We start from the raw sequence: 56,099 nt of genomic DNA, 5'->3' as shown, positions 1-56,099 counted from the left end.
GACGCTGCAGCACTTTGCCGGCAAGGTGCCGATGCTGGGCGTGTGCCTGGGCCACCAGGCCATCGGCGAGGCGTTCGGCGGCAAGGTGATCCGCGCCAAGCAGGTGATGCACGGCAAGGTCAGCACCATCGAGACCACGCAGCAAGGCGTGTTCAGCGGCCTGCCCAAGCACTTCGACGTGACGCGCTATCATTCCCTGGCGATCGAGCGCGAGACCCTGCCCGATTGCCTGGAGATCACCGCCTGGACCCCGGACGGCGAAATCATGGGCGTGCGCCACAAGACGCTCGCCATCGAAGGCGTGCAGTTCCATCCCGAATCGATCCTGTCCGAGCATGGCCATGCGATGCTGGCCAACTTCGTCAAGGCGCCGCGATGAGGCTGCTCGACTCTGCGCCTTCCAGCACCCATCACGCCATCCAGACTGTCAACGAGAACGCCATGATCACGCCGCAAGAAGCCCTGACGCGCTGCATCGAGCACCGCGAAATCTTCCATGACGAGATGCTGCACCTGATGCGGCAGATCATGCAGGGCCAGATCTCGCCGGTGATGGCCGCCGCGATCCTGACCGGCCTGCGCGTCAAGAAGGAAACCATCGGCGAGATCTCCGCCGCCGCGCAGGTGATGCGCGAATTCGCCAACAAGGTGTCGGTGAAGGATCGCGAGAACTTCGTCGATATCGTCGGCACCGGCGGCGATGGCTCGCATACCTTCAATATCTCGACCGCTTCGATGTTTGTCGCGGCCGCAGCCGGTGCGAAGATCGCGAAGCACGGCAACCGCGGCGTCAGTTCCAAGTCGGGCAGCGCCGACGTGCTCGAGGCGCTGGGCGTCAACATCATGCTGACGCCCGAGCAGGTCGGCCAGTGCATCGAAGAGACCGGCATCGGCTTCATGTTCGCGCCCACGCACCATCCGGCGATGAAGAACGTGGCGCCGATCCGCAAGGAAATGGGCGTGCGCACCATCTTCAATATCCTGGGCCCGCTGACCAACCCGGCCGATGCGCCCAATATCCTGATGGGCGTGTTCCATCCTGACCTGGTCGGCATCCAGGTGCGCGTGATGCAGCGCCTGGGCGCCAGGCATGCGATTGTCGTCTACGGCAAGGACGGCATGGACGAGGTGTCGCTGGGTGCCGCCACGCTGGTCGGCGAGCTGAAGGACGGCGAAGTGCGCGAATACGAGATCCATCCGGAAGACTTCGGCCTGTCGATGATCTCCAACCGCGGCCTGAAGGTGGCCGATGCGGGGGAATCGAAGGAGATGTTGCTCGAGGCGCTGTCCAACGTGCCGGGCACGCCGCGCGAGATCGTGTCGCTGAACGCCGGCACCGCGCTGTATGCCGCCAACGTCGCCGACTCGGTCGAAGACGGCATCCGCCGCGCGCGCGAGGCCATCGCCAGCGGGGCTGCGCGCGAGAAGCTCGACCAGTTCGTGCGCGCCACGCAGCAGTTCAAATAAGAGGCGCAGATATGTCAGATATCCTGGAAAAAATCCTGGCCGTGAAGGCCGACGAAGTGTCCGCCGCGCGCAAGAAGCGCGACCTGCCCAGCCTGCGCGCCGAGGCCGAGAGCCTGGGCACCGAAGCCGACCTGGCGCCGCGCGGTTTCGAGCGCTCGCTGCGCGACAAGATCGCCGCTGGCCATGCCGGCGTGATCGCGGAGGTGAAGAAGGCTTCGCCGTCGAAGGGCGTGCTGCGCGAAAATTTCGTGCCCGAGGCCATCGCCGAGAGCTATGCCACGCACGGCGCCGCCTGCCTGTCGGTGCTGACCGACGTGAACTTCTTCCAGGGCCATGCCGATTTCCTCAAGCGCGCGCGCGGCGCCTGCCCGCTGCCTGCGCTGCGCAAGGACTTCATGGTCGACCTGTACCAGGTCTACGAGGCCCGCACCTGGGGCGCCGACTGCATCCTGCTGATCGTCGCCGCGCTCGACCATGGCCTGATGGCCGAGCTCGAAGCCTGCGCGCTGGAACTCGGCATGGACGTGCTGGTGGAGGTCCACGGCGACGATGAGCTCGAAGCCGCGCTGCGGCTGAAGACACCACTGCTCGGTGTGAACAACCGCAACCTGCGCACGTTCGAGGTATCGCTGGACAATACGCTGGACCTGCTGCCGCATATCTCGGCCGACAAGCTGGTGGTGACCGAATCCGGCATTCTCGGGCCGGCGGACGTGAAGCGCATGCGCGATGCCAATGTGCATGCGTTCCTGGTGGGTGAGGCGTTCATGCGGGCGCCGGATCCGGGGGTGGAGTTGGCGCGCTTGTTTGCCTGAGGGCCGTTTTCCGGCCGTGCGTTAAAGCAAGCGCTGCCGCATTTCTGCTCCCCTCTCCCGCCCGCGGGAGAGGGGTTGGGGGAGAGGGCAGGCGTGTGCCTCGCGATATGGCGTGTCAGTACACGACCTCCGGCCCTCTCCCTAACCCTCTCCCGCAAGCGGGAGAGGGGACCGGCTGGTGGTGATTGGGAAATCATCGCCCGATCCAACTCCTTGAATTCCCACCCGCCATGCCGCAAGAAATCGAACTCAAACTCGCCGTCCCCGACGCCGCCCTCGCCCCGCTGGCCGCCTGGCTCGACGCCAACGGCCAGCCGCAAGGCGAAGCGACGCTGCTCAACGTCTACCTCGACACGCCGGCGCACGACCTGGCCCAGTCCCGCGCCGCGCTGCGCCTGCGGCGCAAGGGCGCGCAATGGCTGCAGACCCTGAAAACCGCTGGCAGCAGCCAGGGCGGACTGGCCGCGCGCAATGAATGGGAAACCGGGATCGCCGGTGAGGCGATCGAGCTGCAGACCTTTCCCGCTGAAGCGCAAACCATGCTCGCGCCACTGGTCGGCAAGCTGGCACCGGTGTTCCGCACCGACTTCGTCCGCCGCACCTGGATCGTCACGCAGGACGGCGCCCGCATCGAGGCGGCGCTGGACTCCGGCACCATCACCGCACCGGCCAGCGCCGTGCAGGAACGCATCCAGGAACTCGAACTGGAATGGCTCGACGGCGACGCCGCGCACGCGGCCAATGCCCTGCGCGCCTTTGCCGCAAGGCTTGCCGCCGTGGCCGCGCTGGTGCCGTCCGACCTCAGCAAAGCCGCGCGCGGCTACCGCCTGGCGGGAATCGCCGAAGGCAAGGCGTCATAATCGCGGTTTTTCCCGCCAGGCATTCCTCACGCATGCAAGCCGATCTCTTCGCCGCCGAAGCGCCACGCGCGCCCGGCGAGCCCTCCCCCGCCGCCAGCCTGCAGGCCCAGGCCGATGCCCTCCCCGCCGCCTGGCGCGCACTGCTGGCGCCCTGCATCACCGTGCCGGCATGGCAGGAACTGGCCGCCTTTGTCGATGGCGAACGCGCCGCCGGCAAGCCGGTGTTTCCGCACCACGTCTTCCACGCGCTGCACCTGACGCCACCGGATGCGGTCAAGGTGGTGATCCTGGGCCAGGATCCGTACCACGGCACCGGCACGGTCGGCGGCGTGGAGCTGCCGCAGGCGCACGGCCTGGCGTTCTCGGTGCCGGAAGGCATCAAGGTGCCGCCGAGCCTGCGCAATATCTTCAAGGAAATCGCCGCCGAATTCGGCACGGATGGCGCCTCGCCGCGCATTTCGGGCAACCTGGAAGGCTGGGCACGCCAGGGCGTGCTGCTGCTCAACACCGTGCTGACGGTCGAGCAGGGCCAAGCCGCCAGCCACGCGCGCCGCGGCTGGGAAGCGGTCACCGACTGCCTGATCCACGCGCTGGCGGCGAGCCGCCCGAACCTGGTGTTCATGCTGTGGGGCAGCCACGCGCAGGCGAAGAAGCCATTGCTGGGCGACGGTCACCGCGTGCTCGAAGCGCCGCATCCCTCCCCGCTGTCGGCGCATCGCGGCTTTCTCGGCTGCGGCCATTTCCGCGAAGCCAACCGATGGCTGGAAACCCACGGCCGCACGCCGGTCGACTGGACCGCCGCCTGATCCGCTAGATCGTCGGCCGGAACTCGAAACCGGCAAACTCCCCTTCCCCGGAGCCGACCTCGACAAACGTCACTTGCGCCGCGGGCGGGCCCGTTTCCATCCACGCCTGCAGCGCTTCGAGCTGCTTGACCGTGCCGTGCGCCATCACCTCGACGGTGCCGTCGACCCGGTTGCGCACCCAGCCGCCCAGCCCGAGTTCGTCCGCCGCGTCCGCGCAAGCGGCGCGATAGCCAACGCCCTGCACGCGCCCATGCGCGACCAGCCGCCAGGTTGCCTTCTTCATGGCCGTTTCCCCGTGAGCGCACGCCAGGCGTGCGCGTTCTGTCATCGACACCAAGTAAACTAGACCGCCATGCCGGGCGTTACAAAGGGATGCGCGCCGCCCGGCGTGATCAGCGTGGAGCCGGCGGCATGCGGGCTATGCCATGGTCCGCCGGGGCCGCGAACCCGGGGCAGGCCACAAGCCTTCGCCCTGCCAGCCCCACACAGCTCGACACAGCCAGAGAAGCGCCATGATGCCACCCGCCAACCGCCGCGCGGACCTGCCCGCGCCTGGCTTCGACAGCCAGCTGCTGCGCGCGCCGCCCAACCGCTTCGACCTGGCGCTGCTGCCGATCATCCTGGCCGTGATCGTGATGATCGCGTTCGCCGCGCAGCAGATGAATGCCCCGTTCCACCCCGACCAGCAGCTGGCGGTGCACCTGGACGTGGCCTACCTGCCCTACTACCTGATGCGCACCAGCATCCGCATGCTGGCGGCGCTGGCGGCATCGCTGCTGTTCTCGCTGGCGTTCGCGGCGCTGGCGTCCAAGAGCCGCACCGCCGAGAAGGTGCTGGTGCCGGCGCTGGATATCCTGCAGTCGATCCCGGTGCTGGGCTTCCTGTCGATCACGGTGACGGGTTTTATCGCGCTGTTCCCCGGCAATATCGCCGGCGTGGAATGCGCGGCGATCTTTGCCATCTTCACCTCGCAGGCATGGAACATGGCGTTCAGCCTGTACCAGTCGTTCCGCACCATCCCGGGCGACCTGCTGGAAGCCGCGGCCATGTTCCGGCTCTCGCCATGGCAGCGCTTCTGGCGGCTGGAAGTACCGTTCGCGATGCCGGGACTGCTGTGGAACATGATGATGTCGATGTCGGGCGGCTGGTTCTTCGTGGTCGCGTCCGAGGCGATCTCGGTGTCGGGCCATGACATCCGCCTGCCGGGCATCGGCTCCTACATCGCGCTGGCGATCCAGCAGCAGGACCTGGCCGCGATCGGCTGGGCCATCCTGGCGATGCTGGTCGGCATCCTGCTGTACGACCAGCTGCTGTTCCGCCCGCTGGTGGCATGGGCCGACCGCTTCCGCTTCGAGACGCTGGCGCAGGACAAGCTGCCGCAGTCGTGGCTGCTGGACCTGCTGCGGCGCTCGGCGTGGGTCGGCGCGCTGCTGGCGCAGACGGCGGCGTTGGCCTCGCGCACGCTGGCGTGGGGCGCGCGGGGGCGCTCGCATGCTGTCGCACCGCACGCCGATCCGCGCCGCGCGCAGTGGCTTGGCCGCTTACGTGATGCCGTGATCGTGCTGGTGGCGCTGGCCGCGCTGGTACGCGTCGGCTATTTCGTCCACAGCGAGGTCGGCTGGGCCGAAGTCGGCCACGTGCTGTGGCTCGGCACCATCACCATGGTGCGCGTGGTGGTGCTGATCGCGCTGGCGGCGCTGGTGTGGGTGCCGATCGGCATCCGCATCGGCCTGAACCCCGAGCTGGCGCGTGTTGCGCAGCCGGTGGCGCAGTTCCTGGCCGCGTTCCCGGCCAACCTGATGTTCCCGCTGGCGGTGATGCTGATCGCGCGCTTCGGGCTGAACCCCGAGATCTGGCTGAGCCCGCTGCTGATCTTCGGCACGCAGTGGTACATCCTGTTCAACGTAGTGGCGGGCGCTTCAGGCATCCCTACCGAGCTGAAGCTGGCGGCGCGCAATTTCGGGCTGCGCGGCTGGCTGCTGTGGAAGCGCTTCCTGATCCCGGCGGTATTCCCGAGCCTGCTGACCGGCCTGGTCACCGCCGCCGGCGGTTCGTGGAACGCCAGCATCGTGTCCGAGTACGTGACCTGGGGCGACCGCACCATCGTCGCCACCGGGCTCGGCAGCTATATCGCCGAGACCACCGCGCGCGGCGACTTTCCGCGCATCGCGCTGGGCATCGGCGTGATGGCGTTGTTCGTGGTCGGCTTCAACCGGCTGCTGTGGAACCGCCTGTACCAACTCGCGCAAGAGCGCACCCGCCTGTAATCACCATGGCCGAATACCTCAACCAGACCACCACCGCACCCGCCGTGATCGAGCTGCGCGGCGTCGGCAAGATCTTCCGCACTGCCAGCCAGAGCGACCGCGCCGTGCTTGAAGGCGTCGACCTGACGCTGCGCGAGGGCGAGATCGTCGCGATGCTGGGCAAGTCCGGCTCGGGCAAGTCGACGCTGCTGCGCATCATGGCCGGGCTGGTCGGCGCCGACCGGGGCGAAGTGCATTTCCGCGGCGAGCGCCTCGCGGGCACCGCCGAAGGCATCGCCATGGTGTTCCAGTCGTTCGCGCTGTTCCCGTGGCTGACGGTGCGGCAGAACGTCGAGCTGGGTCTCGAAGCGCAAGGCGTGCCCAGGGCCGAGCGCGAGCGCCGCGCCGAGGCTGCGATCGACATGATCGGGCTGGCCGGCTTCAACAGCGCGCTGCCGCGCGAGCTGTCCGGCGGCATGCGCCAGCGCGTGGGCATTGCGCGCGCGCTGGTGACCGAGCCCGACCTGCTGCTGATGGACGAAGCCTTCTCCGCGCTGGACGTGCTGACCGGCGAGACGCTGCGCGACGAGATGCTGGCGCTGTGGGAAAGCGGGCGCGCCAATATCCGCAGCATCCTGATCGTGTCGCACAACATCGAAGAGGCGGTGATGATGGCCGACCGCATCGTGATCCTGTCAAGCGATCCCGGCCGCATCCGCGCCGAGGTGCCGGTCACGCTGCCGCGCCCGCGCAACCGCGACAGCGCGCAGGTGCGCGCGCTGGTCGACGAGATCTACGCGCTGATGACCGCGCCGGCTGCCGAGGCACGGCTGCCGGCGCAGGCCCCCGCGCGCAAGATCGGCTACCGCTTGCCGGACGCCGATATCAGCCAGATGGAAGCCATCCTGGACCTGCTGTGCGAGGCGCCCTTCCACTGCCGCGCCGACCTGCCGCACCTGGCCGACGAAGCCGGCCTGACCGACGACGACCTGCTGCCCGCATGCGAGGCATTGCAGCTGGTGCAGCTGGTGTCGATCGAGGCCGGCGACATCAGCGCCACCGAAGCGGGCCGCGCGTACTATGCCGCCGGGCCGCAGCAGCGCAAGGCGATATTCGGCCGGCAGCTGCTCGCCAACGTCGCGCTGGCCGCGCATATCCGGCGTGAGCTGGTGGCGAGCGAAGCGGGCGAGATCGGCGAGGAACAGGTGCTGAACGAGCTTGAGCAGTTCCTGAAGCCGGCCGAGGCCGAGCGCGTGCTGAGCGTGGCGATCGGGTGGGGGCGGTATGGGGAGATCTTTGAGTACAGCTATAACAGCGGGATGTTGACGCTGCCGGAGGATGAGATGCCGGCTGGGCACGGGGCTTGAGCATGCCGCCGGTTTGCTCCCCTCTCCCACGCCAGTGGGAGAGGGGCCGGGGGTGAGGGCGGGCGGTACCACGAAGTGAACGCCTAGCCTGCTGCAAGCGCCTGCCCTCACCCCCTGCCCCTCTCCCGCAAGCGGGAGAGGGGAGCAAACCCGCGGAAGCTACCTGCGCTAAGTGCTCTACGACCGCGCCCGCATCGCGCGGCCGATCGCTCCCGTGCGCAGTGCGATCTTGGCGGCATCCTCGCGCAGCGCGCGCAGCCGGCGCTCCAGCACCGCATTGGCGGGACGGCCGGTGGAGCTGGACGTCGGCCCGGCCTGTTCGCTCGACTCGCCCGCCGCGGCGGCCTGCACCAGCGTATCGTTGCGGCGCTTGTCCGCCGAGTCCGCCAGCCGCGCCCGGCGCTCGGCCGCCGCATCCTCCGCGGCTTCGGCAACATCGGCGGCAGCGCCCATCGCCGGTCCCGCCGCTACCGCCAGCGGTACCTGTACTTCGGCCGCGACCGGCGCGCGTTCGCGGCGGATAAAGCCCGCACCGCGCCCGCCGCCACGCTCGTCGGCATGCAGCCGCTCGCTGGCCAGCTGCAGGCTGCTGCGAGCCGCTTCGGTAGCCTGCTCGATCGCCGCCTCGGCAGCGGGAATATCGAGCTCATCGTAGTGCTGCCGCACCTGGATCCGCGCCGCCGCCACGTGCGCCGCCACCAGGTAGTTCTGCACGATAAAGCGGTTCAGGTTGTCGACCGCGCGATGCCGGCTCTTGGGCTCGTCCAGCATGCGCTGGAACGACGAGATCAGCGCCGACAGGTTGTCCATGAACTGCTTGCGCTGCACGCGATAGGCAAAGTCGTCCTTGGCCCGGCGCAGCAGCAGGTCGCGCGTGGCGGCGATATAGCGGCGGTTGGCCTGCAGCACGTTCTCCACCAGCTTGGGGATGGCGCGGTATTCCCAGCTCGGCAGCACGAAGCTGAACAGCGAGGCGATGATGCCGCCGATCACCGTATCGACCAGCCGCTCGCCCGCGACCGTCGGGCTGCCCGGCATCAGCAGGTTGATCTGGATAAGCACCTGGATGCAGGCCGCGATCGCGGTGTAGCGGTACTTGATGGTCACGAACGCGGCGCTGGCCACCAGCGCCAGGAACAGCACGCCCAGCAGTATCAGCGGCTCGTCCACCACCTTCAGAATGCCCACCGCCACCACGCAGCCGATCAGCGTGCCGATCACGCGGTCGTTGTAGCGCTGCTTGGTCATGCTGAAGTTGGGCTTCAGGATGACGATGATGGTCAGCAGGATCCAGTAGCTGTGCGAGACGTACGGCAGGTGGTTGGTGACCCACAGCCCCAGCGCCACCGCCATCGACATGCGCAGCGCAAAGCGGAACGCAGGCGAGCGCCAGTGCAGGTTTTCGCGCAGCACGCCCAGCTCGTACTTCTGGCGCGTCAGGAATGGCGTCATGTCGCTGCCCGGCAGCACTTTGGCCGGTTCCACCGGGGTGCGCGAGGCCTCGTGCAACTGGCCGATCAGCGTGATCGCGCCGCGGATCATGTCGAGCGTCTCGGCCAGCGCGGTCATCGCCGCCGGGTTGATGTGGTGGTGGCGCAGCTGCGCGATCTCGGCCTCGACCGCGCGCAGGCCCCCGCGGTATTCCACGATGCCGTACGAGCCGCGCCCGCGCGTGACCTCGTAGGCGATCTCTTCCACGTCCTTGCACATCAGCACCACCAGCCCGCGCAGGTGGTCGAGCACCGGCGTGCCGCCGAAGGTCTGGCGCAGCAGCGGGTAGTCGGTGTTGGTGGACAACACGTACTCGTACAGGTCGAGCATGCGCAGGTGCACCTGCACCAGCAGCCCGTCATGCGGCGTGCGGTTGCCGCGCAGCACCAGGTCGCGCGCGGCCTGCTGGCGCTCGGCCACCACGATCTGCTGGCGCACCAGCTGGTTGAACTGGGCATCGTAGTCGTTGCCGGCATCGTAGAAGCCGGCCTTGATCTCGAGGTAGCCGGCCAGCTCGTACAGCGACTCGGCCAGCACCTGCTGCCTGGTGCGGCGCTCGGTCAGCCAGCTGACCAGCATCGCGTAGCCAAGGTAGGCCACCGCGCCGGCGCTGAACTGCGCCGCATGCACCAGCGCGCGCTCGACCACGAAGTCCTCGTTGATCGTGAGCGTCATCACGAACAGCGCCGCGAATTGCAGCGGCAGGGTCTTGTTCCCGTACACCGTCATCATGGCGGCGAGGAACGTCACCAGCACCAGCACGAACGGCATCACGCGCGGGAACGGCGTGGTCAGCGCCACCACCAGCGTCACCGCGCTGCACAGCAGCACGCTCGCCAGCATCTCGTTGAACTTGTGGTTCAGCGGGCTGGGCAGGTCCATCAGGCTGGTGCACAGCGCGCCCATCGACACCACCATCGCGGTGGGCAGGTCGGAGAACTGCAGCGCGATCAGCGTGGCGCCGATCACCCCGGTGGCCGAGCGCAGCCCCCGGTACACGTAGTGCGAATACAGGAAGGTGCGGGGGTCGTGCGCGTATTGCATGCGGCGAAGCGGCGGGGGCCAGGTTGTGGAGATTGCAGCGCTACGTCACTGGCCCAGCCAGCGCGAGCGCGCCGCATGCCTGCCGTCCGCCAGCTTGACCTTGAACTGCGCCGCGGGCTCGCGCGCCAGCGTGACCGGCAGCACCTGCAGGTCGTCGCGGCGGAAGGCGTGCAGGTCGACGCGGTCGCCGGTGCGGTAGCGTCCCAGCAGCTTGTCGATCTGGCCCGGCGCTACGCGCAGGCCATCGATGGCCACCAGCAGATCGCCGGCCGACAAGCCTGCAGCCTGCGCCGCGCCACCGTCCAGCACCTGCGTGACGCGTACCCAGCCGTCGTCGGTCTTGACCTTGATGCCCAGCGCCGCGGTGCGCGACGGCTTCTGCGCCTCGGCCTTGACGCCGAAGTCCCTGAACAGCGCCGCCAGCGGCAGTTCGCCCGTGCCTTCGGTCAGCGAGCGCAGCAGGCCGCCCAGCTTCAGGCCGGTCACTTCGTCGAACAACGCATAGACCTCCGGCTCGGTCACGCCACGCTGCGTTGCGCCGGGCGCATAGAAGCCGCGCCCGTAGCGGCGCCACAGCGCGCGCATGACATCGTCGAGCGAGCGCCGTCCGCGCGTCTTGGCGCGGATGGTCAGGTCCAGCGCCAGTGCCACCAGCGACCCCTTGGTGTAGTAGCTGACGATGGCATTGGGCGCATTCTCATCCTGGCGGTAGTACTTGGTCCAGGCATCGAACGAGCTTTCGGCCACGCTCTGCTTGGTGCGGCCGTTGCCGCGCAGCACGCCGTTCCAGGTCTTGCCCAGCATCTCGACGTACTGGGCCTCGGTCACGCAGCCCGAGCGCACCAGCACCAGGTCGTCGTAGTAGCTGGTGAAGCCCTCGAACAGCCACAGCAGCGGCGTGTAGGTTTCCTCGGCCAGCCGGTATGGCACGAACGCGGCGGGCTTGATGCGCTTGACGTTCCAGGTGTGGAAATACTCATGGCTGCACAGGCCCAGGAAAGTGCGGTAGCCCTCGCTGGTGTCGCCGTCGTCGCTCGTGCCGCGGACCGGCAGGTCATTGCGCGCGCACATCAGCGCGGTACTGGCGCGGTGCTCGAGGCCGCCGTAGCCGTCGGTGGTGACCATCGTCATGAAGACGTAGCGGCGGTTGCTGTCCAGGAACGGCGCCTCGGCGCTGCGGGGTTCGAACAGGCGGATCTGGGTTTCGCAGATGCGCTTGAGGTCGCGGCACACGCGCTCGAGATCGAGGTTGGGCACGCGGCCGGTGAAGACCACGTCGTGCTGCGCGCCGCACGCACGGAAGCTGGCGAGCTGGAAATTGCCCATCTCCACCGGATGGTCGACCAGTTCGTCGTAGTCGGCGACCTGGTAGCGGCCGAAGCCGTAGCGCTTGGCGCCGTCGCGGCCCGGCGCTTCCGGCATTGCGGTGGCGACACGCCAGCCGCGGTAAGCCTCGCCTTCGGGGGCGTGGATATCGACGGTGCATGGCCGCTCGGCCTGGCCTTCGACGCACAGGAACACCGAGCTGCCGTTGAAGAAGCCATGGGTGGCGTCCAGGTGCGCCGCACGCACCGACAGGTCCCAGGCATAGACTTCGTAGCTCAGCGTCAGCGGGCCTTCCGACAGGCTCACCGGCGCGGCCCGCCAGCTCTGCTTGTCGAGCTTGGTCAGCGGGACTTCGCGTCCGCCGGCATCCGCGCGGATGCGCACGATATGGCGGGCGAAGTCGCGGATCATGTAGCTGCCCGGGATCCACGCGGGCAGCGTGAAGCGCTGGCCGGCGGGATCGGGCTCGCTCACCGTGACGGTGACGGCAAACAGGTGCGCCTCGGGCGCAAGCGGGGCGATGGCGTAGCGGATCGGCGTCATGGGCAGGATTGTAACGTCGGCGCACTGCTGGGCCCGCCAACGCTTGTGAAGCAGCCGGTCGCCGCTCAGGCGCGATTGACGTCGACCACCACGCGGCCGCGCATGCCGCCTTCCACGATCCTGCGGCCGGCGTCGATCGCCTCGGCCAGCCCGATCTCGCGCGTGATCGCGTTCAGGCGATCCGGCTCCAGGTCGCTCGCCAGCCGCTGCCACGCGCGCTCGCGCAGCGCCATGGCCGCCATCACGCTGTCGATGCCGTGCAGCGTCACGCCGCGCAGGATGAATGGCGCCACCGATGCCGGGAAGTCCATGCCCTGCGCCAGCCCGCAAGCTGTCACCACGCCGCCGTAGCGCACCTGCGCACACGCGTTGACCAAGGTATGCGAGCCGACCGAATCCACCACCGCGGCCCAGCGTTCCTTCTGCAGCGGCTTGCCGGGCGCGCCAAGCTCGGCGCGGTCGATGACATCGGCAGCGCCCAGTGCCTTCAAAAAATCCGCTTCATTGGTCTTGCCGGTCGACGCCACCACCTTGTAGCCCAGCTTGCTCAGCACGGCGATCGCGACCGAGCCCACGCCGCCGGAAGCGCCGGTCACCAGCACCTCGCCATCGCCGGGCTGCACCGGGCCGTTGACGCCGCCGCGCTCCAGCGCCAGCACCGACAGCATCGCGGTATAGCCGGCGGTGCCGATCGCCATGGCCTGGCGCGTGGTGAAGGCGTCGGGCAGGCGCACCAGCCAGTCGCCCTTCAGCCGCGCGCGCTGCGCCAGGCAGCCCCAGTGGGTCTCGCCCACGCCGTAGCCGTTCAGCACCACCTTGTCGCCGGCCTGCCAGCGCGGGCTGGACGATTCCAGCACCGTGCCGGCGCCGTCGATGCCCGCCACCATCGGCCACTTGCGCACCACCGGCGAGCGGCCCGTGATCGCAAGGCCGTCCTTGAAGTTGATGGTGGAGTAGTCCACGGCGACCAGCACGTCGCCCTCGGCGGGCAACTGCGCTTCGTCAAGCGTGGCGAGATTGGCCTGGGTGGTGCCGTCGGCCTGGGTCAGCAGCAATGCCTGGAACGTCATGGTGTCTCCTTGCCGCCTGGCGGCGGTCGCCTGGGAATGAGGGGAAAGCGCAAAGCAGAACGGCCGGACAGGTCCGGCCGTCGATCGAGCCGGGACGGTGCCGGCGCGCGCTTATTTCTTGACGCTTGCGAGCTTCTTTTCCAGCGTGGCCACGTCGGCCGCGCCCGGGATGCGGGTGCCGTCCATGAAGAACACCGCCGGCGTGCCGGTGACATTCATGCTCTGGCCCAGCGCCAGGTTTTCCTGCAGCGGCGTCTGGCAACTGCCGTTGCCGGTCAGCGCCACATGCTTGAGCATCCAGTCGCGCCACGCCTTGGTGCGGTCTGCAGCGCACCAGACCTGCTTGGCCTTGGTCTCCGAGTCCGGCGACAGCACCGGGTACAGGAAGGTGTACACCGTGATGTTGTCCATCTGCTGGAAGGTCTGCTCGATGCGCTTGCAGTAGCCGCAGTTCGGGTCGGAGAACACCGCGAGCTGCCGGCTGCCATCGCCCTTGGTCCACTTGATCGCGCGCGCCAGCGGCAGATCCGACCACTTGATGCGGTTGATCTCGGCCATCCGCTCTTCGGTCAGGTTGGTGCCGGTGCGGGTGTCGATCATCTCGCCGTTGAGGATGTAGCGGCCGGTGCTGTCGGTATAAACCACCTGCCCGCCGATATTGGCTTCGAACAGCCCCGGCACCGGGGTCTTGCTGATGCTCTTCACTTCGGCGCGGCCGCCCAGCACCTTCTGCAGCGACTCCTTGATGCGGTCGGTGCCGGGCTCGGCCGCCGCCATGGCATGCAGGGCAAAGCCGGCCGCGGCCAGGCCGCCAACGACGGCGGTGACGGCGGCGCTGCGGACAGGGTTGCGGCGCAGGAATTGAAACATGTGGGCTCCAGGGGTATTCGGTGATCGTTCGGGGCGCGTGGCGTCAGCCGAGCGCGCGCCCGATCAGGAAGCGCTTGAGCAGCGGCTGGCCGCCCACCGCGCGCATGCCGGTGTTGCGCACCACGCGTGCCACGCCGCCAGGCAGCGAGAACAAGCGGTGCAGCCCGTCGGTGGCCGCGGTCAGCGACAGCAGGTCGGTGGCGCGCGCGCGCTCGTAGCGGCGCAGCAGGCGCAGGTCGCCCTCGCTGCGGAAAGGTTCTTTGTCGGCCATCACGCGGCCAAGTTCCGCGACATCGCGCAGGCCCAGGTTCATGCCCTGCCCGGCCAGCGGGTGCACCACGTGGGCGGCGTCGCCGACCAGCGCCACGTGCGGCTGCACGAACTGGTCGGCGCGCTGCAGCACCAGCGGGAAGCCCTGCGCCGGCGTCACGCAGCGCAGCGTGCCGAAATGGCTGCCGACCGCGCCGGCGGCGGCCTGCATCACGGTGGCGGCAAGCGCCTCGGGCGACAGCGCGAGCAGGTCGCGCGCATGCGCTTCGTCTGCCGACCAGACCATCGAGACATGGTTGCCGGGCAACGGCAGCATCGCCAGCACCTCGCCGTTGGCAGGCTCTTCGTCGGCCATCAGCTTTTCCGGCGCGCCCAGGAACCACTGCCAGGCGGTCTCGTGGTGCGCACGCGCACAGGCAAAGTTGGCGACCACGCCGAGCTGGCGGTACTTGCGCGTGCTGACGCCGATGTGGCACTGCTGGCGCAGCCACGAGCGCGCGCCGTCGGCGCCAATCGCCAGCGCCGTGCGCAGCCGGGTGCCATTGTCCAGCGTCAGGGTAATGCCCTCCGGATCGCGCTCGCACACGCTGGCGGTGCCGTCGTGCCAGCTCACCTGGTGCTGGAAGCCGAGCGCGGTGTCGAGCGCGCGCTCGACATGGCCGGATTCAACGATCCACGCCAGCTGCGGCACCGCGGCGGCGTAGGCGGAGAAATGCAGGTCGCCGTCCAGGCTGGGCGAGGTTTCGGCGGCGCTGACGTCGCCAAAGACGCGCATGTCGCGCACCGGCTGGATCCGCGCCGGGTCCAGCGCCTCCCACACGCGCATCCGCTCCAGCAGCGCCTGCGAACTGGCGGAGAACGCATAGATACGGCTGTCCCAGTCCTCCGGCCCTGCCGGCGCGCGGCCGACGCCGCGGGGCGGCTTCGGCGCCACCAGCGCCACGTCCATACCCTGCTGGGCCAGCAACAAGGCACAGGACTTGCCGACGATGCCGCCGCCAACGACGGTAGCCTGGAAAGCGGAGGAATTGCGCACAGCGTGGCGCGCGGACGCGTGGGATCGGGTCATGGCTGGATTATAGCTACGTCACTCCGGGGGCCTGGCGGGCGGGGTTGGATGGGCCGTTCATTATTTCCTCAGGTCATTAGGCTTATGACAAATCAATCCGTGCACGGGCTCAAGTTCGGAAACACACAGCCTATATTGAAACGAAATGTTTCTGACCGGGGACGAACCACCTGAAGGGAGGTGGAACAATGTTGAAGAGGGCGCTTTGGCTTGCCGCGGCTAGTATCGCGGTTGTAGGGGGATCGGCATTCGGAGGCACGACTGGCCCGCGGGACGTTTATACCGACGGCGCCAAGGTTTCCAAGTTCGATGTGTATTCGGATGGAGCACGGTCAATCGACCGGCGGGACGTGTTCCTGGATGGTGCAAGGGCAATCGACAGGCGCGACATGTTTACGGACGGCGCCAAGACCACTGACAAGCGGGACCAGTTCACTGACGGCGCATGAACGTCGTGGATTCCGATTGAGCGGAAGCGGCGCTCACGCAACGGCCAGGAATGCATTCCTGGCCGTCTTGTTTTGTATGGGGTTTTTATATGGCGGGGGACGGTGCCCACGCATCTACCCGAAGGCCCGATAGGGTTACAATTGCCGTTTTCCGTGGCAGACCCCGCACAGCCGTCGAGCCTGCGCTCGATGTGACGTGTTTGCCTCGTCCGATGCAGTCCCGCGACTGGCGCGCCTCGTGCCGTCGCCAGCCCGCCCAGGCACCGGACCGCATCCTGCAAACCCTTGATTTCCTAAGACAAGACCATGAGCCTCAAATGCGGCATCGTCGGCCTGCCCAACGTCGGCAAGTCCACGCTGTTCAATGCCCTGACCAAGGCCGGCATCGCCGCCGAAAACTATCCGTTCTGCACGATCGAGCCCAACGTGGGCGTGGTCGAAGTGCCGGATTCGAGGCTCGGCAACCTGGCCGAGATCGTCAAGCCTGAGCGCATCCTGCCGGCCACCGTCGAGTTCGTCGACATCGCCGGCCTGGTCGCGGGTGCGTCCAAGGGCGAAGGCCTGGGCAACCAGTTCCTGGCCAATATCCGCGAAACCGACGCCATCACCCACGTGGTGCGCTGTTTCGAGGACGAGAACGTGATCCACGTGGCCGGCAAGGTCGACCCGCTGTCGGACATCGAGGTCATCAACACCGAACTGGCTCTGGCCGACCTGGCTACCGTGGAAAAGGCCCTGGCCCGCTACGTCAAGCCGGCCCGCGCCGGCGACAAGGAAGCCCAGCGCCTGGTCGCCGTGCTGGAAAAGGCGCAAGCCGTGCTCGACCAGGCCAAGGCCGTGCGCACCCTCGCTCTGGCCCCGGAAGAATGGGATGCCATCCGTCCGTTCTGCCTGATCACCGCCAAGCCGACCATGTACGTCGCCAACGTGCTTGAAGACGGATTCGAAAACAATCCGCACCTCGACGCGGTGCGCGAGTACGCCAAGCAGACCGATTCCCCGGTGGTTGCCGTCTGCGCCGCCATCGAAGCCGAGATCGCAGACCTGGACGACGCCGACAAGGCCGAATTCCTGGCCGACCTGGGCATGGAAGAACCGGGCCTGGACCGCGTGATCCGCGCCGGCTTCAAGCTGCTGGGCCTGCAGACCTACTTCACCGCCGGCGTGAAGGAAGTGCGCGCCTGGACCATCCATGTCGGCGACACCGCGCCCAAGGCGGCCGGCGTGATCCATACCGACTTCGAACGCGGCTTTATCCGTGCGCAGACCATTGCCTATGACGACTACATCGCGTTCAAGGGCGAGAACGGCGCCAAGGAAGCCGGCAAGATGCGCGCTGAAGGCAAGGAATACGTGGTGAAGGACGGGGATGTGATGAACTTCCTGTTCAACGTCTGAGCCAGCCCCGCCGACAAAAAACCCGCGATTTCGCGGGTTTTTTGCTTTCTGCTGCGCGCAGCGGAGCCACCCTGCCGCTTCACAGCTTTTCCAGTTCCTTCCCCCGCAGCCCCACCAGCAACGCCTGGCCATCCGCGCCCACGCGGAACTCCCCGTACATGGCCCCGGCAAAGCGCTCGCCCTGCCCTTCCTGGAAGAAGTACGCATCGGTCGACACCTGCACCTGCGCCCCGCCCCAGCGCGACCTCGCCGCCTGGAAACGCAGCAATTGCTCGCCCACGCCCATCGGCCCGCCGTCATGCAGCCGCACGAAGCCGGCCACGCCCTGCGCGTCGCGCCGGATCACGGCCACTCCGTCGCGCGGGCGGCGCTCCGCCGGCCCCTGCGCCGCGCGGATCTGGTTGCCGATGTCGAAGTTCAGCGCCATGTAGTCGCCCTGCATCAGCGAGCGCGGATCGACCGGCGCGAGCCGCAGCAAGACGGTGTCGCCGCGGGCCAGCAGCGTTTCCTTGCCGGCGATGCCGATGGCGGCCAGCGCCAGGGTCAGCGCCCAGGCGATCACGATCCAGCGCTTCATGCGAACTCCTTGCCGGGGCGGCCGCGCAGCAGCCAGTAGCGCCCGGCCAGCAACAGGACGCCCGCCGCGGCCAGCGTGACGGACTTGGCCAGCAGGGTCCAGTGCAGCGCGCTGTAGTACCAGACAAAGCCGATGGCGATGGCGGCGACGCCCAGGCCCATCCAGGCCATGGAGGCCCGGCGCAGGGCCAGTGCCAGCGCCAGCGCGCCGGCGACGACGGCAGGCGCCGCGGCCATCAGCGCGCCAAAGGCGAGCGTGCCGGCGAGCACCGCCGCCTGCATGGCGGAGCCCGTGGCCAGGCGGCGGCATTCGGCCAGGGCAAAGCCGGCCAGCACCAGCGTCAGCAGCGCGCCCCCGATCCAGTGCGCGACCGACAGGCGCCCCGCCTCGGGATCGAACAGCCACGCCATCGGATGGCTCATCCCGGTCACCACCAGCGCCATGGCGAGTGCGGCCAGCAGCGTGGCATCGGCGAGCGGCTCCAGCAGCGCATGCCGCCCCGCAGCGCACACGCGCGCCTCGGCCAGCGTGAAGCCGGTCACCAGCGCGCAGCCCAGCGGCGCCAGCCAGCCGAGCGTCCACGTCAGCGCCAGCCAGTCATCAGCGGACGCGTGCGGCAGGACAAGATACATCGCGCCCGCCAGCCCGATCCACACGCCAAGCCCGGACAGCAGCCGGTGCAGCCGGTTGGGCATCAGCAAAACCAGCACGCCTTCGAACAGCGCGATGCCGCCCCAGAATCCGGCGGTTTCGGTCACGCGCCTAAAATCGAGCGCCTCGACCAGCCCATACACCGCCATTCCCTGCCCGCACAGGCTGACCGCCAGCGCGAACTGGCTCGCAGCGATCCCGCCGCCACGCCAGTACAGCAACGCGGCCAGCGCGATCATGGCCAGTCCGGTCACTGCCATGGCGACGCCGTTCTCGCGCGCGGCCACGAACACGGTCCCGACCAGGAACATCTGGAAAAACAAGGCGCCAAGCCAGCCGGCCGCGCCCATCAGGCATCGCACCGCCCACGGCGCGTGGCTGTGTTCCGGGCATTCGCCCTGCACCGCGCCGCGCGCGGCCAGTTCACGCCAGAGCCGTTGCTCGGTCTGCAAGGTGGTGTTCATGCCTGCTCCAGCTGGGCGCGCAGTTGAGCACGATAGGCGCGCATCAGCCACGCCGCCGCGCCGGCGGCCAGGCCGATGGTGACCAGCCCGAGCAGCAGGAACGCGCCGAAGTCGCCCTTGCCCTCGAACAGCAGCTTGCCGAGTCCGGCCACCACCAGCACGATGCCCGTCAGGCAGGTCAGGCTCAGCACGACGATATCGAAGGCGCGTTGCCGGTACCACCACGCCAGCCCTGCCAGCACGGCCACTGCAATCGCGAACGGCGGAGCATCGAAGCGGCTGTCGAACAGGCTGGTCAGCCCCAGCGAGCCGGCCTGCACGCACGCGAGCGCCGCCAGCAAGCGGCTGCCGGTCTGTCCCCGAAAGCCCAGCCCGGGCGCGCGGGCGGCCAGCAGGTGCCACAGCGCCAGTTGCAGCAGCACCGCGCCCAGCAGGATCAGGGTGGCGGTGCGCAGGTAGCGGCTGTCGAACAACAGCGCGAACAGGCCTTCCATGCCGAAACGGATGCTGAAGTAGCGCAGCAGCGCCACGTTGCCGACCACCAGCACCAGCCACCAGTGCGGCGCCGCGCGCGCCGCCAGCGCCCACGGCACCGCCAGCAGCGTCCACAGCGCAAACAGCTGCCAGGCATCGGCCCCGGTCTGGTAGGTCTGGCCGATCACGGCGAGCATCACGCCGGCCAGCACCTGCGCGCCCCCGAGCGCGGCGCGGCCGGCGGCGTCGGCGGCGGGTCGCAGCCAGGCGAACGCGGCCAGCACCGTGATGGCGGCGGCGAGCAAGCCGAATTTGGAGAACTTGTGCAGGTCTTGCCAGTTGAAGGCAAAGAAAACGATCACGCCGGCGCACAGCAACGCGGTGCCCAGCGCCATCAGCGCCTGGTCGAGCCAGCGGCGCCAGTCGGCAGCGGCCGGCTCGGTGCGCGCCCAAGGGGCGGCGATCGCCTCGGCAGCCAGCCGTCCGCGTGCACGCCAGTCGGCCAGTGCCCGGCGGATGGCGCGCCGTTCGCCGTTTGCCACGGTGGAGGTGACTTGCATGCTCGCCCTTGCGTGCCCGGATGCGTTGGACTTTAGCAAAGCGGCGCCCGGATCGCACCCGCCTTGCGGCGCGCCGGCGCTATGCCTGCCGCATGGGCGCCGGTATGCTCTGGTTTTCCGCCTTCCACTCTGCCTGCCCCATGACCCTGGGAATCCTTGCCGCCATCCACGATGAAGTCGACGGCCTGGTGGCCGCGATGCGCCACGACGACAGCCGCGCCACGGTGCACACCATCGGCATGCGCGACTATTACGTCGGCAACCTGTACGGCCAGCCGTGCGTGCTGGTGCTGGCGCGCATGGGCAAAGTGGCAGCCTCGGCGACCACGGTCACGCTGATCCGGGAGTTCGGCGCCACCCAGGTGGTCTTTACCGGGCTGGCCGGCGGTGTCGGCGCCGACACCAGCGTCGGCGACATCGTCATCGCGGATCGGACGGTCCAGCACGACCTCGACGCGCGCCCGTTCTTCGGCCGCCATGAAGTGCCGCTGCTGGACCGCGCCGAGTTCCCGGCCGACCCGGCACTGACCGCGGAACTGGAGGGCGCGGCCGCGGATTTCCTGCGGCTCGACCTGGCCGCCGACGTGCCGCCGGAGGTGCTGGCCCGCTTCGGCGTGGCCACGCCGGCGCTGCACAAAGGCATGATTGCCAGCGGCGACCAGTTTATCGGCGCCCCGGCCGCGGTGGCGGAACTGCGCGAGCGGCTGCCCGGGCTGCTGGCGGTGGAGATGGAAGGCGCCGCGGTGGCGCAGGTGTGCCATGAATACGGCGTCCCCTACGCGGTCATGCGCACGGTGTCGGACCGGGCCGACGATACCGCCCATGTGGATTTCGCGGCATTCCTGAAGGAAGTGGCCAGCCACTATTCCAACGGCGTGCTGCGCCGGCTCCTGGCCGCGCGCGCCGAAGCGGATCCCGTGCGGACCTGACCAGGATCAAGCGGCGCGCAGATTTCCGACCGCCGCGCCGGTTCTGTCTTTACCGTCCGCGCGGCCGGACCGCGCCCCAGGCACCCACCAGGATAGCGGCGCCGCCGATCACCGCCAGCCAGCTGCTGAGCTGCCCGTCGACGAACAGGTGCAGCGCGCGGCCGCCATAGAAAGCGGCCGCCGCGCCCGCCGCGCCCAGCACCAGCGCGGCCGGCAGGGTCACGACGCGTCCGGCCGGGTGCAGCCGGCGCGCCGCCAGCCCCACCAGCAAACCCACGATCAAGGTGCCCGGCATCCGCTTCTCCTGTGTAGCCTGAATCACGGCCGCCTGGATCACATCCGCGCACCGCGCCGTAACGATACTGCAAACTAGCGCGGTTGCGACGCATACTGGGTATGCGCCTGCAATCTGTGGTGCCGGCGGTATAATGACAACCGGTCCGGCCACGCTCCGGATCGTACCTGTCCCCAACAAATGCAACTGCTCGCGATCGGCATCAACCACACGACGGCACCAGTCTCGCTGCGCGAGCGGGTGGCGTTTCCGCTCGAGCAGATCAAACCGGCACTGGGCGCGCTGCGCGAGCACCTGTCCGGCCGCAGCGGCACCGAAGCCGCCATCCTTTCCACCTGCAACCGCACCGAGATCTACTGCGCCACCGACGTCCTGAAGCCGGGGCAGGAAGGTTTCGAGCATACCCTGCGGTGGCTGTCGCAGCACCACAACGTGCCGGCCGGCGAACTGGCCCCGCACCTGTACGCGCTGCCGCAGTCCGAGGCCGTGCGCCATGCCTTTCGCGTGGCCAGCGGGCTGGATTCTATGGTGCTGGGCGAAACCCAGATCCTGGGCCAGCTCAAGGATGCCGTGCGCACCGCCGGCGAGGCCGGCTCGCTGGGGACGTACCTGAACCAGCTGTTCCAGCGCACCTTCGCGGTGGCCAAGGAAGTGCGCGGCCAGACCGAGATCGGCGCGCACTCCGTATCGATGGCCGCGGCCGCGGTGCGGCTGGCGCAACGGATCTTTGAAAGCGTCTCGACCCAGCGCGTGCTGTTTATCGGCGCGGGCGAGATGATCGAGTTGTGCGCGACCCACTTCGCGGCGCAGCAGCCGCGCCAGATCGTGGTGGCCAACCGCACTGTCGAGCGCGGCGAGAAACTGGCTGAGCAACTGTCCGGCCAGGGCCTGACCGCGCAGGCGATCCGCCTGACCGACCTGGGCGAGCGGCTGCATGAATTCGACATCGTGGTGTCCTGCACCGCCAGCTCGCTGCCGATCATCGGCCTGGGCGCGGTGGAGCGCGCGGTCAAGCGCCGCAAGCACCGCCCGATCATGATGGTCGACCTGGCCGTGCCGCGCGACGTGGAACCGGAAGTCGCGCGCCTGGACGACGTCTTCCTGTACACCGTCGACGACCTCGGCGCGATCGTGCGCGAAGGCAACGCGCTGCGCCAGGCCGCAGTCGCGCAGGCCGAGGCCATCATTGAAAGCCGCGTGCAGAACTTCATGCACTGGCTGGAAACGCGCAGCGTGGTGCCGGTCATCCGCGAGCTGCAGACCAGCGGCGAAGCCATCCGTCAGGCCGAGCTGGAGCGCGCGCGCCGCATGCTGGCACGCGGCGACGACCCCGAGGCGGTGCTTGAAGCCCTGTCCGGCGCGCTGACCCGCAAGTTCCTGCACGGCCCGACCCACGCGCTGAACCATACCCAGGGCGAAGACCGCGAGGCGCTGCTGCGCCTGGTGCCGGGCCTGTTCCGCCACAGCAGCCACTCCGAGCGCTAGCCGCGCTCCCGTCTTGCCACGCGCCGACCGCGCTGGCACGCCGCCGCCGCAATCCCGGCAGCCCCGGCCCACCGGCCTTCCTCATTCCCCCGATTCCCGATGAAAGCCAGCATGCTTGCCAAGCTCGACCAACTGGCCGAGCGACTCGATGAAGTCAGCGCCCTGCTCGCGCGCGAAGACGCGACCGCCAACATCGACCAGTACCGCAAGCTCAGCCGCGAGCATGCCGAGCTGTCGCCGGTGGCCGAGCAGTATGGGCAATACCGTCAGGCACAGGACGACCTCGGCACCGCGCAGGCACTGCTGGACGATGCCGAGATGAAGGACTTCGCCGCCGACGAGATCGCCAGCGCGCGCGAGCGGCTGGAGGCGCTGGAACAGAGCCTGCAGCGCCTGCTGCTGCCCAAGGATCCCAACGACGACCGCAACCTGCTGCTCGAAATCCGCGCCGGGACCGGTGGCGAGGAAAGCGCGCTGTTCGCCGCCGACCTGCTGCGGATGTACACGCGCTACGCCGAGCGCCAGCGCTGGCAGGTCGAGATCATGAGCGAGTCCGAGTCCGACCTGGGTGGTTTCCGGGAAGTCATCGTGCGGATCGCCGGCGATGCCGCGTTTTCGAAGCTGAAGTTCGAATCCGGCGGCCATCGCGTGCAACGCGTGCCGGCCACCGAGGCACAGGGGCGCATCCACACGTCCGCCTGCACGGTGGCAGTCATGCCGGAAGCCGACGAGGTCGGCGAGGTCGAGATCAATCCGGCCGACCTGCGCGTCGACACCTTCCGCGCCTCCGGCGCCGGCGGCCAGCACGTGAACAAGACTGATTCGGCCGTGCGCCTGACCCACCTGCCGACCGGCATCGTGGTCGAGTGCCAGGACGACCGGTCGCAGCACCGCAACAAGGACAAGGCGATGAAGGTGCTGGCCGCGCGCATCAAGGACATGCAGACCCGCGCCGCGCAGGCGAAGGAAGCCAGCACGCGGCGCAACCTGATCGGCTCGGGCGACCGCAGCGACCGCATCCGCACCTACAACTTCCCGCAAGGCCGCGTGACCGACCACCGCATCAACCTGACGCTCTACAAGATCGACATGATCATGGACGGCGACATGGACGAGCTGCTGGCGTCGCTGGCCGCGGAGCACCAGGCGGACCAGCTGGCGGCACTCGGCGAAGACGCATAAGCCGGCCAAGCCGGCTTCATGCGCGAACCGCGCGTAACGTCCTACAAGACTTTGTATTTCTTGTAAATGCTTGAAACAGCACTGGTAGGGGTAAACGCGCTGTCTATAATCGTTCTCGACCGGCAAACGGAGAATGGTGCCGGGTAAGTCTCTCCCAAAACACTTTCCAGGACGAAATCATGAAAAAACTGCTCGCGCTGTTGATGATCACCGCGGCCATGGCCGCTTGCAGCAAGAAGGAAGAAGCACCCGCGGCTTCCAGCGCCGACAGCGCCATGCAAAGCGCCGCTGAATCGGCCAAGGCCGCCGCCAGCGACGCCGCAGCAGCAGCCAGCAGCGCTGCCGACGCCGCCAAGGCTGCCGCCAGCGATGCCGCTTCGAGCGCGTCGGTCGCCGCCGAGAAGGCCAAGGAAGAAGCCGGCAACGCCATGGCAAATGCCAAGCAGGCAGCCAAGGACGCCGTCAATGCCGGCGCCGACAAGGCCAAGGACACCGTCAATAAGTAATCGTCCCGGCGGGGGCTTTATGCCGCCCGCCTCCGATGGGCGGTACACTTGGCGATACGCCGGAAGTCCCGCCTCAAAGCCCCGCCAGGCCCTGTGCCGGTGGGGTTTTTTGTGGCCGGCAACAGAACCGTCCCTACCTGATGTCTTCCCCGAACACTGCCGCGCTGCCGGCCACGCCAACGCTGCGCGAAGCCCAGACCCTCGCTGCCATGGTGGGCCTGCCTGCGCTGGAAGCGCGCATGCTGCTGACGCACGTGACCGGGCTCACCCGCACGCAACTGATCACGCGCGATACCGACACGCTCACGCTGGCCCAGCGCGATGCCTTTGCCACGCTGCTGGCGCGGCGGCTCGCTGGCGAGCCGATGGCCTACCTGCTGGGCGAGCGTGAATTCTTCGGCCGCAAGTTCCGCGTCACCCCCGATGTGCTGATTCCGCGCCCGGACACCGAGATCGCCGCCGAAGCCTCGCTGGCGCGGCTGGCCGACGTGTCCCGCCCGCTGGTGCTTGACCTGGGCACAGGCTCGGGCATCCTGGCCGTGACGCTGGCGCGCGAACGCACCGATGCGCAGGTCTGGGCCACCGATATCTCGCCCGGCGCGCTGATGGTGGCGCAGGATAACGCCAGCGCGCTTGGCGCCGACCGTATCCACTTCCTGGTATCGGACTGGTACGCCGCGCTGCCGCCCGGGCTGCGCTTCCATCTGGTTGTCAGCAACCCGCCTTATATCGCCGCGGGCGACCCGCACCTGGCCGAAGGCGACCTGCGCTTCGAGCCCATCGATGCGCTGACCGACCACCAGGATGGCTTGTCCGACCTGCGCACGATCGTCGACGGCGCGCCGCAGCGGCTGCTGCCGGGCGGCTGGCTGCTGATGGAGCACGGCTTCGACCAGGCCCAGGCGACGCGCGCGCTGCTGGAGGAGGCCGGCTTCACCGACGTCTTCACCGCGCGCGACCTGGCGGGCCAGGAGCGCTGCACCGGCGGACGCTGGTCCGGGGCGCAACCCTGAAGCCCGCCGGCGATTCCGGTAAAATCGTCGGTAGATTCCCGCCGCGTGGCTTGCCGTGCGGCATCCCTTTTCCCCTTTCCCCCCAGGCGGCGCCGGCACGGCGGCGCCATCCAACTGAAAAGCAGACCATGAGCGACATGCACCAAAAGATCGACCAGATCGTCAAGGGCAACCCGGTAGTCCTGTTCATGAAGGGCACCGCGCAGTTCCCGATGTGCGGCTTCTCGGGCCGCGCCATCCAGATCCTGAAGGCCTGCGGCGTCGACGCGCCGACCACGGTCAACGTGCTGGACGACGAAAGCATCCGCCAGGGCATCAAGGAATACGCCAGCTGGCCGACCATCCCGCAGCTCTACGTGAACGGCGAGTTCATCGGCGGCTCGGACATCATGATGGAGATGTACCAGAACGGCGAACTGCAAACCCTGCTGAAGGGCTGAGCCCGCCATGCCCGCGAGCGCTGCCCCACCGGCCACGGCGGGGACGGTACCGCCGCGGCGGCTGATCGTCGCGATCACGGGCGCCACCGGCGCCATCTACGGCGTGCGCCTGCTGCAAGTGCTGCGCGCGGCGCTCGCGGTGGAAACCCACCTGCTGATTTCGCCGGCCGGCGTGATGAACCTGCAGCACGAGCTCGACATCGGCCGTGCCGAGGTGGAAGCGCTGGCCAGTGTCGTGCACAACGTGCGCGATATTGGCGCCACCATTGCCAGCGGCTCGTTTCGCGCCCACGCGATGGTGGTGGCGCCCTGCTCCATGCGCACGCTGGCCGCGATCGCGCACGGCCTGTCGGATAACCTCATCACGCGCGCCGCCGACGTCACGCTGAAAGAGCGGCGCAAGCTGGTCCTGATGGTGAGGGAAACGCCGCTGAACCTTGCGCACCTGCGCAACATGACGGCCGTGACTGAAATGGGCGGGATCGTGTTCCCGCCGGTGCCGGGCTTCTACCAGAAGCCGCAGAGCATTGCCGAGCTGGTCGACCATACGGTCGGCCGGGTGCTGGACCTGGTCGACCTGCCCGAGATCGGCCAGACGCTCACGCCCAGCTGGGGCGGGCTCAATGCCCGGCCCGGTGACGCGGCGGGCGGCAACTGAACGCTGTTGCCGGGCTCCCCGCCGTTGCTTCAATCCTGCCTATCTTGCCGCTACCTCATTGGATCGCGGCGATATTGCTGTCATTCCTGCTGTCATTACCAGCGACGATAGCCACGACCGTAGTAGCCGTAACCGCCGTAGTAATACGGCCGCGGCGCGACCACGACCGGCGCGGGGGCAACATAGACCGGCGCTGGACCCACGGCGGGGCCGGCGGGGGTGGGATAGACGGCGCAGCCGCCCAGCAGGGTGACCGAGGCCGCCGCGGCAGCCAGTCCAATCGTCAGCAGTTTCATGGTTGTTTTCCTAGGGGACCTCAGGGCCGGAATCGGGCATGTGCCTGCCCCTGCTGACGTTATACGGGCAACTGGCGTAATACGGCGTCAAAGGCATGTAAGGCTTGTTACCGTTCCCTACGCGCCGGCCCCGCGCCCCCTTCAGATCTCGAACCGTACCCCCTGCGCCAGCGGCAATGAATCGCCGTAGTTGATGGTGTTGGTCGCCCTGCGCATATACCCCTTCCACGCATCCGATCCCGACTCGCGCCCGCCGCCGGTCGCCTTCTCGCCGCCGAAAGCACCGCCGATCTCCGCCCCGCTGGTGCCGATATTCACGTTGGCGATGCCGCAGTCGCTGCCCGCCGACGACAGGAAGCGCTCGGCCTCGCGCATCGACTCGGTGAAGATGCACGACGACAGCCCGTGCGCGGCGGCATTGTTCAGTGCGATCGCCTCGTCGAAGCTGGTGTACGGCATCAGGTACAGGATCGGCGCGAAGGTCTCGGTCAGCATGGTGTCGTGCTGCACGTCCGTCATCACCAGCGCCGGCCGCACGTAGCAGGCATGCGGGAAGCGCGCGGTCAGCAGCCGTTCGCCGCCGGTGACGATATTGCCCTGCGCGCGGCACGCGGCGAGCGCGTTGGCCATGGCGTCGCCCGCTGCGTTGTCGATCAGCGGCCCGATCAGCGTGCCGTCGTCGAGCGGATCGCCGACCGGAAGCCGGTCGAACACCGTGACCAGCCGGCTCGCCATGGTATCCATCAGGTCGGCATGGACGAAGCAGCGGCGCAGCGTGGTGCAACGCTGGCCCGCCGTGCCCGCCGCGGCGAAGGTGATGGCCCGCACCGCCAGCTCGATATCGGCCGAAGGTGCGACGATGGCGGCGTTGTTGCCACCCAGTTCAAGGATGCTGCGCTTGAACTGCCCGGCGCAGGCGATGCCGACCTCGCGGCCCATGCGGGTCGAGCCGGTCGCGCTGACCAGCCGCACCGCCGCGTGTTGCACCAGGTGGTTGCCTAGCATGCGCCCGCCCGGCAGCACCGCGGTGATGCCGGCATGCTGCGGCGCCGCCGCGGCCAGCACGCGCTCGAGCAGCCCGTGCGCGGCCAGCGCGCACAGCGACGCCTTCTCCGACGGCTTCCACAGCACGCCGTTGCCGCACACCAGCGCCAGCGCCGCGTTCCAGGCCCACACCGCCACCGGGAAATTGAAGGCCGAGATCACGCCGCACAAGCCGTACGGATGCCAGGTCTCGCGCATGGCATGCTGCGGGCGCTCCGAGGCGATGGTCAGGCCGTGCAACTGGCGCGACAGGCCCACGGCGAAATCGCAGATGTCGATCATCTCCTGCACCTCGCCCAGCCCTTCCTGCAGGATCTTGCCGGTTTCCAGCGACACCAGCCGGCCGAGCGCGGGCTTGTGCTCGCGCAGCACCTCACCGAAGCGGCGCACGATCTCGCCGCGCGCCGGCGCCGGCAGCAGCGCCCAGGTGCTCTGCGCCGCGTGCGCGCGGGCGATCAGCGCATCGGCCTGTGCCGGCGTGCAGGCCGGCACATGGCCGATGGCCTCGCCGTCGACCGGCGAGCGCACCGTCACCGCGCCGGCAGGCGTGCCGTCGTGCCATGGCCGCGGCAGCCCGAGCGAATCCCAGCAGGCTGCGAATTCTTGCGCTTTCATACGAGGGTCTCCTGCAGCGGATGCTGCGTGTAGTGGCGGCCGAAGCGGTTCTTGAGGAAGGCGTCGAGCGGCATCGCCTCCTGGCGCACGAAGCCCGCCTGCGGCAGCGCGCCGCTGGCCACCATGTCCAGCGCGGTGCAGATGCCCGCCGCGGTGGTCAGCTGGATTGCGTTGACGTGCCCGTCCTTGTTGTCGACCCCGCCGATGCGCGCCGAAAACGAAGCCTGCGTCAGCGGCCCGCGCCCGCGTTCGCCGCCGGCCGGGTAGCCGGTAGCGGTGGCGAACACGATCACCACGTCCTGCTCGGTCACCGGGATGGCGCGGTCGAAGATCTCGCGCAGCCAGTCGCGGCGCTCGCGCAGGCGCAGGTCGTTGAGCAGCAGCTTCATCAGCGCGCAGTGGCCGGGATAGCGGATCGACTTGTAGTCGACGTGGCGCGCGCGCCCGGCCAGCGTCTCGGGCAGCGTGCCGAGGCCCCCAGATGTATTAAAGGCTTCGTACTCGATACCGTCCAGCGCGAAGCTTTCCAGCCCTTCCAGCGCCGGCAGCTCGACGCAGCGGCCGTCGACGATGGCTTCGCACGGGTTGCAGTACTCGTTGATCAGTCCCTCGGTGCTCCAGGTCAGGTTGTACTTGAGCGCGTTGCTGGGATAGCGCGGCAGCGCGCCGACACGCATCTGCAGGTCCAGCAGCTCGCCGCCGCCACGCAGGAAGCGCCGCGCCAGGTCGTGCCCGACCACGCCGATAAAGCCCGGCGCCAGCCCGCACTGCGGCATCAGCACCGAGCGCGCGTTCTGGGCCAGCTGGCGGATCGCATGGGTGGCGGCCACGTCCTCGGTCAGGTCGAAGTAATGCACGCCCAGGCGCGCCGCGACCGAGGCCACGGCGATGGCGGCGTGGAACGGCAGCGCGTTGAGCACCGCGTCGGCGCCGGCCAGCAGCGCGGCGCAGGTGCCCGGCTCGGTGGGATCGCCGGCGCGCGCCAGCACGCCGCGCGGCAGGCCGTCGAGGCGGCGCGCGTCATGGTCGACCACGCTGACGCGGTAGTCGCCGCTGTCATGCAGCATGGCGGCAATGGTGCGTCCGATCTTGCCCGCGCCCAGCACCGTCACGTGCAGCGGGCGGTTCGCCTTGGGCAGGTCTGGTGGGGCCTGCCGGCCCAGGTTCGAGGGTTGCATGGTGTCTCCGTCCACAAGAAAGGTTGTCCCGTGACTGGAGTATGGATAGCGCCTGCGACGGAATGAAGGCACAAGAACGACGAAAACCCGCCATAATCGAACGAAACGACGAACCTGCCCGACGTTATGACCGAACTCGACGTGACCGACCGCCATCTGCTGTCATTGCTGCAGGCGAATGCGCGCGAAAGCGCCGCCAACCTCGCCCGGCAGCTGGGGATCGCCCGCACCACCGTGGTCGCCCGCATCGCGCGGCTGGAGCGCAGCGGCGTGATCGCCGGCTATGGCGTGCGCCTGGGGCAGAAGATGGAAGACAACGCCATCCTGGCCTACTGCGGGCTGTCGGTGCAGCCCAAGGCCGCGCCGGCGATCCTGCGCGCGCTGCAGCGCCTGCCCGAGATCGAAGAGGTCAACTCGGTCAGCGGGCCGGTCGATTACATGGTGGCGATCCGCTGCGACACGCACGACCGGCTGGACCGGCTGCTGGACGAGATCGGCATGCTCGACGGCGTGAACCACACCACCACCTCGATCGTGCTGGCGCGCAAGCTCGACCGCCGGCGCGCTGCCGGCTGAAGCGGTATGCTCGCAGACCGAACAAGCCAAAGCGGAGATATCCAATGAGCAATCCGATCCGTGTCGCCGTGGGCGGCGTGACCGGCTGGGCCGGCGGTGAACTGGCGCGCGGCGTGGCGCATGCCCCCGATATGGCGCTGGTGGCAGGCCTGTCGCGCGGCGCCGCCGGACAGCCGCTGGCGCAGCTGACCGGCCATGCCGACACGCCGGGCGTGGCTGCCGCCAGCATCGAAGCGCTGGGGCAGACGCCCTATGACGTCTATGTCGAGTACACCAAGCCGGCCATTGCCAAGCACAACATCGTGCAGGCGCTGGCGCACGGCGCGCACGTGGTGGTGGGCACTTCGGGGCTGACCGACGAGGACTACGCCGAGATCGACGCGGCAGCGCGCAAGGCCGAGCGCGGCGTGCTGGCCTGCGGCAATTTCGCCATCACCGTGGTGCTGCTGCAGAAGTTTGCCGAAATGGCGGCGCGCCACCTGGAACACTGGGAGATCATCGACTACGCCAAGGCCGGCAAGGTCGACGTGCCGTCCGGAACGGTGCGCGAGCTGGCGTACCGGCTCGGCCAGGTCAAGACCGCCGCGCAGGCGGTGCCGGTGGACCAGGTCAACGGCCCGAGGGAAACCCGCGGGGCGACCATGTCGGGCACGCAGGTGCATGCGGTGCGGCTGCCGGGCTACCAGCTCGGCGTGGAGGTGATCTTCGGCGCCGACGGCCAGCGCCTGCACCTCAAGCACGAGGCCGGCGACGGCTCCAAGCCCTATGTCGCCGGCGCGCTGCTGGCGATCCGCAAGGTCCACACCGTGCGCGGCGTGGTGCGGGGGCTGGACAAGGTAATGGAAGGGCTGTGACGGCGGCGTGCCGTCACAGCCTCGCCCTGCTTACCAGCTGCCGGGGTTGACCGGCTTGGCAGGCGGCTTGGCGGCCGCCTTTTCTGTTTTTTCAGATTTTTCGGCCTTGCCCTTCGCCGCCGGTGCCGACGCGGGATTCAGCTTGGCGGCCACCTCGGCATCCTTTTCCGCCATCAGTTCGCGCGCCTGCGGCAGCAGCATCTCGATGGTGCCGGTGGCGGGGTCTTCCGGCATCGCGTAAAGCTCGACGGTCAGCGGCCTTTTCATCCACCCGGCATGAATCGTCTTGACGGTCTTGCCGGCCTTGTCGCGCATCTCTTCCTGTTCCTGGCGGAACGGCTTGCCATACAGTGCGTTGATGCTGTCGACGGCGGCCTGCTGCGAATTGGCGCCGGCGGTCGGCACCACCAGGCCAACCAGCGCATTGCGGTCGACAAAGGCCACCACATGCGGGCCATCCATGAAGCCCGGGCGCTTGTCGCGCGGCACGCCAACCTGGCGCACCAGGCCGTCGCCCTTCAGTTCCACGCAGAACGCGGTCACGTCGCGGCCGTCGGGCGAGCGCTTGTCGGCGCAGTCGGGCAGCGCGGGCAGCGGGTTGCCGATCTCGAGCATACCCAGCAGCGGCGCCAGCGCGCTGTTGTCCGCCTTGGCGGAGGGTGCCGCCGGTGCGGGTGCGGGTGCGGCGGGCTTGGCGGCGGGAGCGGCAATGGCGCCGGCGGCGCCCATCAGGCCGGCGAGCGCCAGCGCGGCAACGGGGAATTTCAAAGTCTGACTCCTGGAAAACGGCTCCGGGTTGGAGCACGCCCCGGCCGGGATGTTCCTTGGGGCCGGGTGCGGCGACGGTCACGCGTGGCAGCAGGCAGCAACGGCATGGGTGCCGCGCAAGCCACCGGACGCCTGCGGATCGGGGCGAGCGCTAGCTTAACCGATCGGCCCGGCGGCTCCTGCACTTGCGGCGGCGTGCGATGCGGCGGTGCCAGATGCGGTGCCGTCAGGCCGGCGCCTCGCGCGCCAGCGCCTGCACCTCGCGCCGGAAGCCGTGGCTCACCTGGTGGTAGAACGGGTGCGGCGAGAACTGCCGCGAAATAAACGATGCCAGCAACGACGCCGCCAGCAGGAACACGGTCAGGTCCTGCGTGCGTGTCATCTCCATCACGATCACGCTGGCGGTGATAGGCGCCTGCGTGGCCGCGGCCAGGAACGCCGCCATCGATACCAGCGCCAGTACGCGCGGCTCGGCCATGCCGGTGACAAACTGCGCCACGTTCTGGCCGATGCCCGCGCCAATCGCCAGCGCCGGCGTGAAGATCCCGCCCGGGATGCCGGCAAAGTACGACACTACCGTCGCCACCAGCTTGGCGATGCCGAACCACAGCGTCGCATGCGATTCGCCGTTGATCAGCGCCGAGGCCTGCTCGTAGCCCGTGCCGAAGGTGGCGCCAGCGGTCGCCACGCCGAGCACCGCCACCACCAGCCCGCAGCCGAACGCAACCCACACCGGATGCTGCGCCGCCCAGCCGCGCCAGTGCGCGGGCAGCACGCCAGGCACGCCGCCGGCCAGCGCCTTGGCAAAGAAGCCGCCCAGCACGCCATTGAGCAGCGCGCACACCAGCACCGGGCCCCACGCATTGCTCAGCACCAGCATCGGCACCTTGACCACGAAATACGGGTTGTTGCCCAGCACCGCCAGCGACAGGAAACCGGCGGTCAGCACCCCCGACAGCACCAGCCGGTCCCAACGCACCGCGGTACCCCGCCCCAGCTCCTCGATGGCGAACACCACGCCGGCCAGCGGCGTATTGAACGCGGCCGCCAGCCCGCCGGCCGCGCCCGCGGCGATCAACGCATTGGGATGGAAGCCAATGCGGAAGCGCAGCTTCTCCTGGCACCAGCGGCCCCACGCCACCATGGCCGCGGCGCCGACCTGCACCGATGGCCCCTCGCGGCCCACCGAGGCCCCGGCCAGCAACGCCAGCGTGGTCAGCAATACCTTCCACATCGATTGCCGCAATGACACCAGCGCCGTCTGCGCCGGGCCATTCGGCGGCAGGCTGAACGCGGCGATCACCTGCGGGATGCCGCTGCCACGCGCCTGCGGCGCGAAGCGGATCGTCAGCCAGCGCAGCGTGGCCAGGCCGAACGGCAGCATCACGAACGCCAGCCACGGCGTGGCCTGCGTCAGGTGGTGGTTCCAGCGCAGCGCCACCTCGGCGATCCACGCGAACACCAGCGAAAACAGGCCCACGCAACCGGCGCCGAACATGAAGACCGTGTAGCGCAGCGTGGTGCGCGATATGCGGCCGGCCTGGCGCGACTTGCGCGAGGCAGCGACGCGGGCGCGGCGGGTGAGCTTGTTCAGCAGGCGGGAATCGGGGTGCTGTGCGGAGGATTCAGGCTGGACCTGGGTGTCTGGATGCTGGCCCGGCTCCGTGGACGACGGGTCGGCGGAATTGGGATCCTTGGGATCGGAGGGCTCGCGCTTGGTCATGACACGGGGGGCGTTGCGGGGACATCCGGCGCGGCGACGGTACTTGCCCGGCCGGGATCAAGCGAGAACTATACGCCCATCGTTGCGACGTGGGCCTACGTTACCGTTGGTCGGCTCGCGCGAGCCATTGAGCAGGCTTCCGCCCGAAATGAAGGCTCCCCTTCCCGCACGCGGGAGAGGGGAGCAAGCCGAGCGCTTTGCCTGCGCGTGCATTCCTAGTCCAGCGAAATACTATTCGCCTTGATCACCTTTCCCCAATGCTCCCGGTCCGCCTCGATATAGCGGTCGATCTCCGCCTGCGTGCGCGGCGGCTGCACGATCAGCCCGAGCGCGCTGAAGGTCGCGCGGAACTGCGGTTCCTTCAGCACGTGCGAAGCGGCTGCCTGCAGTTTCGCTACAGCTTCAGGGGGCGTCTGCGCCGGCACCGCCAGCCCGAACCACGTCGCGGCCTGGAAATTGGGATAGCCGCTCTCGGCCACGGTCGGCACGCTGGGCAGCACCTCCAGCCGGGTGCGGCCGGTGACCGCCAGCGCCTCGAGCTTGCCGGCCTTGATATGCGGCAGCGAGGTGCTGACCACATCGACCATCAGCTGCACGTCATTGGCCAGCAGGGCCGCCAGCGCCGGCGCGCTGCCGTTGTAAGGCACGTGCGTGACGTTGATGCCCAGCTCGGTCTTGAGCATCTCGGTGGCCAGCTGCAGCGCATTGCCCAGCCCCACCGACGCATAGTTGAGCTTGCCGCCGGACGACCTGGCGTAGGCCGCGAACTCCTTGATGTTGGCGGCCGGCACCTGGGTGTTGGTCACCACCACCAGCGGCGCCTCGGCGCCGATCGTGAAGATCTTGAAGTCCTTGGGCGGATCGTAGGTGATCTTCTTGTACAGCATGGGATTCAGCACCATGCTGCCGTTGGTCGCCAGCACCATGGTGTAGCCGTCGGCGGGCGCACGCGCCACGCTGTTGGTGCCGATCATGGTGGCGGCGCCGGGACGGTTTTCCACCACCACGGTCTGGCCGAGCTGGCGCGACATGCCGTCGGCCAGCGCGCGTCCGAACTGGTCGGTCGAGCCCCCCGGCGTGTATGGCACCACCAGTTTGATCGGCCGGTCCGGATAGGCGGCCTGCGCGGCGCCGCCCCACAGAGCCAGCGCGCATCCCGCGCCCGCTGCCATCGCGGCGAGCCAGGCCCGCCGTCCTTTCTTGTCCTTGTGCATCGCGTCTCCTCCTGTGGTTATCTCTGTATCGCCGCGCTGCCCGGTAGACTCAGACGCGCCGCTGGCGGCCTTCCCAGTATCGGTCGCGCAGCCGGCGCTTGGCGAGCTTGCCGGTCTCGTCGCGCGGCAGCTGCGGCTCGATCACGATGCTGCGCGGCACCTTGAAGCCCGACAGCCGTTGGCGCAGCCATTCGATCACCTCGGCCTCGCGGATTTCCGCGCCCGGCATCGGCTGCACCATGCCGAGCAGGCGCTCGCCGTACTCGTCGTCGGGGACGCCGAACACCACGCAGTCGGCCACGCCGGGATAGCGCACCAGTTCGTGCTCGATCTCGGCCGGGTAGATGTTGACGCCGCCGGAGATCACCATGTCGGACGCGCGGTCGCAAATGAACAGGTAGCCATCGGCATCGACGTAGCCCATGTCGCCCAGCGTCACCAGCCCGCCACGGTCGATCGCGCGGCGCGCCGCATCGTTGTTGCGGTAGCTGAAGTCGGGATAGGCGGGCTGGCGCACGTAGACCAGGCCGACCTCGCCCGGCGCGCACTCGCGGCCGTCTTCGTCCAGGATGCGCAGCTGCGCGTCGTCGACCGGGCGGCCGGCGGTGCCGGGGCGCGCGGCGGCGTCTGCCGGCGTGGCCACGGTGATCATGCCGGCCTCGCTGGAGGCATAGGTCTCGTGGATGATCGGGCCAAACCAGTCGAGCATGGCGCGCTTGACCTCCGGCGAGCACGGCGAGCCGGTCGAGGCGACGAAGCGCAGCGACGACAGGTCGTACTTCGCGCGCACCTCGGGCGACAGCTTGAGCAGGCGCACGTACATGATCGGCACCAGGTAGACCACGTCGATGCGGTGCTTTTCGATCAGCGCCAGCACCTGCTCGGCGTCGAAGCGCGGCGTGATCACCAGGCGCTCGGCCATCTGCAGCGCATTCTGGATGAACGAGCTCGGCGCGCTGTGATACAGCGGCGCCGACATCAGCGCGCGGCAGCCCGGCTCGAGGCCATAGGTCTGCCGCACCAGCGAGCGCGCGCGCGCCTGCTGCGCTTCCAGCTGGTCCAGCGGGACCGGTTCGCGTACCACGCCCTTGGGCCGGCCGGTGGTGCCGGAGGTGTAGGCCATATGGCCGCGCGGCGCCACGCGCGGGCCGTCATAGTCCGGCTGCTGCGCCAGCCAGCCTTCGTATTCGATCGCGCCCTCGGCGCTGCCGCCGACCGACAGAACGGTCATGCCGGCGGGCACGGCTTCACGCACCGCGGGTAGCAGGTCGGACTGGACCACCAGCACCTTGGCGCCGCTGTCGGCCAGCAGGAAGCGCACTTCCTCGGCGGTGAAGTGCCAGTTGATCGGGCAGTAGTAGCAGCCGGCGGTGCGGCACGCGTTGACCACGTCGGCGTAGGCGGGATCGTTGCGCAGCAGCACCGCGACCACGTCGCCTTGCTCAACGCCCAACCGGCGCAGGCCGCCGGCGAGTTGTGCGCCGCGTGCCGCCAGCTGTTCGGCGGTGCGGTGCATGTCTTCAAACCAGAGGTCCGTGGCCATCCGTTGTCTCCCTTTTCTCGACTTTGCTCGCTGAGCTGACTGATAGCTTGCCACTGTATCGGCACGGTCATTCATCGACAATCACGCGCGACGGAATCACAATGTTGCGCCAGACTCGACAATCCCACAGGCAATCCCGGATGGACCTCAACCTGATCCAGGCCTTCGTCGACATCGTCGATGCCGGCAATCTTGCCGAAGCGGGCCGGCGGCGCGGGGTCACGCGCTCGCAGGTCAGCCGCCAGCTGCGCGAGCTGGAGCAACAGGCCGGCGCCCAGCTGCTGCGCCGGACCACGCGCCGGCTTGAACTGACCGAGCCGGGCCACGCGCTTTACCAGCACGGCGTGCGCATCCTGCAGGAGGTGACTTCCGCACAGGCAGAGATCGACAGCCTGGGCAAGACCCTGCGCGGCCATGTGCGCGTCAGCGTGCCGACCGGGCTGGGTGATGCCTATATCGCGCCATTGCTGCTGCGGTTTGCCAAGCTGCATCCCGGGATCACGCTGCGGGTGTTCTTCGCCAACCGCGTCAACGACCTGATCGCGGCCGAGATCGACGTGGCGCTGAAGGTCACGTCGGCGCCACCGCTGGACCACGTTGCGCGGGAAATCTGCGATATCCGCTGGCAACTGTACGCATCGCCGGATTACCTCGCGACCATCCCGCCGGTGCGGGTGCCGCCAGACTTGGCCGGGTGCAATTTTCTGTGCCCGCCCTATACGCCGCGCCAGTTCGCGCTGTCGCTGTACCGAGAGGGCCAGCGCGTCGACGTGGCGCTGACGCCGACGCTGCAATCCGAGCACTTCCTGTTTCTGGCGCGCGCGGTCAATGAGGGGCATGGCATCGGCCTGCTGCCGGTCTATATCGGCTGGGAAGCCGTGCAGGCCGGCAAGCTGGTGCCCGTGCTGCCGGACTGGCGGCCGGAAGGGCTGGGCGACCGCCTCTACATCATCACCACGCCGAACCTGCATCCGTCGATGGCAACCCGGGCGCTGATCGGGTTCATGCGGGAAGAGCTGGGCAAGATCGCGGTTTTTGCTGCCTGAAGGCCGACATGGGTGCAGCCGGCGCCGCCGCCCAGGCGACAGTGGCCGATGATCGAACGAAATCGCCTGCGCCCCCTGCCGATGGTGAACGAACTTTCATTCTGCAAGCTATGCTTTCAAATACTTGCAAATTGAAAGCAAGACACCGACCGAGGCGCAGAGACCATGCCACCAACCCCGACCGATTTCACTTCCATGCCCTGCCCGGTCGCCCGATCCATGGCGGTGCTGGGCGAGCGCTGGGCCATCCTGGTGCTGCGCGAGGCCTTTTACGGCAGCACGCGCTTCGATGAGTTCGAACGCAACCTGGGCATCGCCCCCAATATCCTCAGCGCCCGGCTCAAGACGCTGGTGGCGCACGGCCTGCTCGCCCGCGTCACGCCAGAGGGCGGCGGCCGCCATGTCTACCAGCTGACCGACAAGGGCCGTGACTTCTTCCCGGCCTATGTCGCGCTCAAGGCCTGGGCCGACCGCTGGATGACCGATGAGAAAGGTCCGCTGACGCTGCTGCAGGACCGCCGCACCGGCCAGGAAATCGCCGAGCCCGCGCTGACGCGCGCCGACGGCACGCCGATCACGCTGGACGACGTGCGCGTGCTGCCCGGTCCGGGCGCCGGCCGCTTCCTGCAGCGCCGCTTCGGCGAACCCGACACCATCGGCCACGGCGCGGAGCACGGACATGAGTGAAACCGGCGCCTTGCCTGCCGGCACCGCACCGGCCGAGACAGTCCCCGCCACGGAACTCGCCCGCCGCATCGGCCGCCTGGCCGGCCCGACCGCGCTGATTGCGGTGCTGCAGGCCGTGGGCCAGCTGATCGAAACCTGGCTGGCCGCACGCCAGGGCACCGCCGCGCTGGCGGGCTGGGCAGTGGTGCTGCCGTTTGCGCTGCTGCTGCAGCAGATGTCGGCCGGCGCCATGGGCGGCGGGGTGGTGGCGGCGATCGCGCGGGCGCTGGGTGCCGACAAGCGCGACGATGCCTCGGCGCTGGTGGTGCATGCGCTGCTGATCGCGGTCACGGCCGGACTGGCCTTTGCCGTGGTGCTTGCCGGCTTTCCGCGCGCGGTGCTCGGTGCCGTGGCCGGCGGCACCGCTGCCGAAGCTGCTGCCACCTATGCGATCTGGCTGTTCGGCGCGGGCGCGATCCCGGCGTGGCTGGCCAATACGCTGGCCTCGGTATTGCGCGGCGGCGGCCGCCATGCGCTGGCGGCGCGCGTGCTGGCGCTGATGTGGGTGGCTTTCCCGGTGCTGGCGTGGCTGCTGGCCGAACCCGCCGGCATGGGGCTGGCCGGCATCGGCGCCGCGCTGGCCGCGGTCTCCTGGGCCGCGGCGCTGGCGATGACGATGGTGGTCGCGCGCGGCGGCGCGGGCTTCGTGCCGGTGCTGCGGGTGCGTCCGTCGTGGGCACTGTTCTCGCGGATCCTGTCGGTGGGGCTGGTGGCGTGCGCGCTGGCGTCGGTGGCCAACCTGACCACCATCCTCGTCACCGCGCAGCTGCGCCACCATGGCACCGCGGCGGTTGCGGCCTACGGGATCTCGGCACGGCTGGAGTTCCTGATGATCCCGCTGGCGTTCGGCGTGGGTTCCGCGCTGACGGCGCTGGTCGGGCGCGCGGTCGGTGCCGGCGACTGGCATACGGCGCGCCGCACCGCATGGGTCGGCGCCTTCCTCGCGCTGGCGATCGCGGGTACGGCCGGCGCGGCGGTGGGACTGGCGCCGGTGCGCTTTGCCAGCCTGTTCACCAACGATGCGGAAGTCATCGCCATCGCGGCGCGCGCGCTGTCATGGGTGGGGCCCGCGTTCGGCGGCTTCGGGCTGGGGATGGCGCTGTACTTTGCCTCGATGGGCGCCGGGCGGATGCGCTGGCCGGCGGCGGCGGGGCTGTTCCGGATCGCGCTGGCGGCGGGCGGCGGCTGGATGCTGGCGAACGTGTTCGGGATGGGCCTGGACGGGCATTTCCTGGGGGTCGCGCTGGGGATCACGGCGTATGGGGTGGTGACCGCGCTGGGGGTCCGGCAGGGGGAGTGGTCGGCGCGGTAGCGATGCCTTTTGTGCGTCGCCGGTTTGCTCGCGGCCTCACCTCGCCAACACCTTCGCATCCCCCTGCATCCCGGCGTCACGCACCTCCTGCGGCACCGACGGCCAGCCGCCGCCCAGCGACTTGTACAGCGCCGCGGTGCTGGTCAGCACGTCCACCTGGCCCCGGATCGCCGCCAGTTGCGCATCGAACAGCTTCTCGCGCGCATTGGTGACTTCCAGGTAGCTCGAATACCCGCCCTCATACCTGGCAAAAGCCTGGTCGGCATAGATGAACAGGCTCTGTTCCTGCCGGCGCAGGCTGCCCAGCCGCGTGCGGGTCTCGACGCCATTGGCCAGCGCGCTGTTCACATCCGCCAGCGCCGCGAGCACCGTGCCCTGGTAAGCAAACATGGCCTGGTTGCGCTGCGCGGACGCAGTCTGCACCTGCCCGCGGATGGCGCCGCCCTGGAAGATCGGCTGGGTCAGCCCCGCACCGAACGCCCACACCCGCGACGCGCTGTCCCACAACGCGCCCGGCGACGCCGCCACGGCGCCGAACAGGCCGCTCAGGTTGACCGCCGGCAGGTATAGCGCCTGCGCCGCGCCCAGCTGCGCATTGGCGGCGATGGCGGTCTGCTCGGCCTGCAGCACATCGGGCCGGCGCGACAGCAAGGCAGCCGGCAGGTCGGCGCCGACCGGCGGCGCCTGCAGCTCGTGGATCGGCTTGCCCCGCTCGATCGGGCCAGGCGGCCGCCCCAGCAGCACCGACAGCGCGTTCTCGGTCTGCGCAATGCTGGCCCGCAGCGGCGGGATCGAACCCTCGGCCACGTAGTAGTCGTTCTCGGCCTGCGCCAGTTCCAGCTGCGAGATCACGCCGCCTTCGTAGCGCTGGCGAAAGATGTCCAGCCCGCTCGCGCGCGATGCCAGCGTCTGCTGCGCGACATCGAGTTGCGCATCGAGCCCGCGCAGCGCGGCATACCCCTGCACCACGGACGCCGCCAGCGCCAGCACCACGCCACGGCGCGCGTACTCGGCATTCCACAGGCTGGCCTCGGCCGCCTCGGCCTGCCGGCGGATGCGGCCCCACAGGTCGATTTCCCAGTTGGCGTTGGCCAGCAGCTGGTAGGTATTGCCGGTGCCGGCGCCGAACTGCGTGCTGTTCAGGCTGCCGATGCTTTGGCGCGCGGCCGACGCGGAAAGATTGAGCTGCGGGAAAAAGCCGGCGCGCGCCACCATCAGCTGGCCACGGAATTCATCGATGCGCGCGGCGGCGATGCGGACATCGTAGTTGCCGGCCAGCGCCGCATCCACCAGCGCGTTCAGCACCGGATCGCTGAACTGGTTCCACCAGTCGCTGTCGGCGGCGATCGCCAGCGCGCCGGTGTCGAGGCGGTACTGCGCCACCTCCGGGGTCTCCGGGCGCTGGTAGTCGGGGCCGATCGCGCAGCCGCCCAGCGTTGCTGCGGCGCAGGCCGCCAGCATCCACACGCGCGGGATCATAGCGTTTCTCCGGCGGGCGGCGTGGTGGGTGGCGTGGCAGGCGGCCGCGGCGCATCGCCGGCCTTGGCCGCCTTCTTGGACTTGCCTTCGGACATGCGCTCCAGGCCCCAGAAGAACATCGGGATGAAGAACAGCGCGATCACGGTCGCCCCGAGCATGCCGCCGATCACGCCCGTGCCGAGCGACTGCCGGCTGGCCGCCGAGGCGCCGCTGGCGATGGCGAGCGGCACACAGCCCAGGATAAAGGCCAGCGAAGTCATGATGATCGGCCGCAGGCGCAGCTTGGATGCGTGGATGGCGGCATCGTAGGCGCTCAGCCCCTCCTTCTCGCGCATTTCCACCGCGAACTCGAAGATCAGGATCGCGTTCTTCGCCGCCAGCGCGATCAGCACGGTCAGGCCGATCTGGAAGTAAACGTCGTTCTCCATGCCGCGCATCAGGATGCCGAGCAGCGCGCCGAACAGCGCAAACGGCACGGCCAGCAGCACGCCAAGCGGCAGCGACCACTTCTCGTACTGCGCCGCCAGGATCAGGAACACCATCAGCAGGGCAAAGGCGAAGACGTAGACCGCGGTGGAGCCCGCGGTCTTTTCCTCATAGGCCTGGCCGCTCCAGGCATAGGCGTAGCCCTGCCCCAGCACCTCCTGCGCCACCTCCTCCATGGCCTTGATGGCTTCGCCGGAACTGTAGCCGGGCGCGGCATCCCCCATGACCTTGGCGGCCGGGAAGTTGTTGAAGCGCGTGACGATGTCCGCCCCCGGCACATACTTGGTGGTGGTGACCGCCTTGATCGGCACCATGTCGCCGTTGTGGTTGCGCACGTAGACCTTGTCGAGGTCTTCGGGCCGCGAGCGGAACTCGGGCTCGGCCTGCAGGATGACCTGGAACAGCCGGCTATTCTTGGGGAACTGGCTCACGTAGAGCGAGCCGAACATGGTCTGCAGCGCCGAATAGACGTTCTCGACCGGCACGCCCTGCGTCTCGGAGCGCTCGCGGTCGACCTCGACCAGGAACTGGCGCGAGCGCGAGTTGATGGTGGAATTCACGCCGCTCAGCTCCGGCCGTTGCCGGGCCTTGGCGATGAACTCGTGGACCTTCTGCTCCAGCTGCTGGTAAGTCCCGTCCGCGGTGCTCTGCAGCCAGAACTCGAAGCCGCCGGTGGTGCCCAGGCCGGGGATCGAAGGCGGATTCAGCGGGATCACCACGCCGTCCTGGTAGCGCGAGAACTCCTGGTGGGCCTTCTGCATCAGTTCGGCCGCCGTCTGGCCGGGCCCACGGTCATGGAAGCCCTTCAGCGTGACGAACAACGTGCCGGCATTGGCCTTGTTCTGCGAGTCGATCAGGCTGAAGCCATCGACCGAGGCCACCGACGACACGCCGGGCTGCTTGGCGAACCATGTTTCCGCGCGGCTCGACAAGGACTGGGTGCGGTCCAGGCTCGCTGCGTCCGGCATCACCACCGCGCCGAACAGATAGCCCTGGTCCTCCACCGGCAGGAACGAGGTCGGGATGCGCATGAACATGACCACGCTGACCGCTACCATGGCCAGGATGATGGCGATCGACATCACCGTGCGCCGGATCACGACCTGCAGCGACTTGTCATAGCCCGCCACGAGGCGGTCGAACGAGTTGTTGAACCAGGTGAAGAAGCGGTTCTTCTTGTGCTGGCCCGGCTTGAGCAGGATCGCCGCCATCGCCGGCGACAGCGTCAGCGCCACCACGCCGGACAGCACCACCGACACCGCGATGGTGATGGCGAACTGCTTGTAGAGCTGCCCGGTGATGCCCGAAAGGAAGGCCACGGGGATGAACACCGCCAGCAGCACCAGCACGATGGCGACCACCGGGCCGCTGACCTCGTCCATCGCCTTCTTGGCCGCCTCCTTGGGCGGCAGGTTGAACTCCGTCATATTGCGCTCGACGTTCTCGATCACCACGATCGCGTCGTCGACCACGATGCCGATCGCCAGCACCATGCCGAACAAGGTCAGCATGTTGACCGAGAAGCCGAACGCGCTCATGCCGACAAAGGCGCCGATGATCGACACGGGCACAGCGAGGATCGGCACCAGCGTGGCGCGCAGGCTCTGCAGGAACAGGAACACCACCAGGATCACCAGGATCACCGCGTCGCGCAGCGTGTGCACCACCTCGTCGATCGACTCCTGCACGAACTCGGTGGTATCGAGCGCGACCTCGTACTCCAGCCCGGGCGGGAAGCTCTTCTTCAGCTCCGCCAGCGTGGACCGCACCTGCTTGGCCACGTCCAGCGCATTGGCGCCCGGCTGCTGGTACACGGCCAACAGCGTGGCGGTCTTGCCGTTGTAGCGGCTGCGCAGCGAGTAGTCCTTGGAGCCGAGCTCGGCGCGGCCGATGTCCTTCAGGCGCACCAGCGCGGCGTCGCCGGACTGCGCGCGCAGGATCATGTTTTCAAACTCGGCGGGCTCGGTCATGCGGCCCTTGGTGGCGATCGGGAAGGTCTGCTGCACCGGACCCGTGGTCGGCGACTGGCCGATGCGCCCCGCGGAGAACTGCTGGTTCTGGTTGGCGACCGCGTTCTTGACATCCTCGGTGGTGATGCCCAGCGAGGCCATGCGATCGGGCCGCAGCCAGATGCGCATGGCGTAGTCCGGGCTGCCGAAGATCGACGACTGGTTGGCGCCGGGGATGCGCTTGAGCGCATCCAGCACATAGATGTTGGCGTAGTTGCCGACGAAGGTCTGGTTGTAGCTGTTGTCGGGCGAATAGATGGCAATCACCATCATGAACGCCGACGACCGCTTCTGCACCGAGACGCCCTGCGCCGTCACGGCATCGGGCAGCGTGGGCAGCGCCAGGTTGACGCGGTTCTGCACGTCCACCTGCGCGAGCTCGGGGTCGGTGCCGATCTCGAAATAGGTGGTCAGCGTCAGGTCGCCGGTCGATGAACTGGTCGAGTTCATGTACATCATGCGGTCGGCGCCGTTGACCTGCTGCTCGATCGGCGCGGCCACGTTCTGCGCCACCACTTCGGCACTCGCGCCAGGGTATCGGGTCGTGACCGTGATGGACGGGGGCGTGATATCCGGGAACTGGGCGATCGGCAGCTTGGTCAGCGCCACCAGGCCGCCCACCGTGATGATGATGGACAGCACCGATGCGAAGATCGGCCGGTCGATAAAGAAATGGGCAAGCTTCATGGCTTGCCCCCGGTGGTGCCCGCTGCCTGCTGCGCGGCTGCGCCTGATGCGGCCGGAGCAGCCGATGCAGCGGCAGGAGGCCCGGCAGGCGCGGCGTGGGCACCGCTGGCCGCGCCATGCGCTGCCAGTTCGGTCGCCGGCACGGCCTTGACCGGCGCGCCCGGCATCAGGCGCAGCAGGCCGCTCACCGCCACGCGCTCACCGGCCTTCAGGCCCGAGCGCACCACCCAGTTGGAACCGGTCCATTCGCCCACGTCGACCACGCGCTGCTGCGCCTTGTTGTCCGGGCCGATCACCCAGACCGTCTGCCCGCGCGGGCCTTGCACGATGGCTTCCTGCGGCACGGCAATGGCCTGCGTGCGCATCGCGCCATGCACCTTGACCCGCACGAACTGGCCCGGCCTCAGCGCGCCCTCCGGATTGGCGACCTCGGCGCGGACCAGGTAAGTGCCGGTTTCCTGGTTGAACGAGGCGTCGGCGAACGCGATCCTGCCGTGGTGCGGGAACTCCGTCCCGTCGGCCAGCACGATGACGATTTCGAAGGCTTCCTGCGCCGGGTACCGGACCGCCCCTGACTTCTCCGACGAGCGGAACGACAGCACCTCGTTCTCGGACAGGCTGAAGTTGACCCACATCGGATCCAGCTTGGCGACATAGGTCAGCAGGCTGTTGCTGGTATCGATATAGGAGCCCACCTGCCGCTTGGCAAAGCTAGACAGGCCCGCCACCGGCGACTTGATCGTGGTGTAGCTCAGGTTCAGTTTGGCATTGATCACATTGGCGCGCGCCTGCTCCACCGCGGCTGCGGCCTCCTGCTCCTTGCCAGTGGCGTCATCCAGGTCGCGCTGGCTCAGGGCATTGCGCGCCGCCAGTGGGCGCACGCGGTTCAGGTCGGCGCGCGCGGTGTTCAGCCGCGCCTGCTGCTGCGCAAGTTCGGCCTCGGCCGCCTTCAGCGTGGCCTCGAACGGCTTGGGATCCATCAGGAACAAGGTGTCGCCCGCCTTGACCAGGGAGCCTTCGGTATAGACCCGCTTCTCCAGGAAGCCATTGACGCGCGCGCGTATCTCCACCTGCTGCGAACTCTGGGTCTGGCCGACGAAGTCGTAGATCAGCGGCACGTCGCGCAGCGCCACGGTGATGACACCTACCTCGGCTGCCGGCGGCGCCACCGCTGCCGTCTTTTCCTTGCTGCAACCCGCCACCAGCAGCAGGGCCAGCAGAGCCGCCGCGCCGCGCCCGTTAAGCATTGTCCTCACAAAACCTCCTCCGCCAGCAACCATGGCCGCCCCCGATGCCGGACTCAGCGGCGCCCGCCGCCGATCCTGTGCCTGTTCAGGCAGGTTAAGGCGCGCCCATGGACGCGCCAATTCAATCTTTCTTGTGCCCGTGTTTACTCATTTCGACAGCCGGGACCGGGCCGGCGGCTGTTGTCCGGCCACCGCCTCAGCGCCGGAATCCGCCATGGAAGCCGCCGCCGCGGAAGCCACCGCCGCCACCGCCACCGAAGCCGCCGCCGAAGCGCCCCCCGCCCTGCCACTGATGCGCCATGCCCTGCCAGCGCTGCTGGCCGACCTCGCGTGCCTGGCGCTGCGACTCGAGCCGGCTGGTGGCGTCGTTGTTCGGCTGCACCGGTTCCCAGCCGCCGGCCGTGTGCTTTTGCCAGCCGTCGTCGGTGTGCTGGTACACGGAGCCGTCGTGGCCGGCGTAGACGTTGCCGTTGTTCCACGCCACGGCGTTGTCCTTGCCGGGATTGGCGACAAAGCCACGGCTGCCGGCGGTATGCGCGCCGGTCTGGGTGTTGCCGGCAATACCGGCCTCGCCCGCGCCGATGCGGCCGGTCTGCGCGTTGTAGCCCGCCGCCTGGCGCCCGGCGGCGTAGTCGCCGGTATAGGTATTGCCTGCCACGCCGCCACGCGCGGCGCCTTCGCGGCCGGTCGACGGATTGGCAAACGAGCCCTGGTGGCCGGCCGCGTAGTTGCCGGAGTACGGGTTGAACGCCGCGCCGCGGCTGCCCTGGTAGCGCGCGCCGGTCGCCGGGTTGAAGCCCGAGGCCGCGCTGCCGCGCCACTCGGTGCCGGTCCAGGCGTTCCAGCCTTGCGCGTGCGTCACCGTGCCCTGGCCCCAGCGGCCGTAGAAGTTGGCCTGGTTCACGTTGACGTAGTTCCAGTTATACGGGGCGCCCCACCAGTACGGTCCCCAGTACGGCGACGCCGCTCCCCAGAACGCGCCGGCGGCGAAGCCGAAGGCAAACCCCTCCGCCATGCCGACGCCAAAGCCTGCGCCATAGCCGTAAGTGACCGGGTAGCCGTAGTAGACCGCGCCAACGTAGGGCGGATAGACGTACCCGGTGCCGTACACGACCGTGCCGTCGGGGCTGACCACCACGCCCATGTAGCCGGGCGTGTAGCCAACCACGACGGCTTCCGGCGTGACCGAGTAGATCCGTACATTGGTCACGTAGTAGAGCGGCGAGGTCGGCGGGATGGTGTAGATCGCGGACGGCACCTCGGTTGCGACGCGCCACGGTCCCGACGGTGCCGGCGCCGTGAACCAGACGCCATTGGCGACCGCGTAATAGTGGCTGGCATCGACCTCGATCACAGGCGTGCCCGTGTTCGCCGCATAACTGAGCGAGGTGCCGGTGATCGGTGTAAAGCGCGGCGCACCGTCGTAGGCGACGTTCAGGCTGGCCTTGCTGCGCGAGACCGTGGCGGTCTGCGGGATGGTGGCGGCGATCTCGGCCTCGCGCGCCTGCGGCGTGCCCGGCACCGACACCAGCACGTTGGCCTTGGGATCGGTCGCCGGAATCCTGGCGAAATCCGCCGGCAGCTCACGGCCAGGCACGTATTCCCACGGCCCGGTCAGCATCGGCGCGCGGAACCAGCGGCCAGACACCAGCACGTAATACTGGTTGGTGGCCGGGTCGACGAAGAGAGCGTGATCGGCATTGGAGACCGTCAACAGGCCCACGCCGCTGACCGGCGTCATCTGCGGCGCGCCGCTGGTAATCACCAGCTCGGTCGGCCGGGTGGCGAAAACAATGGCCGGCGCCCGCGCCGGGCGCTTGCCGTCGGCGGGCAGCATTGCATCGGGCTTCATGCCGGCGGCGGCCTTGGTGGCGGCATTCTCCAGCGCCTTCGGCACGGTCGTCATGACCTCCCATGCGCCGCCCGCGGATTCGGAGCGGTACCAGTAGCCGGCTGCCTTCAGGTACAGCTCGCCGCCCGTCTCGCGCAGCAGCAGCGCGCGGCTGTTGAGCGCGCGTTCATATTGCGTGCCAGGAACCGCGCGCCAGGCCGGGTCGCCGTCGACCAGCACCAGCAGTGTCGGCGTGGTTGCAAACAGGATCTGCGGCGCGTCGTTGCGGACCGGCACTCGGCCGGCGCGGGCCAGCTGCTGTGACACGGCATAACTAGCCTGCAACTGGTCCAGCGGCACGGTCAGGCCGTTGGCCGGCAGTCGCGACACCAGCGCCTGGCGCACCCGGTCGGCGGCGTCGGGCCTGGTGGGGACTTCCACGCTCTCGATGCGCAGCGCACTCAGCTGCACCAGCCCGGACGGCTTGTCGATATCGGCGGTGGCCGAGAAATGCACTACACCATAGGTGGGCGAGCCGCCCTTCGCCCCCACCGCCACGGCGGCCCGCCCCGACAGGCGGTTGCCGTCCCAGGTCTCGACCTGCGGCTGGTACAGCTCGACATGGTCGTTGGCGGCGTCGAAATTACGCGGCCAGGCCAGTGCCGCGGCCGTTGGCTGCGGCGGCGTAGCGGCCTGCGGTGCGACGGGTGCGAGCGCAAGCCATGCCGCCGCGATCAGCGCGCTGGTCTGCTTGAAGCGAAAAGACATGGATTTCTCCGGCGTGGAGGGCACGATGCTGCACAGCAGGCAGCCCATGCTGGCAATCTAAATTAGGCCGGAGAGGCGAACAATCGCATTTGAAAACATTCAGGGCTTGCACAAAAAAGTACAGATCAGGCCGGCGCCAGGCTGTTGCACATATGCCCGTAAACAGGCGGACACTGAGACCGCGGCACGCCGGCATCAAGCCGCAATGCGCCATTGCACCCGCCGCCAGCGGCGCGGGTGTGCATCTTGCTTAACCTCCGGCGGCCGTGCCGCCCTTGAAGCGCGCTCGCAGCGGCCTCATCTCCCAATTCCATCCTGGCTCCAGTCGCGCCCCATGCCCCCTCGCACTACCATCCTGACCGCCGCCCTGATCACGGCACTGCTTCACGGCTATATCGGGCTGCGCCTGCTGCCGGCGATGCCGGTGCCGATGCTGGTCAAGGCGCTCGCCGTGATCTGGCTCGCCCTGTCCTGCGCGCTGCTGCCGGCCGGGTTGCTGGCACGGCGCTTCAGCCAGCCGTGGGGGGACCGGATCTCCTGGATCGGCATGCTGGCAATGGGATTCTTCTCATCCCTGCTGGTACTGACGCTGGCGCGCGACGTCGCACTGGCCGCCGCCTGGCTGGCGGGCAAGCTGCTCGGCTGGCAGGCCCCGGGGCTGGTAGCGGGCAGCGCCCTCGCCGTGCCGCTGCTGGCATTGCTGGTCACGCTGGCTGGCTATATCAACGCCCGCCGCGTGGCGCGCGTGGTCGAGGTCGACGTGCCGGTGGCCGGCCTGCCCGAGGCGCTGCACGGCTTCACCATCGCGCAGATCAGCGACATCCACGTCGGCCCCACCATCAAAGGGCCCTACCTCGACCGCATCGTCGACCGCGTCAACAGCCTGAAGCCGGACGCCGTGGCCATCACCGGCGACCTGGTCGACGGCACCGTTCGCGAACTGTCCGCGCACACCGCGCCGCTGGCGCGGCTGCAGGCTCGCCATGGCAGCTACTTCGTCACCGGCAACCACGAGTACTACGCCGGCGCGCAGCCGTGGATCGACGAACTGCGCCGGCTCGGGCTGCGCGTGCTGATGAACGAACACGTAGTGGTGCAGCATGGCGGACAGCCGCTGGTGCTGGCAGGCGTGACCGATTACTCCGCCGGCCGCTTCCACGAAAGCCACCGCAGCGACCCGCACCGCGCCATCGCCGGCGCGCCGCCGCAGGCCGGCGTGCGCGTGCTTCTGGCGCACCAGCCGCGCACGGCGGTCGCTGCGGCCGAGGCAGGCTTCGACCTGCAACTGTCGGGGCATACCCATGGCGGGCAGTTCTGGCCGTGGAACCTGTTCGTGCCGATGCAGCAGCCTTACACCGCGGGGCTGGTGCGGCATGGGGCAATGTGGATCTACGTGAGCCGGGGGACGGGGTACTGGGGGCCGCCGAAACGGTTTGGGGCGCCGTCGGAGATTACGCGATTGCGCCTGGTGCGGGCGTAGAGAGGATTGGTGCGCGCGGCAACAAAAAGCCCCGCTCACTTGCGGGGCTTATGCTTTAAACGTGAAACCCACTTTCGGACCTTATGGCGCCTTCGTCTTTCGCTGCGGCGTCGGTCTACTTGTTCTTGTGGCTCATCGAGCTGAATGCCTTTTGACCCAAGTCTGTGAGTCGTCTCTTCCCTTGCCTTAGCGAGGCGACCTCGGATTTCGTCAACCGAACGGAAACCGATGAGGTACCCCGCTTCATCCGCGGTGAGGGCGTGGGTGGCAATGCCGAAGATCTGCCGGATTTCATTACCGTACCTCCGTTCCAGTTCGAGAATCGCTGACCATTGAGAGACGGATGCTTTGGCTTTCGCATCCACCAAACCTACCCGGCATCACACTAATGCCGAAGGTCTGGCGGTCCACTTTCAGAATATTGGACAGCATGCGTCTATGCCCCATAAAAAAACCAGGCCCGCAGACCTGGTTTCTTTCACACTCAGCAGTACCTCACCGCGCAATCGGCTTATACCGGATCCGCTTCGGCTTGGCCCCTTCTTCACCCAGCCGCTTCTTCTTGTCCGCCTCGTATTCCTGATAGTTGCCCGGGAAGAACTCGACATGCGAGTCCCCCTCGAACGACAGGATGTGCGTCGCGATCCGGTCCAGGAACCAGCGGTCGTGCGAGATCACCATCACGCAGCCGGCGAACTCCAGCAGCGCATCTTCCAGCGCGCGCAGCGTTTCCACGTCGAGATCGTTCGACGGTTCGTCCAGCAGCAGCACGTTGCCGCCGGCAATCAGCGTCTTGGCCATGTGCAGGCGGCCGCGTTCACCGCCCGACAGCGTGCCGACCTGCTTCTGCTGGTCGCCGCCCTTGAAGTTGAAGCGGCCGATATAGGCGCGCGACGGGGTTTCGTAACGGCCAACGGTCAGCACGTCGGCGCCGCCCGAGATTTCCTCGAATACGGTCTTGGTGCCGTCCAGCGCGTCGCGGCTCTGGTCGACAAACGCCATCTTCACGGTCGGCCCGATCTTGATTTCGCCGCTGTCCGGCTGCTCCTTGCCAGTGAGCATCTTGAAGAACGTCGACTTGCCGGCGCCGTTCGGACCGATGATGCCGACAATGGCGCCCGGCGGCACCTTGAAGCTCAGGTTTTCGATCAGCATGCGGTCGCCGAAACCCTTGCTGACGTTGTCGAACTCGATCACTTCGTTACCCAGGCGCTCACCCACCGGGATGAAAATTTCCTGGGTTTCGTTGCGCTTCTGGTATTCCTGGCTGTTCAGCTCGTCAAAGCGGGCCAGACGCGCCTTGGACTTGGCCTGGCGGCCCTTGGGGTTCTGGCGCACCCACTCCAGTTCCTTGTGCAGCGCCTTCTGGCGCGCCGATTCGCTGGCCTCTTCCTGCTTCAGGCGCGCTTCCTTCTGGTCCAGCCACGAGCTGTAGTTGCCCTTCCAGGGGATGCCCTGGCCGCGGTCGAGTTCCAGGATCCACTCGGCGGCGTTGTCGAGGAAGTAGCGGTCGTGGGTCACGGCCACCACGGTGCCCGGGAAGCGCGTCAGGAACTGCTCCAGCCAGTCGACCGACTCGGCATCCAGGTGGTTGGTCGGTTCGTCGAGCAGCAGCATGTCGGGGCGCGACAGCAGCAGGCGGCACAGCGCCACGCGGCGCTTTTCGCCGCCGGACAGGTTGCCGATCTTTGCGTCCCACGGCGGCAGGCGCAGTGCGTCGGCGGCAATCTCCAGCTGCAGCTCGACATTGTTGCCATCGCTGGCGGCCAGGATGGCTTCGTACTTGGCCTGGTCGGCGGCGAGCGCGTCGAAGTCGGCGTCCGGCTCTGCATAGGCCGCGTAGATTTCGTCGAGCTTCTTGCGCGCCTCGAACACGCCGCCAAGCGCCTCTTCAACCGACTCGCGCACGGTCTGCTCGGAATCGAGCTGCGGTTCTTGCGGCAGGTAGCCGATGTTCAGGTTCGGCATCGGCGTGGCCTCGCCCTCGATCTCCTTGTCGAGGCCGGCCATGATCTTGAGCAGCGTGGACTTGCCCGAGCCGTTCAGGCCCAGCACGCCGATCTTGGCGCCGGGGAAGAACGACAGCGAGATGTCCTTCAGGATGTGACGCTTGGGCGGAACGATCTTGCCCACGCGGTTCATGGTGAAAACGTACTGTGCCATGGGTGCGTGTTGGGGTTGGTGCGGGAATGGCGGGAGTGTATCAGGCACGCCGGGGCGCGCAGCCGGGCCCGGCCAGCTTTGGCCTCCGCCGGTACAATGGCAGGTTCGACTTTCCGCTGATTTTCCGAGGCATCGCCATGAGCAGACCCGCCCTGACCCTGAAGTTCAAGTGCAAGAAGTGCGCTAAACCCGTCACCCTGTACCTGCAGAAAACGTCCGCGTGCTCGCACATCACTCCGTACCAGGGCTTCTGCAAGTGCGGCGAAATGATGCGCCACGCCACCGGCGACAAGGACGCGGTCGAGTCCTTCATCAACTCGCTGGACAACAGCTGGATGCATCACCATCACCACCACCACTAAAAACACCACCACTAATAAGCAGGCCGCTGCAGTGTCCGAAACCTGGCGCCCCGCCGGCAAGGATCCGATGCGCTTCCTGGGCGGCTACCCGCCCGAAGTGCTCGACCAGGTGCGCGAGCTCGCCGCCGCCGGCCGCCTGGGTGACCACCTAGCCCGCCGCTATCCCGGCCGCCACACCGTGCAGACCGATCGCGCGCTGTACGACTACGCCACCGAACTGAAGCAGGAATTCCTGCGCAGCGCGCCGCCGCTGCACAAGGTCGGCTTCGATGCCACGCTCGACTCGGCGCACAAGGCATTGGGCCTGCACACTGCGATCTCGCGCGTGCAGGGCGGCAAGCTGAAGGCCAAGAAGGAAATCCGCGTGGCCTCGCTGTTCAAGGAAGCGCCGCCGGAATTCCTGCGCATGATCGTCGTGCACGAACTCTCGCACCTGAAAGAGAGCGACCACAACAAGGCCTTCTACCGGCTCTGCGAACACATGGAGCCGCGCTACCACCAGCTGGAGTTCGACACGCGCCTGTGGCTGGCGTGGCGCGAGCTGGAGCGCGCGCGGCAAGCGTAGCGGCATGCCTTGCCGTAGCCTGGACGGTAAAGAAGTACCCCGACCGCTTTATCGGCTGCCCTGACGGCCTTTGCCGCCGAAGGCTTGCCAGTCTCACTGGCAAGCCCCTGCCCCCGCCACCTTACAGGAACCCGATCGAGAACCACGGCACCAGCGTCAGCAGCAATAGCGCAATGCACAACGCCGCCATATGCGGCCACACGCGCGGCATGGCAACGTCCGGCGACACGCGTCCGATCGCGCAGGCGGCATAGAAACCCACGCCAAACGGCGGCGCGAACAGGCCCAGCCCCATGGCGAAGATCACCACCATGGCGTAGTGCACCTCATGCACGCCGACCAGCCTGGCAATCGGGAACAGCAATGGCCCGAACAACACGATGGCGGGGATGCCTTCCAGCAGGCTGCCCAGGATCACAAACGCCAGCGCCGACACCAGCAGGAAGCCAGTCTTGCCGCCCGGCACACCGGACATGATGCCGACCAGGTCCTGCGCGAACCCCGACTGCGTCAGTGCCCACGCCATCGTCGTGGCGCACCCTACGATCAGCAGGATTGCACCGGACAGTGCCGCCGTATCGAGCAGGATCGGATAGATGCGTCGGCAGTCGAACTGGCGGTACACCAGGACGCCGGCCAGCACCGTGTAGAAGACGCCGATGGTCGACACCTCGGTGGCGGTGGCCACGCCCTCCACCACCGCCGTGCGGATGATGACCGGCAATGCCAGCGCCGGCAGTGCCACCCCCAGCAGCCTCAGCAACGCCCGGCCCGACGGCCGCGCCATGCTCCGCCTGTCCTCCTTGCGCGCCTGCCACGAGACCACCAGCGCCATCATCGCCAGCCCGACCAACGCCGGCATCAGCCCGCCGATGAACAGCGAGGTGATCGACACGCCCGTCACCGACCCGACCGTGATCAGCACGATGCTGGGCGGGATCGTCTCCGACATCGCGCCGGAGGCCGACAAGAGGCCGATCAGGTCGCCATCCTTCGCGCCACGCTGCTTCATCTCCGGGAACAACGCCGGGGCCACCGCGGCCATGTCGGCGGCCTTCGAGCCGGAGATGCCGGACACGATGTACATCGCCCCAAGCAGCACATACTGCAGCCCGCCGCGCACATGGCCGATCAGCCCGGCCAGGAACTGGATCATCGCGCGCGCCAGGCCCGTCATCTCGATCAGCCCGCCCAGGAAGATGAACAGCGGCACCGCCAGCAGGATCAGGTGCGACATCCCCTCCTGCATGCGATTCGGGATGATGGACAGCGGCGTGGCAGTGGACAGCGCCAGGTAGCAGAGCGTGGAGAGCCCGAAGGCGAACGCGATAGGCACTCCAATGGCGACGCAGCCAACCAGCATCAGCAGGAAGAAGATTACAAGGTTGGCATTGCCCAGCCCCATCAACACCGGCGAGAGCAGCCACAACACGCCGGCACCGAGTCCGACCAGCAAGCCGCTGATGGCCGCCTGCCTGCGGCTGGCGCGCTCCAGCAGGCGAATCACCGCGGTCACGAGCATCAGCACGGTGCCGGCAAGCACCGCCCCCGCGCGCCAGGCTTCGCTGACCTCCAGGGTCGGCGTCAGCACGTCCATGTGTTCGGTCAGGTGTTCCCACGCCGGCTGCACCAGCAGCAACAGGAACGCCACCACCATCCACATGCCACCGGCATCCAGCCACGCACGCCGGTGCGGCGGCAGTTTGCTGACGAAGGTAGTGAGCTGCATATGCGCGCTACGCTGCAAGGCAATGATGGCGCCGAGCATTGCCAACCAAAGGAACAGGATGCCGGCCAGCTCCTCTGTCCACGGCAGCGGCGCATGCAAGGCATAGCGTGCAAACGCGCCGCCTCCGAGGATCAGGGTTTCCGCCACAACGATCAGCGCGGCCGGCAGTTCAACCAGGCAGGCCAGAATCCGGCCCCAGCGGGCGCTGGCGGGCGGCGGCGTATGGGCTGAGTGGGCTGAGTGGGCTGAGTGGGCTGAGTGGGCGGTGTGGGCGGGCCGGCCCACGGTCTCGGTGGCGTGCTCCGTCATGATCTCCTCTTCCTCTTGCATGTCGGTTGAATGGCGCCTGCCTCAGACCAGCGGTCCGGTGTACTTTTCCAGCGCCCCCCACGCCTCGTCGCCAAATTTCTTGCGCCACTCGGCGTAGAAGCCCGCGTCCCGCAGCAGCTTGCGGAACGGTGCCGGATCGGGCCGGTTGAACGTGATGCCAAGCCGGGACATTTCCGCCTGCGCTTCGATGTCGACCCGCGCAATATCCTCGCGTTGCTTCAGTGCTGCGTTGGTGAAGCGTGTCGTCAGCGAAGCCTGCACCTCGCGCGGCAATGCCTGGAATTTTCGGGCATTGCCGAAGATAAAGTGGCCGTCCCAGGTATGCGCGGTCAGCGAGCAAAACTTCTGCACTTCGTACAGCTTGCCGCTGCGGATCAGCGGCAGCGGCGTCTCCTGGCCGTCCACCACGCGTGTCTGCAGAGCCGAATAGAGATCCGCGAACGGTATGACCGTCGGCGCCGCGCCCAGCGTCTTGAACATCGAGACCCACAGCGGGATCGCCGGGACGCGGATCTTGAACCCCTTCAGGTCCGCTGGCGTGTTCACCGGGCGGGTAGCGGACGTGATATTGCGATAGCCGTTGTCGAGGCACTTCTCGAACACATGCAGGTTCACCTTGCCCAGCGCGTTCCGGACGTAAGCGCCCAGTCCGCCGTCCATCGCAGCCCACACCGTGGCGTAGTCCTTGAAGGCAAAGGCCACACCGTTGATGCTGGCGGCCGGCACACGTGTCTGCAGGTTGGTGCTGGCCGTCGACATGAAGTCGATCGCGCCGGCGAGGATCTGGGAGACCATGTCTGGCTCGCTGCCCAGCTGGCTATTGGGATAGACCTGCAGGTCGACCTTGCCGCCGGTGTCCTGGCGAATGGCCTCGGCGGCCTCCTTGATGCGCAGCGTGCCCGGATGATCCGCCGGGAAGGCCGTGCCGTACTTCAGCTTGAGGGTGGCGTTCTGGGCGAACGCGCGCCCGGGCAATGCCAGCGCCAGTCCGCCGGCGGCGAGTGCGCCGAACTGCCGGCGAGTGAACCGATTGGCCATGATGTGCTTGTCTCCTGTTGTTCAAGTTGTGGCCGGAAAGGCCAGCAGTGCTGCCGCGCCGCGCTCGCGCAACACCGTCAAATGTGCGGCAAGCCGGCGCCGGAACTGCTTCGGCCACGGCGCGTCGCCAAATATGGCGCCCTGTGCCAGGGCCCCGCGCACGGCCTCCGTATCGCTATCCGCGCCTCGCAGCGCTGCGGCAAGTGGCGGCGCACCGGGATCGCAGGCGGCCAGCGGCTCGCCACGCTCATTGGTGTCGCAGCGCAAGTAATGGAGCCACAGCGCCAGCGCACGCTCCAGGCATGGCCGCTCGATGCCCGCGGCCAGGCTCTCGCGCAAGGCCGGCAGCCAGCGCACCGGGATCTTCTGCGTGCCATCCATCGCGATCTGCGCGGTGTGATGCGCGATCGCGGCGTTGCGCAGGCGGCCCAGCAACGCATTGGCGTAGCGGGCGACGTCGTACCCTGGCGGCGCAATGAGAGTGGCATGCAGGTCCGCCATCACCCCCCGCGCGAAGGCACTGAGGACCGGATCGGCCATCGCCCCGGCAACTGTCGCTATGCCGCACAACTGCGCGGCATAGGCGATCGCCGAATGCGTGCCGTTCAGCATCCGAAGCTTCATGGCCTGGAACGGCCGCACATCATTCGTTATCAGGGCGCCGCCGGCTTCCCATGCGGGCCGCGGCCCGGCGAAGCGGTCTTC

General features: G+C 68.3%; 48 protein-coding genes (2 of these 48 cut by a window edge). 23 read left to right on the top strand and 25 right to left on the bottom strand.

The genetic code is table 11. From position 1 onward, the window contains the following. The 5 genes from VSR71_RS22655 to VSR71_RS22635 form a co-directional block, all read left to right on the top strand. Nucleotides 1-379, top strand: partial view of an aminodeoxychorismate/anthranilate synthase component II gene (locus VSR71_RS22655; RefSeq protein WP_342916037.1) — the 3' portion only. It extends 191 nt beyond the left edge of the window; 379 of the gene's 570 nt are visible here — the last part of the coding sequence; its start codon lies beyond the left edge, outside the window; it ends in the stop codon at nucleotides 377-379. 62 nt (nucleotides 380-441) lie between these two features. Next, nucleotides 442-1,467: an anthranilate phosphoribosyltransferase gene (gene trpD / locus VSR71_RS22650; RefSeq protein ID WP_342916036.1), complete on the top strand. Its 1,026-nt coding sequence runs from the start codon at nucleotides 442-444 to the stop codon at nucleotides 1,465-1,467. Between the two features lie 11 nt (nucleotides 1,468-1,478). Beyond that, complete coding sequence (gene trpC / locus VSR71_RS22645; protein WP_342916035.1) at nucleotides 1,479-2,282, top strand: indole-3-glycerol phosphate synthase TrpC; 804 nt, start codon at nucleotides 1,479-1,481, stop codon at nucleotides 2,280-2,282. A gap of 230 nt (nucleotides 2,283-2,512) precedes the next feature. Continuing rightward, nucleotides 2,513-3,142 (top strand): CYTH domain-containing protein, encoded by a 630-nt coding sequence (locus VSR71_RS22640; RefSeq protein ID WP_342916034.1) that lies wholly within the window; start codon nucleotides 2,513-2,515, stop codon nucleotides 3,140-3,142. 32 nt (nucleotides 3,143-3,174) lie between these two features. Beyond that, on the top strand, nucleotides 3,175-3,948 hold the full coding sequence (locus VSR71_RS22635; RefSeq protein ID WP_342916033.1) for a uracil-DNA glycosylase: 774 nt from the start codon (nucleotides 3,175-3,177) through the stop codon (nucleotides 3,946-3,948). Nucleotides 3,949-3,952: 4 nt separating this feature from the next. Here VSR71_RS22635 and VSR71_RS22630 read toward each other — a convergent pair whose 3' ends face one another. Next, complete coding sequence (locus VSR71_RS22630; protein WP_342916032.1) at nucleotides 3,953-4,231, bottom strand: acylphosphatase; 279 nt, start codon at nucleotides 4,229-4,231, stop codon at nucleotides 3,953-3,955. Nucleotides 4,232-4,460: 229 nt separating this feature from the next. On the opposite strand from VSR71_RS22630, the gene VSR71_RS22625 reads away from it, so the two are divergent. Beyond that, nucleotides 4,461-6,215, top strand: coding sequence for an ABC transporter permease subunit (locus VSR71_RS22625; RefSeq protein ID WP_342916031.1), 1,755 nt, complete (start codon nucleotides 4,461-4,463; stop codon nucleotides 6,213-6,215). A 5-nt stretch (nucleotides 6,216-6,220) separates the two neighbouring features. Next, entirely contained in the window at nucleotides 6,221-7,561 is a 1,341-nt protein-coding gene (locus VSR71_RS22620) for a nitrate/sulfonate/bicarbonate ABC transporter ATP-binding protein (protein WP_342916030.1), read from the top strand. Between the two features lie 177 nt (nucleotides 7,562-7,738). On the opposite strand, the gene VSR71_RS22615 is transcribed toward VSR71_RS22620, so the two are convergent. The 5 genes from VSR71_RS22615 to VSR71_RS22595 form a co-directional block, all read right to left on the bottom strand. Beyond that, the gene (locus VSR71_RS22615) at nucleotides 7,739-10,096 is read right to left on the bottom strand and encodes an FUSC family protein (RefSeq protein ID WP_342916029.1); all 2,358 of its coding nucleotides are present in this window, start codon (nucleotides 10,094-10,096) and stop codon (nucleotides 7,739-7,741) included. A gap of 45 nt (nucleotides 10,097-10,141) precedes the next feature. After that, nucleotides 10,142-11,965 carry a M61 family metallopeptidase gene (locus tag VSR71_RS22610; RefSeq protein ID WP_342916028.1) on the bottom strand — a complete coding sequence of 608 codons (1,824 nt, stop codon included), beginning with the start codon at nucleotides 11,963-11,965 and terminating at the stop codon, nucleotides 10,142-10,144. Nucleotides 11,966-12,030: 65 nt separating this feature from the next. Then, nucleotides 12,031-13,035, bottom strand: a complete 1,005-nt coding sequence (locus VSR71_RS22605; RefSeq protein WP_342916027.1) for an MDR family oxidoreductase — start codon at nucleotides 13,033-13,035, stop codon at nucleotides 12,031-12,033. 111 nt (nucleotides 13,036-13,146) lie between these two features. After that, nucleotides 13,147-13,905 carry a DsbC family protein gene (locus VSR71_RS22600; protein WP_342916026.1) on the bottom strand — a complete coding sequence of 253 codons (759 nt, stop codon included), beginning with the start codon at nucleotides 13,903-13,905 and terminating at the stop codon, nucleotides 13,147-13,149. A 43-nt stretch (nucleotides 13,906-13,948) separates the two neighbouring features. After that, nucleotides 13,949-15,244, bottom strand: coding sequence for a UbiH/UbiF family hydroxylase (locus tag VSR71_RS22595; RefSeq protein ID WP_342916025.1), 1,296 nt, complete (start codon nucleotides 15,242-15,244; stop codon nucleotides 13,949-13,951). Between the two features lie 755 nt (nucleotides 15,245-15,999). Here VSR71_RS22595 and ychF point away from each other — a divergent pair. Then, nucleotides 16,000-17,091 (top strand): redox-regulated ATPase YchF, encoded by a 1,092-nt coding sequence (ychF, locus tag VSR71_RS22590; RefSeq protein WP_342916024.1) that lies wholly within the window; start codon nucleotides 16,000-16,002, stop codon nucleotides 17,089-17,091. 79 nt (nucleotides 17,092-17,170) lie between these two features. Here ychF and VSR71_RS22585 read toward each other — a convergent pair whose 3' ends face one another. Genes VSR71_RS22585 through VSR71_RS22575 form a run of 3 tightly spaced genes read right to left on the bottom strand, consistent with a single transcriptional unit; the run spans nucleotide 17,171 to nucleotide 19,817 of the window. Further along, complete coding sequence (locus VSR71_RS22585; RefSeq protein WP_342916023.1) at nucleotides 17,171-17,668, bottom strand: GDYXXLXY domain-containing protein; 498 nt, start codon at nucleotides 17,666-17,668, stop codon at nucleotides 17,171-17,173. Further along, nucleotides 17,665-18,783: a DUF4401 domain-containing protein gene (locus VSR71_RS22580; protein WP_342916022.1), complete on the bottom strand. Its 1,119-nt coding sequence runs from the start codon at nucleotides 18,781-18,783 to the stop codon at nucleotides 17,665-17,667. Before VSR71_RS22580 ends, VSR71_RS22585 begins: the two co-directional genes overlap by 4 nt. After that, nucleotides 18,780-19,817, bottom strand: a complete 1,038-nt coding sequence (locus VSR71_RS22575; RefSeq protein WP_342916021.1) for a DUF2157 domain-containing protein — start codon at nucleotides 19,815-19,817, stop codon at nucleotides 18,780-18,782. The genes VSR71_RS22580 and VSR71_RS22575 overlap by 4 nt, the downstream gene beginning before the upstream one ends. A gap of 140 nt (nucleotides 19,818-19,957) precedes the next feature. Here VSR71_RS22575 and VSR71_RS22570 point away from each other — a divergent pair, with 140 nt between their 5' ends. Beyond that, on the top strand, nucleotides 19,958-20,746 hold the full coding sequence (locus VSR71_RS22570; RefSeq protein ID WP_342916020.1) for a 5'-methylthioadenosine/adenosylhomocysteine nucleosidase: 789 nt from the start codon (nucleotides 19,958-19,960) through the stop codon (nucleotides 20,744-20,746). A gap of 49 nt (nucleotides 20,747-20,795) precedes the next feature. Here VSR71_RS22570 and VSR71_RS22565 read toward each other — a convergent pair whose 3' ends face one another. Beyond that, nucleotides 20,796-21,041 (bottom strand): hypothetical protein, encoded by a 246-nt coding sequence (locus tag VSR71_RS22565; RefSeq protein ID WP_342916019.1) that lies wholly within the window; start codon nucleotides 21,039-21,041, stop codon nucleotides 20,796-20,798. Nucleotides 21,042-21,221: 180 nt separating this feature from the next. Between VSR71_RS22565 and hemA the strand changes: the two genes are divergently transcribed. The 6 genes from hemA (at nucleotide 21,222) to VSR71_RS22535 (ending at nucleotide 26,325) form a co-directional block, all read left to right on the top strand. Beyond that, nucleotides 21,222-22,526 (top strand): glutamyl-tRNA reductase, encoded by a 1,305-nt coding sequence (gene hemA, locus VSR71_RS22560; RefSeq protein ID WP_029048343.1) that lies wholly within the window; start codon nucleotides 21,222-21,224, stop codon nucleotides 22,524-22,526. A gap of 99 nt (nucleotides 22,527-22,625) precedes the next feature. Next, nucleotides 22,626-23,708 carry a peptide chain release factor 1 gene (prfA, locus tag VSR71_RS22555; RefSeq protein ID WP_342916018.1) on the top strand — a complete coding sequence of 361 codons (1,083 nt, stop codon included), beginning with the start codon at nucleotides 22,626-22,628 and terminating at the stop codon, nucleotides 23,706-23,708. Between the two features lie 179 nt (nucleotides 23,709-23,887). Continuing rightward, complete coding sequence (locus VSR71_RS22550; RefSeq protein WP_342916017.1) at nucleotides 23,888-24,214, top strand: hypothetical protein; 327 nt, start codon at nucleotides 23,888-23,890, stop codon at nucleotides 24,212-24,214. Between the two features lie 140 nt (nucleotides 24,215-24,354). Then, nucleotides 24,355-25,227 carry a peptide chain release factor N(5)-glutamine methyltransferase gene (gene prmC, locus VSR71_RS22545; protein WP_342916016.1) on the top strand — a complete coding sequence of 291 codons (873 nt, stop codon included), beginning with the start codon at nucleotides 24,355-24,357 and terminating at the stop codon, nucleotides 25,225-25,227. Between the two features lie 128 nt (nucleotides 25,228-25,355). Beyond that, entirely contained in the window at nucleotides 25,356-25,667 is a 312-nt protein-coding gene (grxD, locus tag VSR71_RS22540) for a Grx4 family monothiol glutaredoxin (RefSeq protein ID WP_342916015.1), read from the top strand. Between the two features lie 7 nt (nucleotides 25,668-25,674). After that, nucleotides 25,675-26,325, top strand: coding sequence for a UbiX family flavin prenyltransferase (locus VSR71_RS22535; RefSeq protein WP_342916014.1), 651 nt, complete (start codon nucleotides 25,675-25,677; stop codon nucleotides 26,323-26,325). Between the two features lie 95 nt (nucleotides 26,326-26,420). Here the strand turns inward: VSR71_RS22535 and VSR71_RS22530 are convergent, their stop codons facing one another. The 3 genes from VSR71_RS22530 to VSR71_RS22520 form a co-directional block, all read right to left on the bottom strand. Further along, nucleotides 26,421-26,615 (bottom strand): hypothetical protein, encoded by a 195-nt coding sequence (locus VSR71_RS22530; RefSeq protein ID WP_029048349.1) that lies wholly within the window; start codon nucleotides 26,613-26,615, stop codon nucleotides 26,421-26,423. Nucleotides 26,616-26,762: 147 nt separating this feature from the next. Further along, nucleotides 26,763-28,280 (bottom strand): L-piperidine-6-carboxylate dehydrogenase, encoded by a 1,518-nt coding sequence (amaB, locus tag VSR71_RS22525; RefSeq protein ID WP_342916013.1) that lies wholly within the window; start codon nucleotides 28,278-28,280, stop codon nucleotides 26,763-26,765. Next, nucleotides 28,277-29,458: a saccharopine dehydrogenase C-terminal domain-containing protein gene (locus VSR71_RS22520; RefSeq protein WP_342916012.1), complete on the bottom strand. Its 1,182-nt coding sequence runs from the start codon at nucleotides 29,456-29,458 to the stop codon at nucleotides 28,277-28,279. Before VSR71_RS22520 ends, amaB begins: the two co-directional genes overlap by 4 nt. 126 nt (nucleotides 29,459-29,584) lie before the next feature. Here VSR71_RS22520 and VSR71_RS22515 point away from each other — a divergent pair, with 126 nt between their 5' ends. Together VSR71_RS22515 and dapB are read left to right on the top strand one after the other, a co-directional pair. Further along, nucleotides 29,585-30,034: an Lrp/AsnC family transcriptional regulator gene (locus VSR71_RS22515; RefSeq protein WP_342916011.1), complete on the top strand. Its 450-nt coding sequence runs from the start codon at nucleotides 29,585-29,587 to the stop codon at nucleotides 30,032-30,034. Nucleotides 30,035-30,078: 44 nt separating this feature from the next. After that, nucleotides 30,079-30,888, top strand: coding sequence for a 4-hydroxy-tetrahydrodipicolinate reductase (gene dapB / locus VSR71_RS22510; protein ID WP_342916010.1), 810 nt, complete (start codon nucleotides 30,079-30,081; stop codon nucleotides 30,886-30,888). A 30-nt stretch (nucleotides 30,889-30,918) separates the two neighbouring features. Here the strand turns inward: dapB and VSR71_RS22505 are convergent, their stop codons facing one another. The 4 genes from VSR71_RS22505 to VSR71_RS22490 form a co-directional block, all read right to left on the bottom strand. Then, nucleotides 30,919-31,656, bottom strand: coding sequence for a hypothetical protein (locus VSR71_RS22505; protein ID WP_342916009.1), 738 nt, complete (start codon nucleotides 31,654-31,656; stop codon nucleotides 30,919-30,921). 226 nt (nucleotides 31,657-31,882) lie between these two features. After that, nucleotides 31,883-33,379, bottom strand: coding sequence for a chloride channel protein (locus VSR71_RS22500; protein WP_342916008.1), 1,497 nt, complete (start codon nucleotides 33,377-33,379; stop codon nucleotides 31,883-31,885). Nucleotides 33,380-33,594: 215 nt separating this feature from the next. Continuing rightward, nucleotides 33,595-34,593, bottom strand: coding sequence for a tripartite tricarboxylate transporter substrate binding protein (locus VSR71_RS22495; protein ID WP_342916007.1), 999 nt, complete (start codon nucleotides 34,591-34,593; stop codon nucleotides 33,595-33,597). 49 nt (nucleotides 34,594-34,642) lie between these two features. Continuing rightward, nucleotides 34,643-36,136, bottom strand: a complete 1,494-nt coding sequence (locus tag VSR71_RS22490; protein WP_342916006.1) for an acyl-CoA synthetase — start codon at nucleotides 36,134-36,136, stop codon at nucleotides 34,643-34,645. Between the two features lie 140 nt (nucleotides 36,137-36,276). Between VSR71_RS22490 and VSR71_RS22485 the strand changes: the two genes are divergently transcribed. From VSR71_RS22485 to VSR71_RS22475, 3 genes are all read left to right on the top strand, one after another. Further along, nucleotides 36,277-37,182, top strand: a complete 906-nt coding sequence (locus VSR71_RS22485) for a LysR family transcriptional regulator (RefSeq protein WP_342916005.1) — start codon at nucleotides 36,277-36,279, stop codon at nucleotides 37,180-37,182. 165 nt (nucleotides 37,183-37,347) lie between these two features. Continuing rightward, nucleotides 37,348-37,869: a helix-turn-helix domain-containing protein gene (locus VSR71_RS22480; protein ID WP_342916004.1), complete on the top strand. Its 522-nt coding sequence runs from the start codon at nucleotides 37,348-37,350 to the stop codon at nucleotides 37,867-37,869. Next, nucleotides 37,862-39,220: an MATE family efflux transporter gene (locus VSR71_RS22475; RefSeq protein WP_342916003.1), complete on the top strand. Its 1,359-nt coding sequence runs from the start codon at nucleotides 37,862-37,864 to the stop codon at nucleotides 39,218-39,220. The genes VSR71_RS22480 and VSR71_RS22475 overlap by 8 nt, the downstream gene beginning before the upstream one ends. A gap of 36 nt (nucleotides 39,221-39,256) precedes the next feature. On the opposite strand, the gene VSR71_RS22470 is transcribed toward VSR71_RS22475, so the two are convergent. From VSR71_RS22470 to VSR71_RS22455, 4 genes are all read right to left on the bottom strand, one after another. Continuing rightward, complete coding sequence (locus VSR71_RS22470) at nucleotides 39,257-40,699, bottom strand: efflux transporter outer membrane subunit (RefSeq protein ID WP_342916002.1); 1,443 nt, start codon at nucleotides 40,697-40,699, stop codon at nucleotides 39,257-39,259. After that, on the bottom strand, nucleotides 40,696-43,881 hold the full coding sequence (locus VSR71_RS22465) for a multidrug efflux RND transporter permease subunit (RefSeq protein ID WP_342916001.1): 3,186 nt from the start codon (nucleotides 43,879-43,881) through the stop codon (nucleotides 40,696-40,698). The genes VSR71_RS22470 and VSR71_RS22465 overlap by 4 nt, the downstream gene beginning before the upstream one ends. Continuing rightward, on the bottom strand, nucleotides 43,878-45,128 hold the full coding sequence (locus VSR71_RS22460) for an efflux RND transporter periplasmic adaptor subunit (protein ID WP_342916056.1): 1,251 nt from the start codon (nucleotides 45,126-45,128) through the stop codon (nucleotides 43,878-43,880). Before VSR71_RS22460 ends, VSR71_RS22465 begins: the two co-directional genes overlap by 4 nt. Before the next feature lie 196 nt (nucleotides 45,129-45,324). After that, nucleotides 45,325-47,727, bottom strand: coding sequence for a carbohydrate-binding family V/XII (locus VSR71_RS22455; RefSeq protein ID WP_342916000.1), 2,403 nt, complete (start codon nucleotides 47,725-47,727; stop codon nucleotides 45,325-45,327). A 334-nt stretch (nucleotides 47,728-48,061) separates the two neighbouring features. Between VSR71_RS22455 and VSR71_RS22450 the strand changes: the two genes are divergently transcribed. Then, nucleotides 48,062-49,207 carry a metallophosphoesterase gene (locus VSR71_RS22450; RefSeq protein ID WP_342915999.1) on the top strand — a complete coding sequence of 382 codons (1,146 nt, stop codon included), beginning with the start codon at nucleotides 48,062-48,064 and terminating at the stop codon, nucleotides 49,205-49,207. A gap of 495 nt (nucleotides 49,208-49,702) precedes the next feature. Here the strand turns inward: VSR71_RS22450 and ettA are convergent, their stop codons facing one another. Further along, nucleotides 49,703-51,370, bottom strand: coding sequence for an energy-dependent translational throttle protein EttA (gene ettA, locus VSR71_RS22445; RefSeq protein WP_342915998.1), 1,668 nt, complete (start codon nucleotides 51,368-51,370; stop codon nucleotides 49,703-49,705). A gap of 137 nt (nucleotides 51,371-51,507) precedes the next feature. On the opposite strand from ettA, the gene VSR71_RS22440 reads away from it, so the two are divergent. Together VSR71_RS22440 and VSR71_RS22435 are read left to right on the top strand one after the other, a co-directional pair. Beyond that, a complete protein-coding gene (locus VSR71_RS22440) occupies nucleotides 51,508-51,732 on the top strand; it encodes a hypothetical protein (protein WP_342915997.1) in 225 nt (74 codons plus the stop codon). A gap of 67 nt (nucleotides 51,733-51,799) precedes the next feature. Then, nucleotides 51,800-52,297 carry a M48 family metallopeptidase gene (locus VSR71_RS22435; RefSeq protein ID WP_342916055.1) on the top strand — a complete coding sequence of 166 codons (498 nt, stop codon included), beginning with the start codon at nucleotides 51,800-51,802 and terminating at the stop codon, nucleotides 52,295-52,297. Between the two features lie 121 nt (nucleotides 52,298-52,418). On the opposite strand, the gene VSR71_RS22430 is transcribed toward VSR71_RS22435, so the two are convergent. The 3 genes in view from VSR71_RS22430 to VSR71_RS22420 are tightly spaced (at most 21 nt apart) and all read right to left on the bottom strand, a layout consistent with a single transcriptional unit that may run on beyond the window. After that, nucleotides 52,419-54,356, bottom strand: a complete 1,938-nt coding sequence (locus VSR71_RS22430) for a TRAP transporter large permease subunit (RefSeq protein WP_342915996.1) — start codon at nucleotides 54,354-54,356, stop codon at nucleotides 52,419-52,421. A gap of 21 nt (nucleotides 54,357-54,377) precedes the next feature. Then, complete coding sequence (locus tag VSR71_RS22425) at nucleotides 54,378-55,394, bottom strand: TRAP transporter substrate-binding protein (protein WP_342915995.1); 1,017 nt, start codon at nucleotides 55,392-55,394, stop codon at nucleotides 54,378-54,380. Between the two features lie 21 nt (nucleotides 55,395-55,415). Continuing rightward, nucleotides 55,416-56,099: the 3' portion of a mannitol dehydrogenase family protein gene (locus VSR71_RS22420; RefSeq protein WP_342916054.1), read on the bottom strand. Its footprint extends 780 nt past the window's final position; the window shows 684 of its 1,464 coding nt (coding positions 781-1,464); its start codon lies off the right edge, out of view; its stop codon occupies nucleotides 55,416-55,418.

Origin of the sequence: Cupriavidus oxalaticus (assembly GCF_038900635.1) — a bacterium.
Lineage (GTDB): Bacteria > Pseudomonadota > Gammaproteobacteria > Burkholderiales > Burkholderiaceae > Cupriavidus > Cupriavidus oxalaticus_B.
This window is presented reverse-complemented; position numbering and strand designations above follow the sequence as displayed.

What these genes read in the sequence shown, in the direction of transcription:
- VSR71_RS22515 (WP_342916011.1), top strand. Translation starts at nt 29,585, where the DNA reads ATGACCGAACTCGACGTGACCGACCGCCATCTGCTGTCATTGCTGCAG.
- prfA (WP_342916018.1), top strand. Translation starts at nt 22,626, where the DNA reads ATGAAAGCCAGCATGCTTGCCAAGCTCGACCAACTGGCCGAGCGACTC.
- VSR71_RS22640 (WP_342916034.1), top strand. Translation starts at nt 2,513, where the DNA reads ATGCCGCAAGAAATCGAACTCAAACTCGCCGTCCCCGACGCCGCCCTC.
- trpD (WP_342916036.1), top strand. Translation starts at nt 442, where the DNA reads ATGATCACGCCGCAAGAAGCCCTGACGCGCTGCATCGAGCACCGCGAA.
- VSR71_RS22625 (WP_342916031.1), top strand. Translation starts at nt 4,461, where the DNA reads ATGATGCCACCCGCCAACCGCCGCGCGGACCTGCCCGCGCCTGGCTTC.
- VSR71_RS22480 (WP_342916004.1), top strand. Translation starts at nt 37,348, where the DNA reads ATGCCACCAACCCCGACCGATTTCACTTCCATGCCCTGCCCGGTCGCC.
- VSR71_RS22470 (WP_342916002.1), bottom strand. Translation starts at nt 40,699, where the DNA reads ATGATCCCGCGCGTGTGGATGCTGGCGGCCTGCGCCGCAGCAACGCTG.
- VSR71_RS22615 (WP_342916029.1), bottom strand. Translation starts at nt 10,096, where the DNA reads ATGCAATACGCGCACGACCCCCGCACCTTCCTGTATTCGCACTACGTG.
- VSR71_RS22605 (WP_342916027.1), bottom strand. Translation starts at nt 13,035, where the DNA reads ATGACGTTCCAGGCATTGCTGCTGACCCAGGCCGACGGCACCACCCAG.
- VSR71_RS22465 (WP_342916001.1), bottom strand. Translation starts at nt 43,881, where the DNA reads ATGAAGCTTGCCCATTTCTTTATCGACCGGCCGATCTTCGCATCGGTG.
- VSR71_RS22455 (WP_342916000.1), bottom strand. Translation starts at nt 47,727, where the DNA reads ATGTCTTTTCGCTTCAAGCAGACCAGCGCGCTGATCGCGGCGGCATGG.
- VSR71_RS22580 (WP_342916022.1), bottom strand. Translation starts at nt 18,783, where the DNA reads ATGAACACCACCTTGCAGACCGAGCAACGGCTCTGGCGTGAACTGGCC.
- VSR71_RS22595 (WP_342916025.1), bottom strand. Translation starts at nt 15,244, where the DNA reads ATGACCCGATCCCACGCGTCCGCGCGCCACGCTGTGCGCAATTCCTCC.
- VSR71_RS22610 (WP_342916028.1), bottom strand. Translation starts at nt 11,965, where the DNA reads ATGACGCCGATCCGCTACGCCATCGCCCCGCTTGCGCCCGAGGCGCAC.
- VSR71_RS22550 (WP_342916017.1), top strand. Translation starts at nt 23,888, where the DNA reads ATGAAAAAACTGCTCGCGCTGTTGATGATCACCGCGGCCATGGCCGCT.
- grxD (WP_342916015.1), top strand. Translation starts at nt 25,356, where the DNA reads ATGAGCGACATGCACCAAAAGATCGACCAGATCGTCAAGGGCAACCCG.
- ychF (WP_342916024.1), top strand. Translation starts at nt 16,000, where the DNA reads ATGAGCCTCAAATGCGGCATCGTCGGCCTGCCCAACGTCGGCAAGTCC.
- VSR71_RS22585 (WP_342916023.1), bottom strand. Translation starts at nt 17,668, where the DNA reads ATGAAGCGCTGGATCGTGATCGCCTGGGCGCTGACCCTGGCGCTGGCC.
- VSR71_RS22450 (WP_342915999.1), top strand. Translation starts at nt 48,062, where the DNA reads ATGCCCCCTCGCACTACCATCCTGACCGCCGCCCTGATCACGGCACTG.
- VSR71_RS22565 (WP_342916019.1), bottom strand. Translation starts at nt 21,041, where the DNA reads ATGCCGGGCACCTTGATCGTGGGTTTGCTGGTGGGGCTGGCGGCGCGC.
- VSR71_RS22500 (WP_342916008.1), bottom strand. Translation starts at nt 33,379, where the DNA reads ATGACCAAGCGCGAGCCCTCCGATCCCAAGGATCCCAATTCCGCCGAC.
- VSR71_RS22575 (WP_342916021.1), bottom strand. Translation starts at nt 19,817, where the DNA reads ATGCAAGTCACCTCCACCGTGGCAAACGGCGAACGGCGCGCCATCCGC.
- VSR71_RS22425 (WP_342915995.1), bottom strand. Translation starts at nt 55,394, where the DNA reads ATGGCCAATCGGTTCACTCGCCGGCAGTTCGGCGCACTCGCCGCCGGC.
- VSR71_RS22630 (WP_342916032.1), bottom strand. Translation starts at nt 4,231, where the DNA reads ATGAAGAAGGCAACCTGGCGGCTGGTCGCGCATGGGCGCGTGCAGGGC.
- VSR71_RS22435 (WP_342916055.1), top strand. Translation starts at nt 51,800, where the DNA reads ATGCGCTTCCTGGGCGGCTACCCGCCCGAAGTGCTCGACCAGGTGCGC.
- amaB (WP_342916013.1), bottom strand. Translation starts at nt 28,280, where the DNA reads ATGAAAGCGCAAGAATTCGCAGCCTGCTGGGATTCGCTCGGGCTGCCG.
- VSR71_RS22620 (WP_342916030.1), top strand. Translation starts at nt 6,221, where the DNA reads ATGGCCGAATACCTCAACCAGACCACCACCGCACCCGCCGTGATCGAG.
- VSR71_RS22460 (WP_342916056.1), bottom strand. Translation starts at nt 45,128, where the DNA reads ATGCTTAACGGGCGCGGCGCGGCGGCTCTGCTGGCCCTGCTGCTGGTG.
- VSR71_RS22475 (WP_342916003.1), top strand. Translation starts at nt 37,862, where the DNA reads ATGAGTGAAACCGGCGCCTTGCCTGCCGGCACCGCACCGGCCGAGACA.
- VSR71_RS22495 (WP_342916007.1), bottom strand. Translation starts at nt 34,593, where the DNA reads ATGCACAAGGACAAGAAAGGACGGCGGGCCTGGCTCGCCGCGATGGCA.
- VSR71_RS22535 (WP_342916014.1), top strand. Translation starts at nt 25,675, where the DNA reads ATGCCCGCGAGCGCTGCCCCACCGGCCACGGCGGGGACGGTACCGCCG.
- ettA (WP_342915998.1), bottom strand. Translation starts at nt 51,370, where the DNA reads ATGGCACAGTACGTTTTCACCATGAACCGCGTGGGCAAGATCGTTCCG.
- trpC (WP_342916035.1), top strand. Translation starts at nt 1,479, where the DNA reads ATGTCAGATATCCTGGAAAAAATCCTGGCCGTGAAGGCCGACGAAGTG.
- VSR71_RS22570 (WP_342916020.1), top strand. Translation starts at nt 19,958, where the DNA reads ATGACCCTGGGAATCCTTGCCGCCATCCACGATGAAGTCGACGGCCTG.
- VSR71_RS22430 (WP_342915996.1), bottom strand. Translation starts at nt 54,356, where the DNA reads ATGCAAGAGGAAGAGGAGATCATGACGGAGCACGCCACCGAGACCGTG.
- VSR71_RS22600 (WP_342916026.1), bottom strand. Translation starts at nt 13,905, where the DNA reads ATGTTTCAATTCCTGCGCCGCAACCCTGTCCGCAGCGCCGCCGTCACC.
- VSR71_RS22520 (WP_342916012.1), bottom strand. Translation starts at nt 29,458, where the DNA reads ATGCAACCCTCGAACCTGGGCCGGCAGGCCCCACCAGACCTGCCCAAG.
- dapB (WP_342916010.1), top strand. Translation starts at nt 30,079, where the DNA reads ATGAGCAATCCGATCCGTGTCGCCGTGGGCGGCGTGACCGGCTGGGCC.
- VSR71_RS22635 (WP_342916033.1), top strand. Translation starts at nt 3,175, where the DNA reads ATGCAAGCCGATCTCTTCGCCGCCGAAGCGCCACGCGCGCCCGGCGAG.
- VSR71_RS22440 (WP_342915997.1), top strand. Translation starts at nt 51,508, where the DNA reads ATGAGCAGACCCGCCCTGACCCTGAAGTTCAAGTGCAAGAAGTGCGCT.
- prmC (WP_342916016.1), top strand. Translation starts at nt 24,355, where the DNA reads ATGTCTTCCCCGAACACTGCCGCGCTGCCGGCCACGCCAACGCTGCGC.
- VSR71_RS22490 (WP_342916006.1), bottom strand. Translation starts at nt 36,136, where the DNA reads ATGGCCACGGACCTCTGGTTTGAAGACATGCACCGCACCGCCGAACAG.
- hemA (WP_029048343.1), top strand. Translation starts at nt 21,222, where the DNA reads ATGCAACTGCTCGCGATCGGCATCAACCACACGACGGCACCAGTCTCG.
- VSR71_RS22485 (WP_342916005.1), top strand. Translation starts at nt 36,277, where the DNA reads ATGGACCTCAACCTGATCCAGGCCTTCGTCGACATCGTCGATGCCGGC.